The organism is Oligella sp. HMSC05A10, from assembly GCF_001808335.1.
GTDB classification, from domain to species: Bacteria; Pseudomonadota; Gammaproteobacteria; order Burkholderiales; family Burkholderiaceae_B; genus Oligella; species Oligella urethralis.
In genome coordinates, this window is the sequence record NZ_KV792897.1 from 1 (window position 1) to 47220 (window position 47220).

Sequence of the window (47220 nt, forward strand, 5' to 3'; positions counted from 1 at the left end):
CGGTCGGGCTTGGCCGTCTGGAAGCAGGAATCCCCTCCCTTTAGGGAGGGGAGGAAGTCATAATGAAGCTAAACTAAGAGGAGCATAGCATTTATGTCAGCAAAAAAACTTACGCATTTTAATGAAGACGGTCAAGCACATATGGTCGATGTCGGCACCAAAGACAGCAGCAAACGTCAAGCGGTGGCCGCTGGCGCCATTGTGATGAATCAGGTGGCTTATGATTTACTTGCCTCTGGTCAAAGTAAAAAGGGCGATATCTTAGGCATTGCCCGTATTGCGGCAATTCAGGCTGCTAAGCAAACAGCTCAGCTCATTCCTTTATGCCATCCCTTAGCCCTAACCCATATTAATGTAGATTTCCAGCTATTTCCCGAGGCCCGCAAAGCGAGCATTGAAGTGACGGTAGAAACCATTGGTAAAACAGGCGTGGAGATGGAAGCGCTGACCGCTGCGAGTGTCGGTTTACTCACGGTTTACGATATGTTAAAGGCGGTTGATAAAGGCATGGTCATTGAACAACTGCAGTTACTTAAAAAAAGTGGTGGTAAATCGGGTGATTACGTCCGACGAGCTGATTAGCTTTTTTTTAGGGTATCACTTAGCTTACATTTTTATCCACAAGGAGTATAATGTAGGCGTTATACGTGTTATACGCGAGCTTTATGTAATTGCTGCTCGCTAAGCAGCAATTATCTAAGTGTTTAATTTTTTTTAGGAGATATGTGATGGCGCTTCAATCACTGGATATTAAGCGTCGCTCAGCGACGTCGACAGTCACGCCACCACCTCAAGTTCGCAAGCCTGTGGTAGAAGTTGCTAAGCTGATTGACACGACTACCTGTATTGGCTGTAAAGCCTGTCAAGTTGCCTGTTCCGAGTGGAATGATTTACGCGATGAAGTCGGCACTAACGTCGGTGTCTATGACAACCCGGCTGACCTCACCCCAAAAAGTTGGACGGTGATGCGCTATAGCGAAACTGAGGAATTCGGTAAGCTTGAGTGGCTAATTCGTAAGGATGGCTGTATGCACTGTGCGGACCCAGGCTGTTTAAAGGCCTGTCCTTCGCCGGGTGCAATTATTCAATACGCTAACGGTATCGTGGATTTCCATCAGGAGAACTGCATTGGTTGTGGTTACTGTGTAGCCGGTTGCCCTTTCAATATTCCACGCGTTTCCAAAGAGGACAATAAGGCCTATAAGTGCTCTTTATGTTCTGATCGTGTTGCTGTCGGTCAGGAGCCCTCCTGTGTTAAGACCTGTCCTACGGGTGCCATTCGCTTCGGTTCCAAAGAGGCGATGAAGACATTTGCCGAGGACCGTATCCAGGATCTTAATCGTCGTGGCTTTAAAAACGCCGGTCTTTATGACCCTGATGGAGTAGGTGGTACGCATGTGATGTATGTTCTACATCACGCTGATAGGCCTGATTTATATAGTGGCTTACCTACTGATCCTAAGATCAGCTCAAGCGTTCAAATCTGGAAGGGCATCTTAAAGCCATTAGCCACCGTTGGTATTGCGGCAGCCGGTTTTCTAGGTTGGTTGCACTACATTACGATTGGTCCTAGCCGCACCGATGAGGATCGGGCTGAGGTAATCAATAAGGACGGTGATGTTCTACCTAGCGAAGAGGAGGCATAAGCATGACTCAGCATATTAAAATCAATGAACCCGTGATTCAGCGATACCGCAAGGTAGAGCGTGTTAATCACTGGGTTACTGCCGGCTGCTTTGTGTTACTGGCCATTTCAGGTTTAGCCTTTTTCTATCCTGCTTTCTTCTGGCTTACCGGTATTTTTGGTACACCGCAATTAGCTCGCATGTTACACCCATGGATTGGCGTGGTCATGTTTATTAGTTTCATGATCATGTTCTTCCGCTACTTCAGCCATAACTTTTTAAATAAAGAGGATGTGAAGTGGCTGACCTCGGTGGGTGATGTATTGCGCGGTCGAGCTGTCGGTGATGTTGGCAAGTACAACGCTGGTCAAAAGGCCATGTTCTGGTTAATGAGCAGCTGTATGCTAGTTTTGCTCATTACTGGTTTGTTAGCGTGGCATGCCTATTTTGGTCATGTGGTACCAATCCCAGTTAAGCGTATCGCTCTGTTGCTACATGCTGCTGCTGCCTTAGTATTAATTGCCGGTATTATTGTGCACGTGTATGCCGCTATTTGGGTTAGAGGCACGATTCGCGCCATGGTTGAAGGCGTAGTGTCTCAGGCTTGGGCGCGTACGCATCACCCCCGTTGGTATCGTGAGGTGATGGCCAAGCGTGATGAAAAGGCCAAAACCACTAATACCACGGTGTAGTTCATTTTTGCTTGATGAATCCTTTATCAAAAGCATCTGTCTGGCGTCTTGAGCAGGGTGTTATCACACCCACTCAAGACGTTCTTATTCAGGAGACCCCAGTATCACTCGTATACAATGGGGTCTCACATATTGTCTTGATGGCGACACCCGCCGACCTGGAGGCGCTAGCCTTAGGCTTTAGCTTAAGTGAGGGGATTATTAAACGTCCTTCACAGCTTTATGATGTGCAGCTCTACGAAACTGAGCAAGGCATCATTGTGGATATGGAAATAGCCACCGCCGCTTTTGTCGAGTTAAAGCATCGGCGCCGTAATCTTCAAGGACGTACGGGCTGTGGCCTATGCGGGATTGAAAATTTAGCAGCGGTAAAGCCTGAAATTGCCCAAATTAGCCATCATGTCGACCTGACTGCCGAGGCGATTAAAAAGGCCTTAATCCAATTTGATGAGATGCAACCTTTGCGTGAATCTACGGGTTCCGTACATGCTGCAGCGTGGGCTACGCAAAGCGGTGAGATTCAACTGAGTTTTGAGGATGTGGGACGTCATAATGCCCTTGATAAATTGATCGGTTATGCGATGAAGCATCAGCTTCCGTGGGAAGAGGGGTTTGTGGTAGTTTCTAGTCGAGCCAGCTATGAGATGGTTTTAAAATCCGCCTTAAGTGGTATTTCCTGCTTGGTCGCCGTATCCGCACCTACCCAGTTTGCTGTTAACTTAGCCAAAGAGGCCGGTTTAACCTTAATCGGTTTTGCCCGACCCCAACGTCAGGTGATTTATCATGGGGCAGAGCATGTGTTCACTGAGTGACGCTCTGCCTCAGCTAAGCTAGTCCAAGGCCCCTGCGAGTGGATAGACATTGAGTAGCTGTGCAGTCTTAACATCCGCTTGTGGGGGAATTTCAACCAAGACATCGCCATAGGAAATGCCGGAGAGCATATGTGAGTCTTGCGTACTTAATAACTCCACCCAAAGGCCTTCCTCATTATTAACTAGGCGGCCTCGTCTAAAATCCCTTCTGATACTTTTATTTTGACTGATATCAAATGCAGCTTTGGCCTTAAAGCTAAATGGCTTTGCTTTGTCAATGCTGACGCCAGCAATACGCTTCATAGCAGGCAACGCCAGTAGTAGGGTAGTGGCATAACTCGCTACCGGATTACCGGGTAGTAAAAACACTTTGGTATTAGTCCCTACCTTACCCCAGCCAAATGGCTTACCCGGTTTAATTGCTAATTTCCAATGCTCAATTTCACCTAATTCCTCAAGCGCTTGCTTTAAATAGTCTTTTTCACCAACGGATGCGCCACCGGTAAAAATCAATACATCTTGGGTGCTCGCTGCCTCACTGATACGGGTTTTAAGCGTCTCCAGTTTATCCTCAATGGCACCACCGCTGCTAATCTCTAAAAAACGGTAGCGCTTTAAAAAGCTTAATAACATCGGTCGATTAGAATCATAGATTTGATTGATGGCTAAGGCTTGTCCCAAGGGTGTTAATTCATCGCCCGTAGAAAATACCGTTAGTTTCAGTTTAGCAAAGCAGGGCACTGTAGCATAACCCTGGCTTGCTAATAAGCCAATGGCCGCCGGCGTGATAGCCCGATTTGCATCAAGTAATACCTCACCTTGTTGTAGCTCCTCGCCCATATAGCGAATGTTTTTTCCTGCGGCAAAGGCTTCTTTAATACTGATACGATCGCCGTTGCGCTCCACCAGTTCCTGCTGAATCACGGAGTCACAATGCTTAGGCATGCCTGCACCAGTCAAAATACGTACGGCTTGCCCAGGCTTTAAGTCGAACTGTGCACTTTCATCGCCGGCAGCAATGGTCCCAATCACTTCCCATGTTAAGCGTTGCATATCATTTACTGCATAGCCGTCCATGGCGCTATTATCAAATTGCGGTGCGGGATACTGAACTAATAGATCCTTGGCTAATATGCGACCCACGGCCTGTTCTAAGGGCACTTCCTCAATGTCTTGCGTGCTTAGGGCATTGCTTAGTAGATCATTTAAGGCGTCATAATAGTCTCTCATGCTTATCCTTTATACTTGGTAGCCAGCTAATAGGCTGGGCTCATTAATATTTGTAAATTGCTGATGATTGCTAAATTGGATAGTGCCATAATCACAGCTGCGAATAAAGCCCATCACTCGGTTTTGCTTCGCGGGATCATCTAAGTAGGTCTTAAGTGGCTGTAAAATACGTCGTCTGCATTGCATAATCACAGGATGCACTTTATCATCGGTCGCCGCAACGACTAAATCTTTATCAGGATGACTTTCTAAGTATTGATAAAAAAGCCACGCTAAATTATTTGGTAAGTATGGGCTATCACAGGGCAAAATCTGTATCAACTCAATATCTTCTGCCAACTGCGTGATGCCACTATAGATGCCTGCTAAGGGACCGCGCTGCTGATAAGGCGCAAGGTCGGCGACCACCGGGTAACCGAAGGCTTGATATTGCTCATGAGCCGCATTGGCGCTGATCATAATATGCTCTGTATAAGGGCTTATTTTATCTAGCATATGCTCAATCAAAGGGCGTTGATTTAAGCTCAACAAGCCCTTTTGTTGATAGCCCATCCGCCGTCCTAAGCCGCCAGCTAAGATAACTGCGGCCAAGGAGGGGAGCGGGGTGCTTAAGCCTGCCAGCATGCGGTATGCTCTAAATCCGACTGCTTCATCTCAACCCAGTGCGAGCTGCCGTCAACAAAATGCTCCTTTTTCCAAAAGGGGGCATGGGTTTTAAGATAGTCCATAATAAATTCATTAGCCTGATAGGCGGCCTTTCGATGCTCACTCGCCGTCAACACTAACACAATATTTTCATTAACTGCAATGCGTCCGACCCGATGGATCACGCGCACATAGTGAATTGGCCATTGTGCCTTAGCTTGTAGAATGATTTTTTCTATCTCTTTTCCAGTCACTCCGGGAAAGTATTCTAAAAATAAATGGCTCAGCGCTTTGTCATGGTCATGCCCACGTACTTTGCCCGTAAAGCTAACCATGGCGCCCGTATTGGATACACTGGACTCAAGCGCTTGAAGTTCCTGCTGCAGACAAAAATCCTGCTCCTGAATGCTGATGCGATGCATACTAGCCTCCAGTTACTGGCGGTAAAATAGCTACCTCGGCATCAGGCGCCACCTGCGCTTGGAAATCATGCACAATCTCTTGATTTACTGCCACTTTATAAACATTGGCTGGGGAGAGGGTGGATTGCCATGGCTCACCGCGGCCACGTAAAACGTTTAAAAGCTCATCAACCGTACCACCAGCCCAATCGATGCGCTCATTGCTCACATCGAGCTCCTCTCGTAGCTTAGCCATATAATGAATCTGTAGCATAATAAACTCAATACTTCCTTTTTAAACTATTATTTTTTACCGTATAGATGCTTTTTCGCTTCATCCGTCATGGGCTTGCCTTGATCTGGATTGTATTGAGGAATTAAGGCATAGGCAGCAATCGTCGCTGGACGCTCGGCAATGCGTTTAATCCATGCTTGAATATGTGGGTAGTCATTTAAATCCACATCTTGACGCTCAGCATACAGTGCCCAAGGATAGCAAGCCATATCAGCAATGGTGTAATCATCACCGATGATAAAGTCTTTACCTGCTAATTGCTTATTTAGTACATCATATAAACGACGTGATTCATTGACATAGCGATTAATGGCATAGGGGATTTTCTCATCAGCGTATTGATTAAAATGATGATTTTGACCGAGCATTGGACCAAAACCACCCATTTGCCAATATAGCCATTGTAAAGCTTGGTAGCGTTTCGGTCCTGATTTAGCTAAAAATAAACCCGTCTTATCGGCTAAATACTCTAAAATAGCACCCGACTCAAAAATAGCCAGCGGCTCACCGCCACCAATAGGATCCTGATCCACAATGGCTGGAATACGATTATTCGGTGCAATTTTTAAGAAATCTGGATCAAATTGATCACCTTTGCCGATATTAATCGGATGTACCGTATATGGTAGACCAGCTTCTTCTAAGAATAAGGTGATTTTATGACCATTTGGTGTCGTCCAATAATAGAAATCAATCATTTAAATCTCCAATAGCAATAATTGCTTTAAATGCATTCTGACTATTGTAGCAAATAAGCCCTAGGCTAAGAATAAGCTCCATATAAAATTCGCATAATGTATATTATGTAAAGTACGATATTTATAACGTGATAAAGATAAATGCACTGAACTAGCTATCATGTTTGAAACTCATACGACTACCCCGAAACTTATTTAAGAATGGTACGAACACGACCATTTGCCTGTCGATTAACACGACCACCCTGTATTTTAGGGCTACTGTCATTATTTAATACCAATAAATGATCACTGCCACTTTCACCCGTTAATGGATTAAGTGATAAACCGTTTTTGCGAATTTCAAAATGCAAATGTGGTCCGGTAGATAAACCGGTATTACCTGTATAGGCGACGATATCACCCTGATTCACCCAATCTCCGATATTGACCTTGAATTTATCTAAATGGGCATAGACCGTACGATAAGTGGAATTATGCTTAATCACTAGTAAATTGCCATAGCCTCCCTGATAACCGGCAAAAACAACCTTGCCATGCTCAGCTGCTTTTACCTCAGTGCCGATGGGTACGGCATAATCAATACCAGTATGCATGCGTGGCGTCTGGGCAATAGGATGCATACGCCAACCATAATGAGATGATATGCGCCCGCCTGCTACCGGCTTTTTGATAATACTTTCAAAACGAATATCTTCGCGATAGGCGGCGCCACAGGCTGCACTACGACAAGCGCCTTTAAACGCCACATCACTATCAAGCTGTGGTAGCGGACCTAAATCCGTGTCCACATCCGTCGCCACCCCAGACTGCGCTGCGGCTACACTACAGACGAGTGTAAAAACGATGCTGATGAAGGCTTTAAAAGGAATAAAATGATGTAAGTGGTGGCGCATATAAAGAAATAAAGCACATAAAGTGTGCTGTGGTTAGCTGCATCTCAAGCTTAAGTATATTAAACTATGGCTACGATAGACAAGGCGATTTACACTCTTATGCAATTTAACCCCTTAAAAATCATAGCGTTACTCATCAGTCCCCTGATTTTATCCGCTTGTACTCAGCAACCCTACCCACAATCGGTGAAAAATGATTTACTCGCCATGTGTATGGAGGGTATTATGTCCGGTCAGACACCGGTGTTGGATGAAAATCACCAAAAAGAGAATATTGCTAAAAATTTGGAACTGTGCGAGTTCCGGCTCAGCCACTTTGTTAAAAAGGTCAATTATGAGGATTATGCACGTTATCAGCTACATTTATATCAAAGCTTTGAACGTGCGTTTAGGCAAAAGTATGTTTTAAGTGATGTTTATAATAATCTTTCGGACAATGATCAACGCGTATTTGAACAAATCTCCAAAATCATGCTTGGGTTAGGCGATAAAGATGAATAAGACCTTTAAAATCAAGGCCCTAAAGGCGCTAATCCTCTCTTGTTTAAGTCTTTCTTGGAACTCATCTGTATTAGCAGAAGTCAGTGAGGACAGCTATAGCGATCAGGATCGACACAAAGCGATTATTATGTGTATGACCGTACAGTATGTGCAGCTTTATCAAGAGCACCCTGCCGAAGAAGATGCGATGACGACATGTAATGCTCGCTATCAGCGCTTGATGCAAGACATTCCCTATGCCCATTATAAGCAATGGTTGCTTGATACGCCCTACAGCCCCTACCCAAGTCCTGAAACCTCAGCGCTCTTAGATCAGTATCATCGTATTATGCTGGGTTTAGATGAGGCTACCCTACTGATTAATTAATTGATAATCTGGAAATTGTATGAAAAACAAACTTTTTACCTCCTTTTTTACTAAATTTTTTGGCGCTACGCTAGTTGCTACGGCTGTTGGTGTTGCTAGCACGGGGACTGCCATGGCCCAAACTCAAGCCGAGGCGCAATGGCCCAATAAGGAGCTAAAACTCATTGTGCCATTTGGTGCTGGCTCAACCCCAGATCAAATTGCGCGTGTGGTTGCAAATGAGGCCTCTAAAAGCCTTAATCAGCCCATTATTATTGAAAATCGACCGGGTGCTGGCGGTAATATCGGTACCGCTGCAATTGCTAAGGCTAAGCCAGATGGCTATACCTTTGGTATTAGCATTAACGGCCCCTTGGTGTATAACCAATTTCTCTACAAAAACCTAAGTTTCGATCCAAATAAGGATCTATACCCGTTGACCTTGGCCGTGACTCAGCCTAATGTGATTGCAGTGACGGCTGAGAGTGGTATTGAGACCCTAGCGCAATTGGTGGAGGAACTTAAGCAGAAGCCAGATAGCATGAATTTTGCCATTCCTGGCACCGGCTCAGGTTCACATTTAAGCCAAGAGCTGCTTTTACAAACCGTAGGCGCTAAGGCGCAAGCGATTCCTTACAACTCCTCACCACAAGCCTTAAACTCCTTGGTCGCCGGTGATACCCAATTTACTGCCTTAGCCCCCATTGCGCTCGTGCCATTAGCAAAAGACGGTCGTTTAACCTTATTGGCACAAACTGGTGCTGAGCGCATTGAGGCTTTGGCCGATGTGCCAACGATTAAGGAAAGTGGTGTGGCTGATATTGTTGGTGCGGCATGGTCAGGCTTTGTTATTTCCAATAAAGTGCCTCAAGCGATTAAGCAAAAACTACAACAGGCCTTAGTTGATGCTTTAAATCAAGAAGAAGTGGTTAAAACATTGAGAGCACAATATATGGAACCTACTCCATCGACGCCCGAAGAGTTTAAAGCCTACATGGAGGAGGAAAAGAATCGTTGGGAGCCCTTAATTAAAAGCCTCAACTTATCGCTATAAGCCTCATCTGAGTTAGTACTAAAAACTTGCGCTGAAGCCGCCGTCAATGGTTAGAATTTGACCATTGATGTAGGAAGCGGCTTCAGATGCAAAAAACACCGCCGCCCCTGCCAGTTCCTCCGGTTTACCCCAACGCTTCAATGGTACCCGCTGCACATGAGAGGCCTTTTCCTCCGGCGTGCGCATCATGGACAGATTTCTCTCGGTTTCAAAAAATCCGGGCGCAATACCATTACTGGTAATACTATGGCTAGCATACTGTACGGCTAAACTTCTCACCAAACCCTCCAAGCCCATTTTCGTGACGGGATACACAGAATCCCCGGCCCGAGCTAGACGCCCCGCAATCGATGAAATGCTAATGATACGCCCCCACTGCTGCTCCATCATAAGCTCGGCCACTTGCTGTGATAAATAAATCGCGGCCGTGAGATTTTGCTGCACAAGGGACACAATTTCATCCCGTTTAAAGTCTTGAAGCGATTTTCTTATACGCGCACCGATATTATTGATTAAAATATCACAGGTAGCATAATTGCTTTTAATTTCTAGGATTGCCTTATCAATTGCGTCGAAATCGCTAAGATCTGCGCATAAGTAGTGGAGTTGTATGCCCTGCTCTGCCGCCTGCTGTTGCAGCGTGATTAATTTTGCTTTATCACGGCCGTTGATAATTACCTCGGCGCCACTACGCGCCAGGGCCATCGCCATTGCGAGACCAAGGCCACTGGAGGAACCGGAAACTAAAGCGATTTTATTATTCAGTTTAAAGTTGTTTAAAAATGAGTTTCGTATCTCAGCCATATGAGTTGACTCTCTACTATAATATTTTTAGTTCAAACAGCTTATTAAGTTTAGCTCTTAAGATTCAGTACTAAGCGTAACATATGAAAGCAGACAAAAATAGCGCCCAATATCTTGAAAAATTACTCACAGCAATTGCAAAAAAGCAGAAAAATGCGCTGCAACAGCTGTTTGATTCAGAAGCTGAATCGATGATGGCGCTAGCCCGTCAATCATTACTACAAGAGCAATCTGCCCAACAGGTATTACTAAAAACTTTTTTGACGATTTGGGAAAATGCGGATAGTTATGCACCTGAGATTGGCTCTGCCCGAGGTTGGATTTATAGTATTTTACGCTTTCAAATTCGTGAGTATTACCAGACGCACTATCAAAGTCATGCCTTAGCCCTTGCCAAAGAGCCCGCCTTTAAGCCCTTGGGCATGGCTGAGATCCAACAGCAGTTACACCCGCATATAAAGCCTGAGGAGTCGCTGCATTTCTATTTTGAGCAACTCACTGAGGAGCAGCAGAGCTCCTTATTGACGGTATATTTAAGTCCCGACACACAGCCTGTCGCCGCCACCCGTATGGGCATATCCCTAGCTCGTATCAAAGAGGATATCAGCATCGGCTTACACCATCTGGCACGCTCCTTTCCCCATTTGCCACAGCATGAGGAGGGACTCATCTTAGGAGAGTATGTGCTAGGTGGCATGAGTGATAGTGATCTCAACCGGGTTTATGACATTCTTAATAAAAACGTCGATAGTACGCGTATTATCTTGCTGTGGGAGGAGCTATTTACCGAGTTTATTGCCCAATTGCAGCCCTGCTCGCTGAACCCTAGTTTATGGCGCTCCTTAAATGATAAGCTTAAGCAACTGCATCATCAACAAAAAGAGCAGGAACGTAAGCAATACGATAGTAGCTATGAAGGTGAGCGTGAGCCGCTAGATCAGGAACTTGCGGACAAAGCTAAGGCGCTGGCTAAAGAGGGTAAAAGAATGCCACTTTCCCTACGTTTGCATTTCCTCTGGCGCTCCATTAAGTTTTGGCAGGCGCTTGGTCTAGCCTCATTGTTAGTTGCTTTAGCGGTTTTGTTATGGCCCAGTTCTGGTAATACGCTACGTTGGGTAGCCGTACTGACGGATCGTTCAGCCACCCCTTCGGTTGCTTGGGTGCTTAAAGTGACGGCAAATGGCAAGGCATCGATTACCCCTAGCTATCAGCAAATCGGGCAGTCCGGTTTTGATTTGCAGTTATGGAGTAGCACTGATAATGGTCAAACCATGCGTGCTATTGCGCTCTTAGATGCTACTGGCGTTAATCGAATTGACGCGTCTCGCCTCAATGAATTACAGCCAAATCAACGTTTTTATATCAGTCTTGAGCCTAAAGGTGGTTCAAGTGCCAATAAACCCAGCGGCAGCATTCTTTTCCAAGGTTCAGCTGTTGATTTAGATTCCAAATCCTAGGACAGTTGACCTATGTACTTAGCCGGCATTGTTTTACTCCCCTTTTTAGCTAGTTTAATTGCGGCAATCTTGCCGGATGATACACGCAACCGAGAGGCGTGGTTATCCGGTATCACTGCCCTCCTCTGTTTAAGCTTAGTCCTTTTAAAAAGCCCCGACATCATGAACGGCACGGTGATTGTGGAGCGTTATCACTGGATCCCAGCCCTGGATTTAGTCTTTACTTTCCGCATGGACGGCTTTTCTTTTGTTTTTGCCTTGCTAGTTTCGGCGATGGGTGCATTAATTTCGCTCTATGCCCGCTACTATATGGACCCGGCCGATCCTCGTCCACGCTTTTATGCCTTTTTTATGATTTTTATGGGCGCTATGCTGGGCTTAGTACTATCTGGCAATGTGATTCAAATGGTGATTTTCTGGGAACTGACCAGTATGGCTTCCTTTATGCTAATCGCCTATTGGTTCCATCGGGTCGATGCTCGTCGAGGCGCAAGAATTTCCTTTACTGTGACAGCAAGTGGTGGCTTTGCCCTATTAGCCGCTGTACTGATGATAGGTTACGTGGTCGGAAGCTATGATTTAGAAACAATTTTAAGCTCCGGTGATGTATTACGTAACAGTGCCTATTATCCAGCGATTGTGATTTGCTTTGCACTTGGTTGCTTAACGAAAAGTGCGCAATTTCCCTTTCACTTCTGGTTACCTAATGCGATGGCGGCACCGACACCGGTGTCGGCTTATTTGCATTCCGCTACGCTGGTTAAGGTGGGGGTGTTTGCCTTAGCTCGTTTTTGGGAGGTGCTTTCAGGTACTGATTTATGGTTTTATCTGATTAGTGGTGCTGGACTTATATCCTTTGTTATCGGTGCCTACAATGCCTTTTTCCAAAAGGATATGAAGGGTATTTTGGCCTATTCGACCATTAGTCATTTAGGTTTGATTTGTACCTTATTAGGGATGAATAGCCGTCTTGCTTTGGTGGTGGCTATTTTCCATATGCTTAATCATGCGACCTTTAAAGCCTCACTCTTTATGGCAGCAGGGATTGTGGATCATGAAACGGGTACGCGTGATATCACGATTTTAAATGGTCTCCGCAAAGCCATGCCGGTGACGGCTTTATTAGCAGCCGTAGCAGCGGCCGCCATGGCCGGGGTGCCCTTACTAAATGGCTTTATTTCAAAAGAGATGTTTTTCTCGGAAACCTTGTTTGCCGAAGCCTCTTTATCTAATCCCTACTTCTTACCCATTATGGCAGTGATAGGCAGTATTTTAAGTGTGGCCTATTCCTATCGCTTTATTGTTAGCGTGTTTTTTGGTGAGCCCCATTTTGAATCACTCCCTAAAAAACCGCACGATCCTTATAAGTGGATGTTAGTGCCTAGTGCGATTTTGGTTTTTCTCTGTGTGTTAGTGGGTGTATTACCGCAGCATACCATTGGTCCGCTTTTAAGCACGGCAGTATCGGGGGTGTTGGGACCTAATCACGGTGTTGAGTACGATTTGGCCGTATGGCACGGTTTTAATATTCCCTTATTAATGAGTGTATTGGCCATGGTTGGGGGGATTTGTCTGGCCCTGATTATGCACCGATCCTTATTGGCCTATCCGGATGTGACGCCATTTACCGAACGATTCGAGGGGCGTCGTATCTTTGATAAGATCATGGATTATGTGGATATTTTCGCCTTTTACACCGTGCGCTGGGCTTCTTCGGAACGTATGCAGATTCAACTAGTACTGGTTGTGTTAATTAGTATTGTGGTAGCCACCTTACCATTGATGGGGCGTTACGATATACCCAGCCCCGATCTAGCCGATATTAATTGGTTATTTTTTGCCTTGTGGATCGTTGGCTGTATGGGTGCTATTCTGACTGCTTATCATGCCCAATATAATCGCTTTAGAGCCATTATTTTTTCAAGTGCCACTGGGATTGTGGTGGTCGTGACCTTTGCCTGGCTATCGGCCCCGGATTTGGCCTTAACCCAATTAGTGGTTGAAGTGGTTACCTGCGTGTTACTGCTTTTAGGTTTGCGCTGGTTGCCTGAACCTAAGAAAACGCCGAATGAGCTGGATGAGGATCCGGTGCTGGCCTTAAGACGCCGGCGCGATTTAATCATTGCCTTAACGGCCGGTATCGGCATGAGTTTATTAGCCTACTTCCTGATGATGCGCCCTAATAATCGCAATGATATTGGCGATATCATTTTAATCAAATCCGTGCCTGAGGGGCATGGTACCAATGCGGTCAATGTGACTTTAGTCGACTTCCGTGGCTTTGACACCTTTGGCGAAATTACGGTATTAGGGATTGTGGCGTTAACCGTATATGCGCTGTTACGACGCTTTAGACCACCTCAGGAAATGTTGCATGCACTGGACAGCGTGCGTGAGGAGCTGACAACGGATTTACGCCGGATTAAGGAGGATGGTAAGCTGCCCAAAGGTACCATGCTGGTACCGAATGTGATTGGTCGTTTACTGATGCCCATCACCAGTTTGATTGCTTTTTACTTTTTCTTCCGTGGTCATAACTTACCGGGTGGTGGCTTTGTCGGTGGCTTAATTTTTGCGACCGGTGTGATTACCCAATTTATTATTAGCGGTATGTTGTGGGTAGAGTCTAAATCCCGCATTCGTCCCCAAAACTGGTTAGCGGTGGGTTTGCTGTTAGCCGGGGGTGCTGGGGTCTTGCCAATGCTCTATGGTTTGCCTTTCCTATCGGCCATGGTGTGGGAGCCGGTACTGCCCTTTTATGGAAAATTACATTTTTCTACGGTGTTACTCTTTGATTTAGGTGTATTTGCCCTGGTCGTAGGTACCACGACCTATATGTTGGTTGCCTTAGCACACCAATCATTACGCTATTATCGTAAAAATATTCAAGCCGATCTACAACTGGATCAAAGCTTAAGCCCTACGGCTAAAAAGCTCGCAAAATCCATTAATAAAAATTAATTTAAGGAATTCACACTATGGAAATTGTCTTTGCCTTAGCCATCGGTATCCTGACCGGTTCCGGTGTTTGGTTGATTCTGCGTTCCAGAACCTTTCAAGTGATTATGGGCTTGTTAATACTGAGTTATGCGGTGAATCTTTTTATCTTTGGCGGTGGTTTATTAAATGTGGGGATGCCTCCGATTATTCACGGTGCAGCGGTAGTGAATCCTGAAGACTATGCCAACCCCATTCCGCAGGCTCTCGTGCTTACTGCCATTGTGATTGGTTTTGCTACCACCGCTTTATTTCTAGTTTTATTATTAGCGCAGCGCGGTCTTACTAATACTGACCATGTCGATGGTGCGGAGAGCGATGAATGAGTGGTTTTTTAATGCATTTACCCATTCTGCCCATTATTATTCCCCTCTTTGCTGGGGGGCTAATGATTTTGCTCAAAGAAAAAAGGCGTAGCCTAAATACCTTTATTTCCTTTGCCTCAGTGCTGGCGCAATTAGCGGTGGCGATTGAATTATTACTCTATACCAGTAGTTTTTTAGAGGTTGAATGGACTAATAATATCGCTGTCTATTTATTAGGTAATTGGCAAGCGCCCATCGGTATTGTCTTGGTGGCCGACCAATTGGCAGCCTTAATGCTTTGTTTAACAGCCTTCTTAGGTTTAACTTCGCTTAGCTTTTCGACCGCATTATGGAATCGTGTCGGGATCCATTTCTATCCGCTGTTACAGTTTATTTTGATGGGTTTAAATGGCGCCTTTCTGACCGGTGATTTATTTAATCTATTTGTGTTTTTTGAGGTCTTTTTAGCCGCATCCTACGGTCTTTTATTGCATGGCTCTGGCTCCCAACGCGTCAGTTCCGGCATGTTGTATATCACCATCAATATGGTGGGAGCTTCCTTATTATTAATCGGTATTTCAATGATTTACTCGATTACCGGCACCCTTAATTTTGCAGAAATTGCGGCTAAAGCGGGTGCTTTGGATGCCGAAGATCGCTTGTTGTTTGAAACCGCCTGTTCGATTTTAGGAGTGGCTTTTTTAATTAAAGCTGCTGCTTGGCCGCTTAACTTTTGGCTAGCTAATGCCTATGCCGTCGCTAGTGCACCCGTGGCTGCGATGTTTGCGGTGATGACTAAGGTCGGTATTTATGCCCTCTTACGCGTCGGTTCACTCTTACTGCCTTCCGGTGCACCCGCCGCCTTTGGTGGTGAGTGGATGTTTTTTATCGGGATTGCGACCTTAGCGTTTGGTGCGCTTGGGGTGCTTGCCGAAAAGCAAATTGGTCGTTTAGTCGGCTACAGTGTGATTTTATCCTCTGGTGTATTACTTTCTGCCCTAGGCATGCCGGGCGTCTCAATGACCGGTCCCTCACTCTACTACCTCCTTAGTTCGGTGCTTGCTTCGAGTGCCCTATTCCTACTGGTGGAATTAATTAATCGCATTGACCACTACGAAAGCGCCTTACTTTCCGTCAGTATGGAGGCCTTTGGTTTAAATGAGGAGGAGGACAGTGACTATAGTGCACAGGTCATTGGTTTTACCGTGCCGAGCGCCTTTGCCTTTTTGGGGATTGCCTATATTATTGCGGCCTTGGTCATCATTGGACTTCCCCCTTTGTCTGGATTTATCGGTAAAATCGCCCTACTTTCCAATGTATTAAAGCTTAATAACTATGAAATCTCTGCGATTCATACGTGGTTATTATTGAGCTTTTTGATTTTATCCGGGCTGGCTGCCTTAATTTCCTATATGCGTACCGGCATTTTGACGTTTTGGGTGCCAGAACGGGTCAATCGACCCAAGCTGAGTTTTAGAGAAGCCGCACCCATTGTTTTACTCTTAAGTGGCTGTGTTTTAATCAGTATTTTTGCCAATCCAGTCATGGAGTTAATGAATAATATCGCTTTATCATTGGATGAGCCCTTTTTGTATATTCATGCCGTGATGCAACAACAAGCACTCCAAGGAGCCCATTAATATGCGCAGTTTATTTTTCTGGATTCCGATGACCATGGCGCTTTTTGTGGCATGGATCATGCTAACCGGTAGTCTATCCTTGGGCCAATTGACGCTGGGGTTTGTGCTCTCCTTCAGTTTGATTCTGTTATCAACGCGACTGCGGCCCGATCAGGCCTATCCTCGCCGCATTGGTGCCATGATTAAGCTCTTTTTTATTGTGCTGAAGGATATTTACCTCTCTAATTTCTACGTGATGCGCTTAACCCTCAAAGCCAGACCAGATAAGCAGCCGGTCGCCGGTTTTGTTAATATTCCTTTAAGCCTGAGAGATCCACATGCCATCGCCTTATTGGCTTGTATTATTAATTATGTACCCGGCACGGTTTGGAGCGGTTTAACTGAAAATGGTTATATCCTACGCTTACACGTGTTTGGTTTGGTGTCAGAAGAAGAGTGGCACCACACGGTTCAACAACGTTATGAGCCTTTGTTGATGGAGATTTTTGAATAATGGGTCTACTAAATTTTGCCTGCTATTTTGCCATTGCCTGCTATAGCCTTTCTAATGTGCTGACCCTCTATCGTGCTATTAAGGGTCCTACGCCGCAGGATCGTGTGCTGAGTGCTGATGTCACCTACACCAATTGCATGCTCTTGGTGTTTACCTTGGGTATTTTATTTAGAACGCCTTGGTACTATGATATCGGTCTGTTGATTGCCCTATTAGGTTTTGTGACCACGGCTGCCATGGCTAAGTTTTTACTGCGTGGTGAGGTGATTGAGCCATGACACACGACATCCCTTTATGGATAGAAATTACGGCCTCTATTCTGATCATTTTAAGTGGCATCATTACCCTGATTGGTAATATCGGCTTGGTGAATCTATTGTATTTCAGAAAGCGTATTCATGCACCTACCCTCGGTAATAGCTTGGGTCTTTGGTTTTTGATGGTGGCCTCAATGCTCATTTCCTATGTGCTTGGCGACCGGCGCTTTTTCCATGAAATGTTGGTGGTGATTTTTATTTTTATGACCTCCCCTATTTCATGGACACTTTTAATGCGCTCTTATGTGCTAACACAAGCACGACAAGATACTGAGGATCTGTAACTTGTCGTACTATGATGCTGCGTGCATATCAAACGGTAAGTTTGCTTTTTCAACCGCTTCAGTCAAGGCTCTAATCGCTGCTTGGCGGGTATAGCTCTTACGCCAAACCAGCACAATTTCTCTGGAGGGCGCAGGCTCTTCAATCGAGATATACTTAATCCTATTCTGACGTTTTGCATACTCATCACAGCATATGGCGCTTTCTGGCAAGAGGGTAATACCAAGGCCAGATGCGACCATATGGCGAATTGTCTCCAGGGAGGAACCTTCAAAGGAGCGTTGCATACCATCAATGGATGAGGAAAAAGGCGACGTCTCCGGACAAGCCTCTAGTACTTGATCTCTAAAGCAATGACCATTACCCAGTAATAACATGGTCTCGTCCTTAAGCTCATCGATATTAATACGCTTGAAATTGGCCCACGGGTGATTAGCAGGTACGGCCAGAATAAATTTTTCCTCATACAAACTAAGAAAATCCAAACCGCTGTCAGGTACGGGTGCGGCCATAATGGCACAATCAATTTCTCCTTGACGCAGCATTTCCACTAAGCGCACAGTAAAACTTTCTTGTAATACCAAGGGCATATTAGGATTTAACTGCATATGAACGGGCATCAGATACGGCAATAAATAAGGCCCTACGGTATGAATTACACCCACCTTGAGCGGACCGGTTAAGGGATCATGACCTTGACGAGCAATTTCTTTAATTTCGGAACTGGCCTCTAACACCTTGCGCGCTTGATTAATAATTTGCATACCAATCGCCGTGATGCCGACTTCAGTGCCACCGCGTTCAAAAATCAGCACGCCTAATTCATCTTCCAATTTTTTAATGGCCACCGATAAGGTGGGCTGACTCACATAGCACGTTTCTGCCGCACGTCCGAAATGACGCTCGCGCGCAACGGCCACAATATATCGTAATTCAGTTAACGTCATACATTTTCAACCTATAGACTCAAGCGCCTGAAGCGCTGTTAAGAGCGTAAATAATCCGCACTCATACCCACCCAGCGTTGCTGATGTGCTAGCGCTGTGGGCAAATCCTGTTGTACCAGCTCCACGGCGAAGGCTTTAGTCGCTTCTACAATCGCTACATCCTCGTCGATATTAATAAAACGAGTTAGGCTAGTGCCCGATTGCTTCAAACCTAAAAACTCTCCTGGGCCACGTTGCTCTAAATCGCGTCGAGCAATTTCAAAGCCATCATTTGTTTCATACATGGCTTTAAGGCGAAGCTTGGCTGTTTCCGATAAGGGTTGCTGATAAAGTAATAAACAAATGGCCTTGTCCTGACCTCGTCCGACCCGACCTCGTAGCTGGTGCAATTGAGCCAAACCAAAACGTTCCGCATGCTCAATCACCATAATATTGGCATTAGGCACATCCACCCCAACTTCAATCACGGTGGTCGCTACCAATACATCGATGTTATGCTGTTGAAAATCCTGCATGATACGATTTTTCTCTTCGCTTTTTAGGCGACCGTGCACTAAGCCCACCCGAATACCTACTAATTCAGCAGCTAAACGCGCATAGGTTTCTTCCGCTGTCTGCAATTGTAAAGCTTCACTTTCTTCCACCAACGGGCAAACCCAATATACCTGCTTAGCTTCATGACAGGCATTTGCTATCAAGGTGATTAACTCATCCCGTCGTTTATTATCCAGTAGCTTAGTTTCTACCGGCTGTCGCCCAGGTGGTAATTCATCAATCACAGAGACATCAAGGTCAGATAAAAAGGTCATCGCCAAGCTACGAGGAATCGGCGTAGCACTCATATTTAATTGGTGCGGATAGATGATGGACTCGGCATCTACAGTCCCCGGTCTCGGTACTGTAGCGCTGTCTGCTTGAGGGTGAGCTTCATTGATTAAGCCCTTTTCGCTAAGGCTTAAACGCTGACCTACACCAAAGCGATGCTGTTCGTCCACTATCACTAAAGCCAATTGATGAAAGTTAACATCCTTTTGAATTAAGGCTTGGGTGCCAACAATGAACTGCGCTGTGCCATTGGCAATGGCTTCATAGGCTTCACGCTTATCCTTTGCTTTCATACTGCCACTAAGCCATACAACGGCTACCCCCGTAGCCTCAAACCATGCTTGGATTTTGCGAAAGTGTTGCTCTGCTAATAGCTCGGTCGGTGCCATTAAGGCAACTTGCAGCCCCTGCTCCAAGGCAAAAGTCGCCGCTAAGGCCGCCACAATGGTTTTACCACTGCCCACATCCCCCTGAATAAGGCGATGCATAGGAAAGGCTCGACTCAGATCGTTTTCAATCTCAGCCAAGACGCGCTCTTGGGCAGCGGTTAATGAATAAGAAAAACGCGCTAGCACCTGCTGATATAAAGGACCTTTGAGGCTTGAAAGTGCATGTGCCTTCAAGGCACTACGCCGCTGACGCGCTAAATACATGGCGATTTGTTGGGCCAGCATTTCATCAAATTTTAAACGCTCCCAGGCTGGGTGATAGCGTAGCTGCAACGATTCAATCGCTGTCCCTAAAGGGGGTTCATGTAACAATTGCAAGGCCTGATTAATTTCCATTAAATCAAAACGCTCACGGATGTCAGCTGACAAAGTGTCTTCCAAGACGCAGCTTTTTAAGTGCTTATGGATAGCGGCACTAAGTACCTCTTGGCTAAGACCCTCGGTCGTAGGATAAATAGGAACTAAATTGTTTTTTAAGCTCTCCCCTGCTTTTAATAATTTAGGATGCACCATTTCTAAGCCCCATTGATAGCTACCGCGCACCTCACCACGAATGCGAAGGAGTCCTTTTTTTTCAAGGGCAGCTTTTTGGCTGGGGTAAAAATGCAACCAACGCAGTTGGATGCTACCGCTTTGATCCTTAAACAGCGCCGTTAATTGGCGGCGTCCATGGTGCACTACCCGTACTGAGCTGATGGTGCCTTCAAGCTGCGCATGCATCCCTGGGGCTAATTCTGCTATCTTATGAATACGACTATGATCCTCATAGCGTAAAGGCATGTGCAAAACAAAGTCCATCGGCTCCACCAAGCCGAGCTTGTGCAGTTTTTGCTCGGTGGCGCTTAGGCTAGACTTGTTACTGGGGGCCATGCTGAGGTGCTTTCCTATGCTGAATAAAGGCACTTAGTAAAACGCATGTTAGCGTAGCAAGCACCTCTATGTGCTCGGTAGCAACTACTTGTTGAGCGCTAGCACAGCGTCAATTTCGAATTGCGCCCCCTTGGGTAAAGCGGACACTTCAATGGTAGAGCGCGCAGGATATGGCTCGGGAAATAACTCCTGCATCACACTATTGACAATACCGAAATTATTTAGGTCAGTTAGATAAAGACCAACACGTAGAATATCCTCCATGCTAGCACCCGCCGCTTCAATCACAGCGCTTAAATTGCTCATGGCCTGTCTTACCTGCTCTTCAAACTGGGCTGACACTAATTCACCCGTTTCCGGATTTAGACCTAACTGGCCAGAAATAAAGACGATAGAATTTGCACTGCTGCTAACTGCTTGCGAGTATGGACCGAGTGCGGCTGGGGCTTTATCCGTAAATACGACTTCTTTACTCATAGGAGTTCCTATACCTTGTGTTAAAAATAAGGGAAGTAATTATAAATAGAGATACACTATAGATAATTAGTTTTTATTAGCAAAATGATATCAAAATTTGCTATTCAAGGCCTTTATATTCTTGATAAGCTGCTTGACGCAAACTATGATCCATTAAAATAATAGCGAGTAATGCCTCTGCAATCGGTGCCGCTCTAATACCGACACAGGGATCATGTCGACCTAAGGTCTGAACTTGAATAGGCTCATTGGCAGTTGTTACCGAGCGACGCTCAATACGAATGCTAGAGGTAGGCTTAATTGCAAGCGATACCGTAATATCCTGACCACTTGAAATACCGCCTAAAATACCGCCGGCATGATTGGATAAAAAACCCGTTGGTGTGATCTCATCACCATGTTCAGAGCCACGTTGACTCACACAATCAAAACCAGCGCCAATTGCGACTGCCTTAACAGCATTGAGTCCCATCATGGCATGGGCTATATCGGCATCTAAACGATCATAAATGGGCTCACCCAAACCCGCAGGCACCCCGGAAGCTACCACCTCAATGCGGGCACCGATAGAATCACCATCGCGCCGTAACTGATCCATAAAACTTTCCAATTCAGGAATAATCTCGGCATTCGGCGCAAAAAATGAGTTTTTAGCCACTTCATCCCAACTTTGGAAAGGAATTTGGATCGGACCTAATTGACTCATATAAGCACGCACCTGTGTGCCGTAGCGTAGCGCCAAGCACTTTTTTGCAATGGCACCGGCTGCCACGGTAGGCGCTGTTAGACGAGCTGAAGAACGACCGCCACCACGGGGATCACGAATGCCGTATTTATGCCAATAACTATAATCAGCATGGCCAGGTCGGAAGCGATCCGTGATATTGGCATAGTCCTTGCTGCGTTGATCCTGATTACGGATCAGTAAAGCAATGGGGGTACCTGTGGTTTTACCCTCATAAACACCAGAGAGTATCTCTACCCTATCGGGCTCTTGGCGTTGTGTCACATGCCGTGAAGTACCGGGGCGTCGACGGTCTAAGTCATGCTGAATATCTGCTTCGCTTAGTGCGACACCCGGCGGGCAACCATCAATCACACAACCAATGGCCGGACCATGTGATTCTCCAAAATTAGTAACTGCAAAAAAACGACCAAGTGTGTTACCAGCCATGCAACTTCCTATGCAAAAATTAACTTGAATATTTGATTATACTGAAGATCGCTACCTATTAAGATGAACAACTCAGGAAGCTATTTTGTTTTTCAATAGGCGTCGGCTCCGCATAACGCTCTGCACCCGGATGCGCAATGTAGGGATTTTGTAAAATTCGAATCATAAAATCAATCAGTTCGAAGGAGCCATTTTGCACATCATCAATCACTTCTTGAGCCATATAGGTTCTTAGGGTATAGAGTGGATTAATGCGATTCATCATGGCTTGACGCGCTTCAATGCTAAGATTATCTAGCTTTAGTCGTGCCCTATAGCGCTGTAGCCAAGCCTTTGCCTCTGCCGCTTGGGGAAATAGCGCAAGCCAAGCAGCTTCATCACGATCAATGGCAGCCAAGCGTCTAAAACTGAGGGTAAAATCACTGGCCTGGCTTGCTATTAAACGCCAAAAATCATTAAAGAGATCCTCATCAGCCTTAGTAATTTGCTTTAGACCGAGTTTTTGAGCATGTATTTCAAAGTATTTATCATAGAAATACGATTCATAGCGTGCTAACACCTCTCTTAAATCAGCTTCTGACAGGCCCAAAATAGAAAATGAAATAGCCAGTTGATGCAGATTCCATAATGCGATATTGACCTGTTGGGCAAAGGCGTAGCGCCCTCCCTGATCACTATGATTAATGACCCAATTTGGATAAAAATTCTCCATAAAGCCATAGGGACCATAATCAATGGTCAGCCCTAAGATGGACATATTATCCGTGTTCATTACCCCATGCACAAAACCGACGCTTTGCCAATGCGCCATCAAATGGGCGGTTTTTTGGGTGACTAGATCCAGAAAATCTAAGATCTTATCCTTTGGATTGGCATAGCTCGCTTGTAATTCATCAACAAAAAAGTGAGCGCACACATAGTCTAGCAGCTCCTGCAACAAGTCCGGACGTTGATTAGCGTACCAATGCTGGAATGAGCCAAAACGTATAAAGCTAGGAGCGACCCGTGAGACGATAGCTGCTGTCTCAATACCCTCACGGCGCACCCGATCCTGCGAATGAGTAATGGATAAGGCCAAGGTGGTGGGTATGTTTAAACCATCCATCGCAGCGCTTGCTAAATACTCACGAATACTGGAACGTAAGACGGCTCGCCCATCGCCCATGCGTGAATACGGTGTTAAACCAGCGCCTTTTAACTGAATCTCTAAGGGCGTACCACCCGATGCGCAGGCTAAGGCTCCCAGTAAATGTGCTCGACCGTCGCCTAACTGACCTGCCCAGACGCCAAATTGGTGGCCGCTATAAACCGCCGCTAGCGTAACACCGCCAGGTAAATCACGCTGACCCGACATGACTTCAAGAAACTCCTGGCTCTGCCAAATTGTCTCATCAATGCCTAAACGGCTTGCCACCCAGGGGTTAACATGCACTAGCTGCACCTCATGTTGCAGACCCTGCATCTTAAGCCGGGTATAGAACTCGGGTGACAATTCGGCAAAGGAATTAGAAACTTTTAGTGACTTCATAAATGTATCCTAAGCACTGCTATTGACCCGCTCTTTTGCGCTGTTTGGCCACACGCTTGGCCGGTCGTACATACATGATCGTGGCAAAAAATACGATCATCGCCAATAAGGTTTCAACTAAGGCTAGCTGCTGCGACAGTGTCGTGGTATCACTCATCCAGCGTACTACTCCCTCCATCAGATAAAGTAAAATCATCATGGAAGTCCACTGCATCGTGTATAAGCTACCGCGCCATAAACCATACAATGGAAATAATAACGGTAAGGCCTTTAGCACTAGTAATGTGCCGCCCGGCTCAACTGGACTTAGGATCCACTCCCAAAGCACACAAAGTATAAATAATAAGGCCGTGCCGATAAAGGCGATATATCGATAATGTGGGTTTAAAGGTATCGTGCTCATAAGGCTAAGACGGTTATACTGATAGCCTATTGTATGCTATATTTTTAGGCTGCGTGAGCGGCGGCTTAAATAAATTATCCGCCATCAACTAAATCACACCTACTAGAGAAGAAACCATGAGTTTACCTGCGATGGAAAAGAACACGCCCCAACCACCAGCGGCTGAAGAAAGCTTTTCCGATGACAGTATTTTTATTATGAATCAGCGCGACTCTCGCGGGGATTGGCGCTTTTATAAAGACGTATTGCTGCTTGCGCTTTCTCGCTTACTCAATGAGGGCTTAACGAGCAAGGCTGCCAGCCTCTCTTACACCTCCATAACCTCAGCCGTGCCTTTATTAGCGGTGGTACTGGCTTTATTTACGGCCTTTCCAATTTTTAATGACTTTAAGTTTTATTTGGATGAGTTTTTAAGTCGTAGTCTGTTCCCTGAGAGCATTTCTAATCAAGTCCTATCCTACCTAAATAGTTTTGCTGATGCGGCAACCCGGTTGACAGCCATTGGTACCATATTTTTATTTGTCACCTCCATTTTGTTGATGATGACCATTGAGGATGCCTTAAATCAGATTTTCCAAATCAAAAAGCCACGTCCACTATTTCAGCGCATTTTAGTATTTTGGGCGATTTTATCGGTAGGGCCTTTTGCCTTAGCGCTTAGTTTGTGGGCTAGTGCCATGTTTTTACAACAAACGATGGTGGCAGGCTTCTCCTTTTTGAAAAGCTTAATTAGCTTTATTGTGCCCGTTATCTTCTCTGGTTTTTTAATGAGTTTATTTTATTTGGTGGTGCCTAATCGTCGTATTAAATTCCGCGATGCGATGGTGGGTGGTTTTTTTGCCGCCATAATCTTTGAAATAATGCGCAACGGCTTTACCCTTTACCTTAGCTATTTCCCGACCTATACCCTGATTTATGGTGCCTTTGCTATTTTGCCAATCTTTTTGATCTGGGTTTATATGTCTTGGCTGGTATTATTGTTGGGCGCCTATATTGTTTCTTTGATGCCGCAAATCCGTCGTGGTGTGATTGCTAAGGATAGCCATTCTGGCGCCCGGCTACTGCTTGCTATCAAAGTCATCCGTGCCCTGAATGAAACCAGACAGCAGCAACCCGGACTTAGCGAATCCCAACTGATGGCGATGATTCCAAGTAACTATTTGAATATTCACAATGTACTGGAGGCCTTAGCCGATTTAGGCTATGTGATGCGCGGTACTGATAGTAAAGAAGGGGTATGGGCCTTGGTCTGTAGCGATCAGCAGTCGCTAAAACCCTTAATTGACTGCTTTTTATTCGATAAAAATATGGCGCAGGTGCTGAGTGATGAACGTATCTACGCAGCGGTACAAAAGACGATTGATAATGAAGACGTACCCGTCAGTGCGATCTATTAAAAACATCAGCCCGGAACACAATTGTTCCGGGCTGTTAGCTTAGAAGAGCTTAACTAGCGACTCATCCCACGCCTCTGAGTTTGCCTCATCGCTATGATTGCGGTTATTTGTTAAGACCTCAACATCCACCCTCGCCTCCGGTGCTGGGCGGCAGCAACAAGGCAGTACCTCATCCGGATTGATGTAAGCCAAGGGCTCAATGAGGTACTCCACCTGACCATCAACTAAGGGGGTACGACATGAGCCGCAGTAACCTGCTCGACATTGATACTCAACCACATAGCCTTGACGTTCTAGACCCTCAAGCATGGTCTCACCGCTTAAAAGCTCAAAGCTACCGTCCCATGTATAGACTCGACTCATAACTCAAAGCCTGATAAGTCGTCTGGGTTAATTTCAGCATCAATTTGACCGATAAGGTAGGAACTGATTTCTACCTCTTGTGGGGCTACCTGTACATTATCCGAGGATAACCAAGCATTAATCCAAGGAATGGGGTTTTGGGTAGCGCCTTCAAAGGCAGGTTGAAGACCCACCGCCATCATACGTGTATTGGTAATGTACTCCACGTACTTACATAAAATATCGCGGTTTAGACCAATCATTGAGCCGTCCTTAAATAAATAAGCAGCCCATTCCTTTTCCTGTTCGGCCGAGTCTTTGAACATTTGAAAGCATTCCTGCTCAAGTTCTTTAGCAATATCGACCATTTCCGGATCGTCTTGACCACTCCGCATTAAGTTCAGCATATGCTGGGTGCTCACCAGATGCAGGGCCTCATCACGTGCGATTAGTTTAATAATCTTTGCATTTCCCTCCATCAGTTTTCTTTCGGCAAAGGCAAAGGAGCAAGCAAAGCTCACATAGAAACGAATGGCTTCTAAAATATTGACCGACATGAGGCAGAGATAAAGCTTTTTCTTAAGCTCTCTAAGACTGATGGTCTCCTGCTTGCCATTTAGCGTATGCGTACCCTCACCAAAGAGTTGATATAAGGACACAGTGCGGATTAAATCATCATAGTACTTCGAGATATCACGCGCACGCTCTAAAATATGCTCATTGCTGACAATACCATCAAATACCACGGATGGATCATTGATGATATTACGAATAATATGGGTATAGGAACGAGAGTGAATGGTTTCAGAGAATGACCACGTCTCAATCCACGTCTCTAACTCCGGTAGCGACACAATCGGCAAGAAGGCCACATTTGGACTACGGCCTTGAATGGAGTCAAGCAAAGTTTGATACTTTAAATTAGAAATAAATATATGCTTTTCATGCTCAGGCAAATTTGCATAATCAATTCTATCCTGTGAGACATCGACTTCTTCCGGACGCCAGAAGAAAGATAATTGCTTTTCAATGAGCTTTTCAAACACCTCAAATTTTTGCTGATCGTAGCGCGCCACATTCACACTCTGACCGAAAAACATCGGTTCTAAAAGCGCATTATTGGGGGTTTCATTAAAGGTACTATATAGCATAAAAACTCGAATAAAAAACTAGTGGAGGCACTTAAAGAAGCCTTAGCTAAAAGCTGTCAGTTTAAGTGCCGTTTATGAATGAAGCAGATTAAATTTTGCACGCACCGCTTGCGCAATCGTCGTCTTCAGCACCGCTCATCGTGACTAAATCACCTTGATCATCTTGTGCACCGTCGCGCGTGTTATGGTAGTACAAGGTTTTGAGACCGTATTTATACGCATTGAGTAAATCCTTTAATAATTCACTCATGGGCACACGACCACCAGCAAAACGTGACGGGTCATAGTTAGTGTTAGCAGAAATGGCTTGATCGACAAACTTCTGCATAATACCGACTAAACGTAGGTAGCCATCATTGGATGGCATTTGCCATAAGGTCTCGTATTGATGCTTTAAGCGACGATATTCCGGTACCACTTGACGTAACACACCGTCTTTGGAAGCCTTAATCGTAATCAGTCCGCGCGGTGGTTCAATCCCGTTAGTGGCATTAGAAATCTGACTTGAGGTTTCTGAAGGCATCAAGGCAGTTAAGGTTGAGTTACGCAAACCGTGAGTTTTAATTTCTTCGCGCAAAGATTCCCAATCCAAATGTAAAGGCTCTTGGCAGAATGCGTCAATATCCTTTTTATAAGTATCAATAGGCAAAATGCCTTCGGCATAGCTTGTTTCATTAAAGGCTAAGCAAGGACCAAATTCCTTAGATAAATTCATTGATGCCTTTAACAAATAGTACTGAATGGCTTCAAAGGTACGATGAGTTAAGGCATTACCACTGCCGTCGGAGTAGCGAGCGCCGTTCTTAGCTAAATAATATGCAAAGTTAATCACGCCGACACCCAGAGTACGACGATTCATGGTGGCAATTTTCGCCGCTTTAATTGGATAGTCTTGATAGTCTAGTAAAGCATCTAAGGCACGTACAATCAAATCCGCTAAATGCTCTAATTCATCTAGAGACTCAAGCGCACCCAAGTTAAAGGCAGATAGCGTACATAACGCAATCTCGCCCTTTTCATCATTAATATCATCTAAAGGCTTGGTCGGTAACGCAATCTCTAAGCATAAATTCGATTGACGCACCGGTGCCACCTGCGGATTAAACGGGCTATGCGTATTACAATGGTCAACGTTTTGAATATAAATACGACCCGTACCAGCCCGCTCTTGCATCATTAGGGAGAATAAGTCGGCAGCTTTAACCGAACGCTTACGAATTGACTCATCCTGTTCGTACTGTACATATAAGCGTTCAAACTCATCCTGATCGGCAAAGAAGGTATCATATAAGCCTGGTACATCCGAGGGTGAGAATAAGGTGATATTGCCACCTTTAATCAGACGTTGATAGAGTAAACGGTTAATCTGTACACCGTAATCCATATGGCGCACGCGGTTTTCCTCAACCCCACGGTTATTTTTAAGTACTAATAAGGACTCAACCTCTAAATGCCACATTGGGTAGAATAAGGTCGCCGCACCACCACGCACCCCTCCCTGAGAACAACATTTAACCGCTGTTTGGAAGTGCTTATAAAACGGGATACAACCGGTATGCTGGGCTTCACCACCACGAATCGCACTACCCACCGCACGTATACGTCCGGCATTAATACCAATACCGGCACGCTGAGACACATAGCGTACGATGGCGGCACTGGTGGCATTAATTGAGTCCAGACTATCGTCACATTCAATTAAGACGCATGAACTGAATTGACGTGTGGGTGTACGCACCCCGGCCATAATGGGCGTCGGCAAAGAAATTTTAAAGGTGGAAATGGCATCATAGAAGTCTTTAACATACTGTAGCCGCGTGCTTTTAGGGTATTTTGAAAATAAGCAAGCAGCCACTAGCACATACAAAAACTGTGGACTTTCGAAGATCTCGCCAGTCACGCGATTCTGTACTAAATACTTACCCTGTAACTGATTCACTGCCGCATAAGCAAAGTTTAAGTCGCGCCCATGCACCAAAAAGGAATCCATTTCATCAAATTCCGCCTCGCTATAGTCCTCTAGCAAGTGTGCATCGTAACGATTATCCGCAACCATCCTTTGTACATGCTCATACAATCGCGGTGGTTCAAACTGACCATAGGCCTTTTTGCGCAAGTGGAAAATGGCTAAACGAGCAGCTAAAAACTGATAATCTGGTGTTTCCTCGGAGATTAAATCAGCGGCAGCTTTAATAATGGTTTCGTGAATATGCTCAGTTTTAATACCATCATAAAACTGAATTTGCGAACGTAACTCTACCTGAGAAACTGAGACATTATCCAAGCCCTCGGCAGCCCAATCTAAGACACGGTGGATTTTATCGAGATCAAGCGCTTCCTGACGACCGTCTCGCTTGGTCACCAAAAGAGATTTATTCATGAGCCAACCCTTAAAAATGGGCCTTTTGGACTTACTTCGCATCTGTGCCAAGCAAAGCCAAAAAACCTATATATAGTGAAAATATGTTTTTCAAAAACAATATGTAGTATTAGATGATAAAAGCACAGCAAAATCAAGTGAAATTAAGTGCTAAAGAATTTAAATTTTAACAGCCTAAATGCTTGACTTTTTGCGAATACAATTTAAGGAGTGCTAAGCACAGGTGGCTACGCCTTTTGCGCTGCACTATCAACTAATTAGTTTAAGTTTGAGCAAAAAAACTGCTGTGTTTTTTGAACTCAGCGTAAGTCTTTAACAACAAATTTGGATCCGCTTTTTTAAGCAGACTCGCATCTGATAAGGTTCGACGCCATAATTTAGCCCCTTTTTGACCATTAAATAGACCAAGTAAGGGCTTGAACACAAATCGTAGTGGCACCCCTGCCGCATGCTGCCTCACGGCATAGTCATACATGCTTTGAATCAGGCTATCGGTATCAGGATGGTCGATATCCGGCCATAGCAAGCGACTGATTTCGCCAATGCGATAAGGTTCATGCCACGCTGCACGCCCGACCATAATGCCCTCAAAGCGTTGTGCTTGCTCAAACATCTGTGCCACTTCACTCAGACCACCATTTAAAATAAAGCGGGCCTCGGGAAAATCCTGCTTTAGCTGAGCCACCCATTGATAGCGTAAAGGTGGGATATCACGATTATCCTTGGGTGATAATCCCTTTAACACGGCATTACGTGCATGCACAATAAATACGCGAGTTGCGCTTTTTTGGATTAAGGTGCCGACGAAATCACGTACAAAGCCATAATCCTCACTGTAATCCAGGCCCAAGCGGTGCTTTACTGTCACCGGTATGCTGACTGCATCCTGCATGGCCTTGAGACAGTCCGCCACTAACTCACTCTCTGCCATCAAACAAGCACCAAAGGCACCCTTTTGTACCCGCTCCGAGGGACAGCCACAATTCAAATTAATTTCATCATAGCCCCATGCCGCACCGAGCTTTGCAGAATGCACTAAATCTGTGCGCTCACTGCCACCTAATTGTAAGGCCACCGGATGCTCTTCTTGATTAAACTGTAAATGCCTGGCCACATCGCCATAAACTAAGGCACCGGTAGTTACCATCTCAGTATAAAGTAAGGCCTTAGGCGCTAATAAACGATAGAAAAAACGCGCATGCCTATCGCTCACATCCAACATCGGTGCGATGGATAAGCGCCAAGGCTTAGCGGCCGACTCATACAATGACTGCTGAGCGACAGTGTTTAAAATACAATTACTCATCAAAAACTAGGCACGTATAAAGGGATTCATTTTGACTTCACTACTTTTATCGATGGATTTTTTTATCTCACTATAGCGACGTAGCACTTCGGATTTATAAACCACACCCATCAAATGCGGCGGATCGGCAAAATCCAATACCGGTAAACGCTCACCATTATAAGTGACGAAAGCGTCCTGCACTTCATCTAAGGTCATTCGCAAATGTAAAGGCTCCAAATAGGTGCGTGAGATTAAATGCGCAGGGATAGGCTCCTCTAGATTTAAGGCACCTAAGAGGCTACGGGTAATGTCTTTATGCGCCAGAACACCTAAAAATTCATTTTTATCATTAATCACATAAAGATAACGCACACTGAGTTCAGTAAATAAATCAATGGCTTCACCCACCAGCGTATCGGCATGAATCACATTTTCAGGCTTTTTGTTAATCAGTTGCTCAATGCGGACATTACTCAAGCGATGACGTAAGCGGATATCCTCTTCGCGGTTCGTGGTGACGTTAAACATCACTAATCCTTTGATGCGACGTGCTAGAAAAGCAGCGCTAACGCATGCAAAAACCACCGGCACCACTAAGGATTGGTTATAAGACATCTCCACCATCATAATAATGGCCATTAAAGGCGCACTGGAAGCAGCGGATAAAAATGCCCCCATACCGAGAATCACAAAAACCGGACTGTAATAATGCAATTCGGGAAAGACAAGCATCGCCGTGTTAAGGCTTAACAAGGCGACAGCTGCACCGATAAACATAATTGGTGTAATCACCCCGCCGACCGCACCAGAGCCGACGGAAACTAAGGTCGCCGCCACTTTTAAGAATAAAAACATGGCTAATAACTGCCAGTTCCAATCGGCTCCATGAATTAAGGTAGAAACAATCGAATCACCATTACCCGCCAGACGAGGATCGTAAAGTAAAAAGACGCCGACCACTAAACCGGCTAAACTCATGCGAAGTGGCAATGGTAAGGGGATAATTTTGAAACCCTTTTTAGCCCAGTCCAAGGTTTTTAAAAAAAGTGGCGATAAGATCCCACCTAATAAACCGACCAGCACAGCAGCAATTAATAGTTCAGCGCTTAAGGAAATTTCTAAATTCACCTCATAGGCTAAATAATGACTACCGAAATAACGTGTTGTCAGATGGGCCGTCATGGCAGCTAATAATAAAGGCGCAACGATCACCATGGACATGCTACCGACCACAATCTCTGCCACAAATAAGGCCCCAGCAATGGGCGTATGGTAGGCGGCAGACACAGCACCGGCTGCGCCGCATGCAACAATTAAGCGTAATTGCTTGGCATCCATAAAGAAAAAACGACCAATGGCCGAGGAAATCATGGAGCCCATATGAATCATCGGTCCCTCACGACCGATGGAAAAGCCAGAGGTGATCACGGTCAGGGAGGACAGAATACGCAAAACGCCTTGCTTAATTGAAAGACGACCATCGCCAAGCGCAACCGCCTCCATGTAGTCGGAGTTGGTGTCAGTCTTAATCCGAGCCGACCAAGTTAACAACAAGCCACCAACTAAACCCGCAAGACTTGGATAAAGCAAGGTCTGCCAGGTACTGTATTGACTGACGATATCACTAATGCTGCCACTCCTACCCACCATCAACCACTGTAAGAGTTTAACCCCTTGAAAAAACAATAAGGTGGCCAAGGCGCCGATCACCCCCATCAATAAGGCCCAAAACAATAAGATGGCTTGGCTGTGAAAGACAGGACGACTACTTAGGCGTCGACGAAGATAATTTAAACGTCGCTTTATCATTGCGCTTGCTAATTGTGAGTAAAATAAACAATAAATCTAGGGTACGAGGCTGGCCTTGATTAGGATTTCGCAGCATAGACTGGTAAAATCACCCTAAAGTCATTATTTTACTAAGCATTTTCCATTTTATAAGATTAAATTAACTCTATGGCTGTTTTTACTCCCGTATCTCCTGAAGCTGCTCAGAAGATTTTACAAGATTATGATTTAGGTGAGTTTGTGTCAATGCAAGGCATCACGGCCGGCATTGAAAATACCAATTACTTTTTGAGCACCACCCAGGGCGAGTATGTACTGACCATTTTTGAAGTACTGACACAGGAGCAAATCCCCTTCTACTTGGATTTGATGTATGGTCTTGGGCTCAAAAAGCAGGCGGTACCGATGCCACAAAAGCGTCGTGACGGTACCATTTGGGGCTTGTTTGAGGGTAAGCCGATGTGTATTGTGGTGCGTCTCAACGGTGGTTGGGAAGCGCATCCCAGCGCTAGGCATTGTGAAATTGTGGCACGTGCTCAGGCTAGACAGCATATTGCCGCCTATGACCTACCCTTAAACCAGCCTAATTTACGTGGCTTAAGCTGGTGGCAAGAGACTTATCCAAAAATCAAAGAATTTCTTAGCCCTGCACAACAGGATTTATATGAAAAATCATTAGCCGAACAGATTGAGATACAAAGCGACTATGCATGGCGTCAAATGCCCGGAGGTCCCTGTCACTGTGACCTGTTCCGCGATAATGTCTTATTTGACGGCACTTACGAGCACCCCAGTTTAGGCGGTGTGATTGATTTTTATTTTGCTGGGGTCGATCGCTGGTTGTTTGATGTCGCCGTTGCGGTTAATGACTGGTGTATTGAGCGCGAAAGTGGTGAATTAATACCTGAGTTAGTGGAGGCTTGGCTTAATAGCTATCACCAGGGTCGGTCCTTTACCGATGCAGAGCGAGCCTTGTGGCCAGTTGCACTACGAGCAGCAGCACTGAGATTTTGGACTTCTAGACTCTATGATTTCTATCTGCCACGCCCAGCGCAAAGCTTAAAACCACACGATCCTACACACTTTGAGCGCATCCTTAAAGCTCGTACCGATGGCGAAATTCCGCCTTTACCCACCCGCTAAGGACTGTTAATGCAAGCATTAAGACTTCCAGCAAGCGCCGGTTTCGACTGGCTTCTCAAGGGCTTTGCTATTTTCAAAAAGCGCCCTGCGTTTTTTCTATTACTTGCCTTTATCTGGCATTTAAATACGATCTTTAGCATCCAGCTACTAGGGCTTTTTGGTTTATTTAGTGTGGCCTTGGTGCAGCCGCTATATGTCGCTTTTATTTTGTTATGTTGCCATCATATCAACGCAGGAAAGCGCTTTAGTCTAAATGAGCTAGTTGATGTTTTTAAGCAGGGTAACATCCTGAAGCCGTTGCTAGTGGCAGGTTTTGTCTATGGGGTGATCTTTATCATCCTAAATATGTTTTTCACCCCCGCTTTGATTAAAGAAAGTGAGATGTCGCATCTCATCGATGCGCTCACCGCAGCCGAGATTACCGAGGAGTCGTATGCTGCTATCGCCAGCTCGATAAATGTCTTTGCTATCGTGGTGATGATCGTTTATTCGCTACTGATCACCCTAGTCTACTGGTTTGTCCCTTCATTAATTTTATGGAATGGCACTGAAGTTGTAAAATCTATTGTCTTTTCTGTGATCGGCGTGATGCGTAATTTAGGCGCCTTTGTCATGTTAGGCCTACCCGCTTTGCTTGGTGGCTATGTGATATGGAATTTAATTTTTGTTGCAATGTCGTTTGGCGCAGTCGGTGCTTTTCTTGCATTTATACTGCAACTAATTTTAATATCACTACTAATGAGCCTTTACTGTGCCATGTATATTAGTTACAAACAAATATATCAAAGCGCTTAGTTTAGTGAAAGCGCTATTAATCTGAATTCAATTGACTGAGGAAATACAATCATGACTAAAAAGCTACTAGCAGCAGCCGCCATTAGTCTTAGCTTAACAGCCTGCCAAGGGATGGATATTGCCGGTATGATTGGTGCCGCTGGTACCTTGGCTAGCGCAGCTTCGATTGACGATGGTGAAATCCGAGCTTTAGGAGTGCGTACCCAACAAAAACTGGACGGTGAAAACAAGGTGGCTTCTGCCTCCAGCCCCTATACTAAGCGCTTAAATCGCATCACACGTAATCTTAAAAGCGATAGCGGTCATCAGTTAAATTATAAGGTCTATGTGACTCCTGAAATTAATGCCTTTGCCCTGCCAAATGGCGGTATCCGCGTCTATAGTGGTCTGATGGATAAAATGACGGATGATGAATTGCTTTATGTCATTGGGCATGAGGTCGGGCATGTGGTGCATGGTCACTCTAAGCAGCAAGCTCGCACCCAATTACTGAGCTCAGCAGCACTACAAGCGGTTGCTTCCAGTGGTTCGCCAGTCGCTGCCCTATCAAGTGGCGCCATCGGTCGATTAGGTCATCAGCTAATCAATGCGCAATACTCTCAAGCCCATGAGTATGAAGCTGACGCCTACGGGCTTAAAGTCTTAAAAGCGCATGGCAAAGGCAAGGAGCCGGCTGTGTCTGCGCTACGTAAGCTGGCCGCCCTAGGTGGCAATAACTCCAGCATTTTCGCCTCACACCCTAACCCATCGGCGCGTGCGGATCGTATGGATAAGAGCAACTAAGCAAACTACGCATTCAGTAAGTAGTTCAGACTTTCAGCGAGTGTTAATTCGGGCATTAAGTGATTAATGCCCGAATGGTTTGGATAGGCAATATGGGCTAAATACAAACCATCCGCCATAAAGGTGGGGGCAGCGTATTTACGTGCGCGATGCGCCAGAATTTCAGCCATATACTCGGGTTGATATTTTCCCTTACCGACATAGACGAGAGAACCAACAATATTTCGCACCATATGATGTAAAAACCCGTCACCCCGAACTGTAAAGATAAATAAATGACCCTGTTGACGAATACTTAAATCATAAATGGTACGGATCGGCGAATGCGCCTGACACTCTGAAGAACGAAAACTACTGAAATCATGCGTACCCACTAGATATGTGGCCGCTGCCTGCATTTGCTTTAAGTCTAAGGGCAAATGAAACCACCCCACTAAGCCATTGAGGAGCGCCGAAGCAACCGGGTGATTGCGCAAAATATAGATATAGGTACGGGCTTTGGCATCAAAGCGAGCATGAAAATCCGCCGCCACCTCGGTCGCCCATTTAATCCGTATATCCGGGGGTAAAAAGGCATTAACCCCGCGTACCCAGGAATTATCGCTACGGCTAGCATCCGTATCCAAATGCACTACTTGATTAATTGCATGCACGCCGGTATCGGTACGACCGGCGCAAATAACCTGCGTGGGTGTGGTAATAAATTGACTGAGGGCTGCTTCCACCGCCCCCTGCACGGTAGCTCGTTCACTTTGAATTTGCCAACCCGAGTAGGCCTGCCCTTGATAGGAAATACCTAAAGCTATACGATGCTTAGCCATCAATCGCTATCCAAATCGAGATTGATTTCTTTAAGTTTGGCTCTAAACGCTTTAGCAGCTGGACTTTGATCGAGCTCGGAGGCAGCACGTGGCTTTGGCACTGTGCCGGACTTGTCACGCTGAGCTTCTGCGCAATTGCTCCGACCACTCGTTGATATTTTCTGAGCTAGAAAGACGAATAATGCAATCAAGACAACAAGTATCACTAAACTTATGGCGACATGGTCATTGATAAAAAGCAATAATTTCATCTTTCTAAAGGCTCAGACAATCAAATACTGAATCAGCTAGGATTTACAGCTCACCCAAGGCAATTCGTAACATACGGCGTAAAGGCTCTGCTGCCCCCCAAAGTAACTGATCGCCAATGGTAAAGGCACTGATATACTCCGGACCCATATTAAGCTTGCGTACACGACCCACCGGGATATCTAAAGTACCCGTTACCGCAATCGGTGTTAATTCACGCATCGTCACTTCGCGTTCATTCGGAATTAATTTGGCCCAATCACTACTGCTACTGATGATATCGTTGATCTCATCTAAAGGCACATCCTTTTTCAGCTTGAAGGTTAAGGCCTGACTATGACAACGCATGGCACCGATACGCACGCATAAACCGTCGATCGGAATCAGCTCATCACCGCTACGACCTAACACCTTATTGGTCTCAGCCTGCGCCTTCCACTCCTCACGTGATTGACCATTGTCCAACTGAGTATCGATCCAAGGAATTAAACTACCGCCTAAAGGTACGCCAAAGTTACTGTGTGGTAGGCTCTCATCACGTTGCGTAGCTAATACCTGACGATCAATGTCTAAAATAGCCGAGGCAGGATCATCTAATAATGATTGAACTGAGTTGCCGATAATGCCAAACTGCGTCAACAGCTCACGCATATGCTGTGCACCACCACCAGACGCTGCCTGATAAGTCATACTACTCATCCACTCAACCAGACCGGCTTTAAATAAACCGCCAACACCCATTAACATACAGCTAACAGTGCAGTTACCACCGATAAAATCACGCACCCCCTTGCTCAGCGAGGCATCAATTAAATCACGGTTAATTGGATCAAGTACAATCACGGCGTCATCGTGCATGCGTAAGGCGCTGGCCGCATCAATCCAAATGCCATCCCAGCCCGCTGCGCGTAGCTTAGGGTACACCTCATTGGTGTAATCGCCACCTTGAGCAGTTACAATGATGGGTAATTTCTTAAGCATGTCGATATCATAGGCGTCCTGTAAAGGCGCTGCGCCTTCAGCCCATTCGGGTGCGGCACCACCAACATTGCTCGTAGAGAAAAATACCGGTTCGATCAATTTAAAATCACCCTCATCGCGCATGCGCTGCATGAGAACCGAACCCACCATGCCTCGCCAACCGACAAGACCAACTGCTTTTGACATAGATTTGCTCACTTATAAAAATACTTAATCTGAAATAATATCATTATCACCCTAGCTGAGTAGATAATCGGCTTTAATTGTCACGATTAAATTGTACTGACAATGCTTAGCCCTGCAGCGCAGCTAATACCGCATCACCCATGGCTTTGGTGCCGACCTTGTTAGTACCTGCTTCATAAATATCGGCCGTGCGATAACCCTCAGCCAACACCTGACGCACTGCAGTCTCAATGCGCTGTGCTGGTGCTTCCAAATCAAAGCTGTAGCGTAACATCATAGCAGCAGAGAGTATTTGCGCCAAGGGGTTAGCAATATCCTGGCCGGCAATATCTGGTGCAGAGCCATGACTTGGCTCATAAAGCCCCTGATTTTTTTCATTTAATGAGGCTGAAGGCAGCATACCGATAGAGCCAGTCAACATCGCCGCTTCATCCGATAAAATATCGCCAAATAAATTACCGGTCACAACCACATCCAATTCCTTAGGTGCACGCACGAGTTGCATCGCCGCATTATCCACGTACATATGATTTAACTCCACCTCGGGATAATGACGACTCTCATCAATCATAATATTGCGCCAAAATTGTGAGGTTTCGAGTACATTGGCCTTATCGACACTGAGTAACTTAACGCGACGCTTTTTAGCCGCTTCAAAAGCAATTTTGGCAATACGACGGACCTCGCTATCAGCATAACGCATGGTATCAAAACCCTCGTCCTCACCTTGGAATGGACCATCTTCTACCTTACGCACACCGCGTGGCGTACCGAAATAAATATCACCAGTTAATTCGCGTACAATGAGTAAATCTAAGCCTGCGACCACTTCCGGCTTTAGAGAAGAAGCGTTTGCTAATTCAGGGTATAAAATGGCCGGGCGTAAATTAGCAAAAAGTCCTAAGGCCTTACGTAATCCAAGAATTGCCTGTTCAGGACGTAAATGACGCGGCAAGGCGTCATACTTCCAATCACCCACAGCGCCAAACAAAATCGCATCTGCATTTTTTGCTAATTCCAAAGTGCGCTCGGGTAAAGGATGACCGTCACTCTCATAAGCGGCACCGCCCACGGGCGCCTCTTCAAAGCTCAGATCCAAATCTAAGGCTTTTAATACACGCAATGCCTGCGCCATAATTTCAGGACCAATACCGTCACCGGGTAAAACTGCTACTTTAAAAGTCATAATCGATATCTTTTTATAAAATCAGACCTTAAATGCCTTAAGGTCTGTGGATTGATAATTGTCGTCTTAAATTAAGCCACAACGTTGGCAAGCCATGGTTTCTCAGCTAAGCGCTTAGCCTCATAGGCTTTAATTTTATCCGCTTCACGTAATGTTAGACCAATATCGTCAAGGCCGTTTAGTAAGCAATACTTTCTGAAACTATCGATATCAAAACGATAACTATCACCAGAAGGAGCTGTAACTTCCTGCTGTTCCAAGTCAATCCGCAGCTCATAGCCAGGATTAGCCTCAACCTCTGCAAACAGTTTGTCCACCTCAGCTTCACTTAAAATAATCGGTAATAAGCCATTCTTAAAACTGTTATTAAAGAAAATATCCGCATAAGATGGGGCAATAATGGCTTTAAAACCATATTGCATCAAAGCCCAAGGTGCATGCTCACGACTAGAACCGCAACCAAAGTTCTCCCGAGCTAATAAAATCGATGCACCTTGATAACGATCTTGATTTAACACAAAATCCGGATTTAAAGGACGCTTCGTATTGTCCATACCCGGCTCACCATGATCTAAATAGCGCAATTCGTCAAATAAATTAGGACCAAAACCCGTGCGTTTAATGGATTTTAAAAATTGTTTTGGGATAATCAAATCCGTATCAACATTAGCGCGATCTAAGGGAGCAACTAAGCCCTGATGAATAGTAAATGCGTCCATGCTTACTCTCCTAATTGACGAACATCAACAAAATGGCCACTAACCGCAGCCGCGGCAGCCATCGCCGGACTGACTAAATGGGTACGACCGCCCATGCCCTGACGCCCTTCAAAGTTACGATTAGAGGTCGAGGCGCAACGCTCACCCGGCTCTAAGCGGTCGGCATTCATCGCTAAACACATAGAACAACCCGGCTCTCGCCATTCAAAACCTGCCTCTATGAAAATTTTATCCAGCCCCTCTGCCTCAGCCTGTTGTTTGACTAGGCCTGAACCGGGGACCACTAGCGCTTGAGTCACATTAGCGGCGACCTTTCTGCCCTTGGCAATCGCAGCAGCCTCACGCAAATCCTCAATACGAGAGTTAGTACAGGAGCCGATAAAGACTTTATCAATCCTAATCTCATTTATCGGCATATCGGCCTGCAAGCCCATATAGGATAAAGCACGTTCAATACCTGAGCGCTTAACCGCATCACGTTCAGAGGCTGGATTAGGCACCTTGTCCTCAATACTTAAGACCATCTCCGGTGAAGTACCCCAGGTCACCTGAGGCCGAATATCTGCGGCATCAATTTCAATAACTTTATCAAAATGTGCACCCTCGTCAGATACTAAGGTCTTCCAATAAGCGACCGCCTGCTCCCATTGCTCTGCATTAGGCGCGTAAGGACGTCCCTTAAAGTACTCAATGGTTTTATCATCCACTGCGACCATACCGGAACGAGCACCCGCCTCAATCGCCATATTACAGACGGTCATACGGCCCTCAACCGATAAATCACGAATAGCACTGCCACCGAATTCGATCGCATAACCAGTGCCACCGGCAGTACCAATCACACCAATCACATGTAGCACGAGATCTTTGGCACTACAGCCAAAAGGTAGTTTACCCTCGACCTTAATCAGCATGTTTTTATCTTTTTTCTTTAATAAGGTCTGCGTCGCTAATACATGCTCAACCTCGGAGGTACCGATACCAAAAGCCAAGGCGCCAAAGGCGCCATGGGTACTGGTATGCGAGTCGCCACAAACTACCGTCATACCGGGTAAGGTTGCGCCCTGCTCTGGACCCGTCACATGCACAATCCCTTGGCGAATATCATCCATACCGTAACGAACGATTTTGTACTCGGTGCAGTTTTTTTGCAAGGTATCGACTTGTAGCTTGGAAATCGGATCCTCAATCCCCTGCTCACGATTCACAGTGGGCACATTATGATCCTCTACCGCCAAATTGGCACTAATGCGCCATGGCTGACGACCAGCCATTTTCAAGCCCTCAAACGCCTGCGGACTGGTAACCTCATGCAATAAATGACGGTCAATATACAAAATACAGGTACCGTCTTCCTGTTGGTGCACTACGTGCTCTTCCCATAACTTGTCGTACAATGTTTTAGCCATGCTTATCTCCAAATGCTAAAAAACGTTCTTAAACAATTGTCCCAACTATTTAAAGGCGTAACAAGTCAAATCGATATACTAGTACCAGTACTACTATACTGTACAAATACTTAAAAAGACGAGCCTTGATTCAAAACTCGTCCTTTACGATGATGCTTAATTGAAATTAATAATACATTTCAAACTCAATGGGATGCGGCGTGACACGTAATCTATCCACCTCTTTCATCTTCAACTCGATATAGGCATCAATCAGATCGTCGGTAAAGACGCCACCAGCCAACAAGAAATCACGATCGCCATCCAAAGCCTCTAAGGCCTGCTCCAAAGAAGAAGCCACGGTTGGCACCTTGACATCCTCTTCTGGGGGTAAATCATAGAGGTTTTTATCGGCTGGATCACCGGGATGAATTCTATTTTGAATGCCGTCTAAACCCGCCATTAATAAAGCGGCAAAACATAAATATGGATTTGCCAGCGGATCTGGGAAACGCACCTCAATACGTCGTCCATTAGGGCTACTCACATACGGGATACGAATGGAAGCCGAGCGGTTACGCGCAGAATAGGCTAACTTCACGGGCGCTTCAAAATGCGGCACCAAACGCTTATACGAATTAGTGCCCGGATTAGTGATCGCATTTAAAGCACGTGCATGCTTAATCACGCCACCAATATAAAACAATGCTGTATCCGACAAACCGGCATAGCCATTACCCGAGAAGATATTCTGACCATCCTTCCAAATAGACTGATGCACGTGCATGCCAGAACCATTGGTTCCAAAAAGCGGCTTAGGCATAAAGGTAGCTGTCTTGCCGTAGATTTGAGCCAAACTATGGACAGTATATTTTAAAATCTGATTCCAATCCGCACGCTCAACCAAGGTAGAAAAACGAGTACCAATTTCTAATTGGGCGGTCGCCACCTCTGGGTGATGAATTTCTACTGGCACGCCCTGTTGCTCTAATAGTAAACAAGCCTCAGCCCTAAAATCTGCAAAGGCATCGGTCGGTGGTACTGGCGCATAACCACCTAAATGTCGTGGTCTAAAGCCGTTATTACGGCCATTCATCTCATCATCGCTAACCCAGGGACCCTGATCGGTAGTCACCTTAAAACTGCAATGCTGTGGCTCAGCATTCCAGGTGATACCGTCAAAAACAAAAAACTCAGGCTCTGGCCCAAAAAAGGCCGCATCACCAATACCGGTGGATTTTAAATAGGCTTCAGCACGTCTAGCAACGGATCTAGGCGCACGCTCATAACCTTTAAGATCGACCGGGTCCAACACATCACAGCTCATGATTAAGGTGGTTTCTTCGCGGAAAGGATCTAAACGCGCCGTGCTAGCATCCGGCACTAACAGCATATCGGAGGCCTCCACCCCCTTCCACCCGGGTATAGAGGAGCCATCAAAGGCGTAGCCCGACTCGAAATAGTCCTCGTCTAAATGTCTGGCCGGAATGCTCATATGATGCTCTTTACCTACGGTGTCGGTATAGCGTAAGTCCACAAATTTAACTTCGTGTTGACCAATAAGCTCAAGCACCTGGGTGGGGGTTGTCATGAAATTCTCCTGAAACAACAAATTTAATAGCTAACACTATATTATGAACGGTTTTGTGTGGGATTTTTTACAATTTGCTGAATTTTAATGTAAACAAATTTTAATGCGACTTAGTCCAAAAATATCGCCTGCAAATCATTTAAAAAACGCCAGCCTAAGTCAGTCGCTTTATATACCAAAGCGGAGTCTTCAAGTAATTGCTTATCGATGGCACGCTGCAAGGGCTTTTTCATCAGCAAAGACGAGAGACCGGTATGCTCCTCAAATAAGCCTACTGGCACCCCCTCTCTTAGGCGTAAGGCATTGAGCATAAACTCAAAAGGAATGTCTTCTGCATGTAATTCACGCCATTCCACCTGATGCGAGCCATCTGCTTTAATTGCATTGTCCATCCAGTTTTGTGGTGAGCGTTGATTCATCGTCCGCACAATACGATCAGGGAAACTGATTTTGCCGTGGGCGCCGGGGCCGATACCAACATAATCACCAAACTGCCAATAATTCACATTGTGCCGTGCATAGGCACCTGCCTTGGCGTAGGCAGATACTTCATAGTGCTCAAAGCCCTGTGCTGAAGTTAAGGCAATATTTTGCTCTAGCATCTCGTCCACCAAATCCTCCTCTGGCAGATTAGGAGGAGGATATTTAGCAAATACCGTATTTGCTTCGAGGGTTAGATTATAGAGTGATAAATGTTCAGTACCAAAAGCTAAGGCTTGCTGTAAATCGCGTTCATGATCTGACAAGCTCTGAGCAGGTAAGGCAAACATCAGATCCAGATTAATCCGTGGAAAATAGCGCTGTGCAATCTCAATCGCAGTCATAGCCTCTTCAGCACTATGAATACGTCCCAGCGTGCGCAAATGCTCGTTATTAAAACTTTGAATTCCTAGTGATAAGCGATTAATGCCGGCTGCGGCAAACTCCTTAAATTTAGTTGCTTCGACCGTACCGGGATTAGCTTCCATCGTAATTTCAATCGCGGGACCAATGCTCAAGAGATTTCTTAACATACTTAGCAAATGGTCCATGGCCTTTGCAGAAAGGAGGCTTGGCGTACCACCACCAATAAAGACGGTGTGTATGGTGCGCCCCCAAATATGCGGCAAATGATGTATTAAGTCCGCTTCCAAGGCCTTTAAATACTGCTCTTCTGGAATACCACCCTGTAAGGCATGTGAATTAAAATCACAATAAGGACACTTTTGCACACACCATGGCACATGCACATAGAGCGACAAAGGTGGCAATGCCTCTACAAACTGTGGTCGTACGCCACCTAATGAATCCCCTGGCTGAGAGGCTACCTTGGCTACGGTGGTGGAGCGGTGAATTGGAATGGTCTTCACTGCTGCGCTTCATCCATTTCTGCAATTAATTTTTTTAAAGCAGCGGCTCGATGGCTTAAACTGTTTTTAAGAGCAGGCTCCATCTCGGCAGCCGTCAGACCATAGTCAGGCAAATAAAAATGCGGGTCATAACCAAAGCCATTGGCTCCACGCGGTTCCTTCACAATCACGCCATGCCACCAGGACTGCGCCACTAAAGGGGCAGGATCGTCAGCGTGTCGAACAAAGACAAGCACCGCTATATAGGCCGCTGATTTGTCACTATGCGCTTTTAATTGACGGATTAAACAGGCGTTATTATTGGCATCTGATTTGGGCTCGCCGAATAAGGTCGCATAGCGTGCTGACATCACACCGGGAAAGCCTTTAAGCGCTGGCACAACGATGCCGGAATCATCGGCAATCGCTGCTAAACCCGTCTCTTTACTGGCGTGACGTGCTTTGGCTAGGGCATTTTCCAAAAATGTATGAAAAGGCTCATCACACTCAGCGACATGAAACTCGCCCTGCGCTTTGATGCTAATCCCATACTGATTAAATAAAGCAACAAACTCCTTGAGTTTGCCCTGATTATTTGAAGCTAAAATAATCTCATCAAGGGTAGTAAGTAAAGACATAAGCTGCTGATTAATCGGTTATAGTTGGGGCCAAGCGTTTTGCTGCACGCGCAATAGTTGGGCAATGCCCTTACCTGCTAGGCTCAATAAGGCATCTAATTCAGTTTTAGAAAAAACCTGTCCCTCAGCCGTGCCCTGAATCTCCACGTAGTGACCACTGCCTGTCATCACCACATTCATATCAGCATCACATGAAGCGTCCTCTTCATAATTGAGATCCAGAATGGGGTGCCCTTGCCACATACCTACTGAAACCGCAGCAACACGGTCATTTAAGGGGTTTTCATCAATTTGCTTTTCCCTCAGCAGCTTCGATACAGCATCTGCCAAAGCAATCCAAGCACCAGTAATTGAAGCGCAACGGGTGCCACCATCGGCTTGAATCACATCACAGTCCAAATGAATCGTACGTTCACCGAGCTTAGAGAGATTTGTCACCGCACGTAGACTGCGACCGATTAAACGCTGAATTTCTTGAGTACGACCACTCTGCTTACCACGTGCCGCCTCTCGCTCAGAACGGCTATGGGTTGAACGCGGCAACATACCATACTCGGCAGTCACCCAACCTTGATTTTTGCCTTTTAAAAAAGGTGGTACCTTATCCAGCACACTGGCATTACATAGTACGATTGTCTGCCCTACTTCAATCAGTACCGAACCCTCAGCATAAGGCGTAAAATTGCGAGTAATTTTAACCTGACGCATGGCAGAAATTTCACGTCCGGAAGGCCGTTGAATATCAATACTAAAGGGTGTATTAGGCATAATTTCCTCGATAAATTTTTACAAATATTCAGATATGCCATATTATAAGGCTTTATCGTGAGTTTTATACCATTGGCACCGCACTTTTAAGGGACTTAAAATGATTTCCAGCATGACTGCTTTTAGTAATGTCAAAACAGAGTTTGAATACGGCACACTTTCAGTGGAGTTGCGTTGCGTGAATAACCGTTATTTGGACTTGAGCTTACGCATGCCTGAAGATTTTAAAGTACTTGAAGAGCAGCTCCGAGAAGTACTTGCACAACATTTACAGCGTGGCAAAGCCGAATTAAAGATCAGCTTCAAACCTGCGCTTTTTGAGGAGCAAGCTGAATTTAGTGCGGAGGCCATGACGCAGGTCTTAACAGAAATTGAAAAAGTACGGCAGTACTTTCCAGATATGCCGACGCCAGGCTTTACGGAGATTGTGCAATTAGCCAAAACAGCACAAGCCCTAGCACAAAGCTCGGAAGCTGAGCAAAATGAAGAAGCGCAACGCTGGCAGTTAATTTATGAGCGTTGTTTAGACACGGTGCATTTAGCGATTAAGGAGTTCAAGGCTATGCGTTTAAGAGAAGGCGCTAGATTAGCTGATACCATGTCAGGCTACGCCGAAGCGATCCTAACCCTAGTTACTCAACTTGAACTGCGCCAAGATGATTTAATCCAGGCACAAAAAGAAAAAATCCAACAACGTCTAACGGAAGCCCTGCAAGCCGTTGCCCCTAATGGTTTTGAGCAAATATCGGGCGAAGAGCTATCTATGCGCATCGCCCAAGAAAGCGCCCTCTTTGGTATGCGTGTGGATATTGCCGAGGAAATCACACGCTTAAAATCACATACCAGTGAATTAAGCTCTTTATTAAGTAATAAACACGATGGCCCAAGCGCAGCTGAACTTCACCAAGAAGAAGTGACTAAACCGCTTCCAAAAAACAACACTATAAATAAGCAAAGCCTGGGTAAACGTTTAGATTTCCTGTTTCAGGAAATGAATAGGGAAATCAACACCATAGGATCCAAATCAGCATCCTTGGACAATACTAACGCCGTCATTGAGATGAAACTCTATGTAGAACAATTACGTGAACAGGCCTTAAATATTGAATAAAACGGCGGGTGAGTTTGACAAAATTAAAAGTACGCCCTATAATCATTTTCTTATCAAATATAGGCGGTTAGCTCAGTTGGTTAGAGCGCTACGTTGACATCGTAGAGGTCGCTGGTTCGACTCCGGTACCGCCTACCATTGCCTATATTGCATAGGATTGTATAGAACTGCATAAGCCCCATAAGACATTGATTTTATGGGGTTTTTTCTTTTGTTATGAAACCATCCGAACTTTTAAAACAAAACTACAGCAAATTGCTGGAGCTCTTTGCTAAATATCCAGAAATAGAAAAGGCAAGAGTATTTGGATCTGTATCACGAGGTGAAGATACGGAAGACAGTGATTTAGATATTATGATTACCTATCCTGTCGGAACATGCTTATTTACTTTAGGTGGCCTTCAAAATGACATTGAAGAGTTATTTCCTTCAATTAAAATTGATTTAATAAATGAGCGACATTATCCAGATACAGCGACATCCCTAATGAACTTAATCTATGAACGAAAACACTAAACATTTAAGATATTGAAAGGTTATGAAAATTATGCTGGATCATTACATCTTTTCTTTGTCAATATGATGTTTAAAAAGCAGTAAGGGACTAGTTATAATATTATTTTCAATTACGGAGTCTAAAGTGGGCAATCAAGCAGTATACACAGATTCTATTGAAGAAAGAAAAAAAATATTAGATCAAGCTATAGGCTCATTAGCCTTAGAAGGTATAGTACCAACTGAAAGAACGCTTGAGGTTTTAAATAAGCTAGTGGAGAAGAAAATCACATCAGAAGAAGCTGTTAAGCTAGTTAATAACTTTGATTAAAATGAGTAAATATTGGCCTTGTCAACGGCAATTTAAAATTGACCCCTTTTCGGGATAATCGGCAATCTAAATTTGACCCCCTAGACGATATTAATTCTGTGAATTAATCGGCAGCATGCCGACCTATCGTTTATCTTTCAAACGATAGCTTTCACCACTCATTTGTAAGCGTCCGGTGAACTCCGATTGACTTCCGTT

49 protein-coding genes and 1 tRNA gene are annotated in these 47220 nt (G+C 45.3%); 22 read left to right on the forward strand and 28 right to left on the reverse strand.

What is annotated here, in order from left to right:
- The first annotated feature begins 93 nt into the window (after positions 1 to 93).
- The 4 genes from moaC to fdhD all read left to right on the forward strand — a co-directional run bounded on the left by moaC (position 94) and on the right by fdhD (position 3129).
- Positions 94 to 582, forward strand: coding sequence for a cyclic pyranopterin monophosphate synthase MoaC (gene moaC / locus HMPREF3144_RS04450; RefSeq protein ID WP_070476635.1), 489 nt, complete (start codon positions 94 to 96; stop codon positions 580 to 582).
- 146 nt (positions 583 to 728) lie between these two features.
- A complete protein-coding gene (fdxH, locus tag HMPREF3144_RS04455; protein ID WP_070476637.1) occupies positions 729 to 1646 on the forward strand; it encodes a formate dehydrogenase subunit beta in 918 nt (305 codons plus the stop codon).
- 2 nt (positions 1647 to 1648) lie between these two features.
- Positions 1649 to 2317 carry a formate dehydrogenase subunit gamma gene (locus tag HMPREF3144_RS04460; protein WP_036557529.1) on the forward strand — a complete coding sequence of 223 codons (669 nt, stop codon included), beginning with the start codon at positions 1649 to 1651 and terminating at the stop codon, positions 2315 to 2317.
- A gap of 14 nt (positions 2318 to 2331) precedes the next feature.
- Complete coding sequence (gene fdhD, locus HMPREF3144_RS04465) at positions 2332 to 3129, forward strand: formate dehydrogenase accessory sulfurtransferase FdhD (protein WP_070476639.1); 798 nt, start codon at positions 2332 to 2334, stop codon at positions 3127 to 3129.
- A gap of 18 nt (positions 3130 to 3147) precedes the next feature.
- On the opposite strand, the gene glp is transcribed toward fdhD, so the two are convergent.
- From glp to HMPREF3144_RS04495, 6 genes are all read right to left on the reverse strand, one after another.
- Complete coding sequence (gene glp, locus HMPREF3144_RS04470) at positions 3148 to 4359, reverse strand: molybdopterin molybdotransferase MoeA (protein ID WP_018026109.1); 1212 nt, start codon at positions 4357 to 4359, stop codon at positions 3148 to 3150.
- A 9-nt stretch (positions 4360 to 4368) separates the two neighbouring features.
- Positions 4369 to 4983 (reverse strand): molybdenum cofactor guanylyltransferase MobA, encoded by a 615-nt coding sequence (mobA, locus tag HMPREF3144_RS04475; protein WP_018026108.1) that lies wholly within the window; start codon positions 4981 to 4983, stop codon positions 4369 to 4371.
- Positions 4968 to 5426 carry a molybdenum cofactor biosynthesis protein MoaE gene (locus HMPREF3144_RS04480; protein ID WP_070476642.1) on the reverse strand — a complete coding sequence of 153 codons (459 nt, stop codon included), beginning with the start codon at positions 5424 to 5426 and terminating at the stop codon, positions 4968 to 4970. Before HMPREF3144_RS04480 ends, mobA begins: the two co-directional genes overlap by 16 nt.
- Position 5427: 1 nt before the next feature.
- Complete coding sequence (locus HMPREF3144_RS04485; RefSeq protein ID WP_018026106.1) at positions 5428 to 5679, reverse strand: MoaD/ThiS family protein; 252 nt, start codon at positions 5677 to 5679, stop codon at positions 5428 to 5430.
- A 29-nt stretch (positions 5680 to 5708) separates the two neighbouring features.
- The gene (locus HMPREF3144_RS04490) at positions 5709 to 6398 is read right to left on the reverse strand and encodes a glutathione binding-like protein (protein WP_070476645.1); all 690 of its coding nucleotides are present in this window, start codon (positions 6396 to 6398) and stop codon (positions 5709 to 5711) included.
- Positions 6399 to 6589: 191 nt separating this feature from the next.
- Positions 6590 to 7294 (reverse strand): M23 family metallopeptidase, encoded by a 705-nt coding sequence (locus HMPREF3144_RS04495; protein WP_018026104.1) that lies wholly within the window; start codon positions 7292 to 7294, stop codon positions 6590 to 6592.
- A 99-nt stretch (positions 7295 to 7393) separates the two neighbouring features.
- On the opposite strand from HMPREF3144_RS04495, the gene HMPREF3144_RS04500 reads away from it, so the two are divergent.
- The 3 genes from HMPREF3144_RS04500 to HMPREF3144_RS04510 are packed head-to-tail and all read left to right on the forward strand — an operon-like array spanning position 7394 to position 9195.
- A complete protein-coding gene (locus tag HMPREF3144_RS04500) occupies positions 7394 to 7795 on the forward strand; it encodes a hypothetical protein (protein WP_018026103.1) in 402 nt (133 codons plus the stop codon).
- The gene (locus HMPREF3144_RS04505) at positions 7788 to 8162 is read left to right on the forward strand and encodes a hypothetical protein (protein WP_070476647.1); all 375 of its coding nucleotides are present in this window, start codon (positions 7788 to 7790) and stop codon (positions 8160 to 8162) included. The genes HMPREF3144_RS04500 and HMPREF3144_RS04505 overlap by 8 nt, the downstream gene beginning before the upstream one ends.
- Positions 8163 to 8181: 19 nt before the next feature.
- The gene (locus HMPREF3144_RS04510) at positions 8182 to 9195 is read left to right on the forward strand and encodes a Bug family tripartite tricarboxylate transporter substrate binding protein (RefSeq protein WP_018026101.1); all 1014 of its coding nucleotides are present in this window, start codon (positions 8182 to 8184) and stop codon (positions 9193 to 9195) included.
- Positions 9196 to 9213: 18 nt separating this feature from the next.
- Here the strand turns inward: HMPREF3144_RS04510 and HMPREF3144_RS04515 are convergent, their stop codons facing one another.
- Positions 9214 to 9999 (reverse strand): SDR family oxidoreductase, encoded by a 786-nt coding sequence (locus tag HMPREF3144_RS04515; protein ID WP_036557550.1) that lies wholly within the window; start codon positions 9997 to 9999, stop codon positions 9214 to 9216.
- 83 nt (positions 10000 to 10082) lie between these two features.
- Here HMPREF3144_RS04515 and HMPREF3144_RS04520 point away from each other — a divergent pair, with 83 nt between their 5' ends.
- The 7 genes from HMPREF3144_RS04520 to HMPREF3144_RS04550 are packed head-to-tail and all read left to right on the forward strand — an operon-like array spanning position 10083 to position 17492.
- Positions 10083 to 11456, forward strand: a complete 1374-nt coding sequence (locus tag HMPREF3144_RS04520; protein ID WP_070476650.1) for an anti-sigma factor domain-containing protein — start codon at positions 10083 to 10085, stop codon at positions 11454 to 11456.
- A 12-nt stretch (positions 11457 to 11468) separates the two neighbouring features.
- Positions 11469 to 14417 (forward strand): monovalent cation/H+ antiporter subunit A, encoded by a 2949-nt coding sequence (locus tag HMPREF3144_RS04525; protein WP_070476652.1) that lies wholly within the window; start codon positions 11469 to 11471, stop codon positions 14415 to 14417.
- 17 nt (positions 14418 to 14434) lie between these two features.
- Positions 14435 to 14779 carry a Na+/H+ antiporter subunit C gene (locus tag HMPREF3144_RS04530; RefSeq protein ID WP_018026097.1) on the forward strand — a complete coding sequence of 115 codons (345 nt, stop codon included), beginning with the start codon at positions 14435 to 14437 and terminating at the stop codon, positions 14777 to 14779.
- Positions 14776 to 16398, forward strand: a complete 1623-nt coding sequence (locus HMPREF3144_RS04535) for a monovalent cation/H+ antiporter subunit D (RefSeq protein ID WP_070476654.1) — start codon at positions 14776 to 14778, stop codon at positions 16396 to 16398. Before HMPREF3144_RS04530 ends, HMPREF3144_RS04535 begins: the two co-directional genes overlap by 4 nt.
- Before the next feature lies 1 nt (position 16399).
- Positions 16400 to 16891, forward strand: coding sequence for a Na+/H+ antiporter subunit E (locus HMPREF3144_RS04540; RefSeq protein ID WP_048768796.1), 492 nt, complete (start codon positions 16400 to 16402; stop codon positions 16889 to 16891).
- Positions 16891 to 17169: a K+/H+ antiporter subunit F gene (locus tag HMPREF3144_RS04545; RefSeq protein WP_018026094.1), complete on the forward strand. Its 279-nt coding sequence runs from the start codon at positions 16891 to 16893 to the stop codon at positions 17167 to 17169. Before HMPREF3144_RS04540 ends, HMPREF3144_RS04545 begins: the two co-directional genes overlap by 1 nt.
- The gene (locus HMPREF3144_RS04550; protein ID WP_018026093.1) at positions 17166 to 17492 is read left to right on the forward strand and encodes a monovalent cation/H(+) antiporter subunit G; all 327 of its coding nucleotides are present in this window, start codon (positions 17166 to 17168) and stop codon (positions 17490 to 17492) included. The genes HMPREF3144_RS04545 and HMPREF3144_RS04550 overlap by 4 nt, the downstream gene beginning before the upstream one ends.
- A 9-nt stretch (positions 17493 to 17501) precedes the next feature.
- Here HMPREF3144_RS04550 and HMPREF3144_RS04555 read toward each other — a convergent pair whose 3' ends face one another.
- The 6 genes from HMPREF3144_RS04555 to HMPREF3144_RS04580 all read right to left on the reverse strand — a co-directional run bounded on the left by HMPREF3144_RS04555 (position 17502) and on the right by HMPREF3144_RS04580 (position 24163).
- Positions 17502 to 18437 carry a LysR substrate-binding domain-containing protein gene (locus HMPREF3144_RS04555; RefSeq protein ID WP_070476655.1) on the reverse strand — a complete coding sequence of 312 codons (936 nt, stop codon included), beginning with the start codon at positions 18435 to 18437 and terminating at the stop codon, positions 17502 to 17504.
- Positions 18438 to 18475: 38 nt separating this feature from the next.
- Entirely contained in the window at positions 18476 to 20581 is a 2106-nt protein-coding gene (gene recG, locus HMPREF3144_RS04560) for an ATP-dependent DNA helicase RecG (protein ID WP_070476657.1), read from the reverse strand.
- 84 nt (positions 20582 to 20665) lie between these two features.
- Complete coding sequence (locus HMPREF3144_RS04565) at positions 20666 to 21058, reverse strand: Rid family detoxifying hydrolase (protein WP_070476659.1); 393 nt, start codon at positions 21056 to 21058, stop codon at positions 20666 to 20668.
- 100 nt (positions 21059 to 21158) lie between these two features.
- Positions 21159 to 22232, reverse strand: a complete 1074-nt coding sequence (gene aroC / locus HMPREF3144_RS04570) for a chorismate synthase (protein WP_070476661.1) — start codon at positions 22230 to 22232, stop codon at positions 21159 to 21161.
- 58 nt (positions 22233 to 22290) lie between these two features.
- Positions 22291 to 23760, reverse strand: a complete 1470-nt coding sequence (locus tag HMPREF3144_RS04575) for a protein adenylyltransferase SelO (RefSeq protein ID WP_070476664.1) — start codon at positions 23758 to 23760, stop codon at positions 22291 to 22293.
- Between the two features lie 19 nt (positions 23761 to 23779).
- The gene (locus HMPREF3144_RS04580) at positions 23780 to 24163 is read right to left on the reverse strand and encodes a DUF2069 domain-containing protein (protein ID WP_036557578.1); all 384 of its coding nucleotides are present in this window, start codon (positions 24161 to 24163) and stop codon (positions 23780 to 23782) included.
- Between the two features lie 116 nt (positions 24164 to 24279).
- On the opposite strand from HMPREF3144_RS04580, the gene HMPREF3144_RS04585 reads away from it, so the two are divergent.
- A complete protein-coding gene (locus HMPREF3144_RS04585; RefSeq protein ID WP_070476665.1) occupies positions 24280 to 25560 on the forward strand; it encodes a YihY family inner membrane protein in 1281 nt (426 codons plus the stop codon).
- A gap of 39 nt (positions 25561 to 25599) precedes the next feature.
- Here HMPREF3144_RS04585 and yfaE read toward each other — a convergent pair whose 3' ends face one another.
- The 5 genes from yfaE to HMPREF3144_RS04610 all read right to left on the reverse strand — a co-directional run bounded on the left by yfaE (position 25600) and on the right by HMPREF3144_RS04610 (position 32530).
- Complete coding sequence (gene yfaE, locus HMPREF3144_RS04590; protein WP_036557582.1) at positions 25600 to 25923, reverse strand: class I ribonucleotide reductase maintenance protein YfaE; 324 nt, start codon at positions 25921 to 25923, stop codon at positions 25600 to 25602.
- A complete protein-coding gene (gene nrdB, locus HMPREF3144_RS04595; protein ID WP_018026084.1) occupies positions 25920 to 27053 on the reverse strand; it encodes a class Ia ribonucleoside-diphosphate reductase subunit beta in 1134 nt (377 codons plus the stop codon). The genes yfaE and nrdB overlap by 4 nt, the downstream gene beginning before the upstream one ends.
- Positions 27054 to 27141: 88 nt before the next feature.
- Positions 27142 to 29433 carry a class 1a ribonucleoside-diphosphate reductase subunit alpha gene (gene nrdA / locus HMPREF3144_RS04600; protein WP_070476667.1) on the reverse strand — a complete coding sequence of 764 codons (2292 nt, stop codon included), beginning with the start codon at positions 29431 to 29433 and terminating at the stop codon, positions 27142 to 27144.
- Between the two features lie 262 nt (positions 29434 to 29695).
- A complete protein-coding gene (dusA, locus tag HMPREF3144_RS04605) occupies positions 29696 to 30739 on the reverse strand; it encodes a tRNA dihydrouridine(20/20a) synthase DusA (protein WP_083290386.1) in 1044 nt (347 codons plus the stop codon).
- 6 nt (positions 30740 to 30745) lie between these two features.
- Positions 30746 to 32530: a ClcB-like voltage-gated chloride channel protein gene (locus tag HMPREF3144_RS04610; protein WP_070476669.1), complete on the reverse strand. Its 1785-nt coding sequence runs from the start codon at positions 32528 to 32530 to the stop codon at positions 30746 to 30748.
- 147 nt (positions 32531 to 32677) lie between these two features.
- On the opposite strand from HMPREF3144_RS04610, the gene HMPREF3144_RS04615 reads away from it, so the two are divergent.
- Genes HMPREF3144_RS04615 through HMPREF3144_RS04625 form a run of 3 tightly spaced genes read left to right on the forward strand, consistent with a single transcriptional unit; the run spans position 32678 to position 35230 of the window.
- Positions 32678 to 33652 (forward strand): homoserine kinase, encoded by a 975-nt coding sequence (locus HMPREF3144_RS04615; RefSeq protein WP_036557589.1) that lies wholly within the window; start codon positions 32678 to 32680, stop codon positions 33650 to 33652.
- Positions 33653 to 33661: 9 nt separating this feature from the next.
- A complete protein-coding gene (locus HMPREF3144_RS04620; RefSeq protein ID WP_070476671.1) occupies positions 33662 to 34447 on the forward strand; it encodes a BPSS1780 family membrane protein in 786 nt (261 codons plus the stop codon).
- 51 nt (positions 34448 to 34498) lie between these two features.
- The gene (locus HMPREF3144_RS04625; protein ID WP_070476673.1) at positions 34499 to 35230 is read left to right on the forward strand and encodes a M48 family metallopeptidase; all 732 of its coding nucleotides are present in this window, start codon (positions 34499 to 34501) and stop codon (positions 35228 to 35230) included.
- A 5-nt stretch (positions 35231 to 35235) separates the two neighbouring features.
- On the opposite strand, the gene truA is transcribed toward HMPREF3144_RS04625, so the two are convergent.
- The 10 genes from truA to rph form a co-directional block, all read right to left on the reverse strand.
- Positions 35236 to 36051 (reverse strand): tRNA pseudouridine(38-40) synthase TruA, encoded by an 816-nt coding sequence (gene truA / locus HMPREF3144_RS04630; RefSeq protein ID WP_070476676.1) that lies wholly within the window; start codon positions 36049 to 36051, stop codon positions 35236 to 35238.
- Entirely contained in the window at positions 36051 to 36302 is a 252-nt protein-coding gene (locus HMPREF3144_RS04635; protein WP_070469230.1) for a hypothetical protein, read from the reverse strand. The genes truA and HMPREF3144_RS04635 overlap by 1 nt, the downstream gene beginning before the upstream one ends.
- A 43-nt stretch (positions 36303 to 36345) precedes the next feature.
- The gene (gene asd, locus HMPREF3144_RS04640) at positions 36346 to 37467 is read right to left on the reverse strand and encodes an aspartate-semialdehyde dehydrogenase (protein ID WP_070476677.1); all 1122 of its coding nucleotides are present in this window, start codon (positions 37465 to 37467) and stop codon (positions 36346 to 36348) included.
- A gap of 106 nt (positions 37468 to 37573) precedes the next feature.
- Positions 37574 to 38653, reverse strand: a complete 1080-nt coding sequence (gene leuB, locus HMPREF3144_RS04645; RefSeq protein WP_070476679.1) for a 3-isopropylmalate dehydrogenase — start codon at positions 38651 to 38653, stop codon at positions 37574 to 37576.
- A gap of 71 nt (positions 38654 to 38724) precedes the next feature.
- The gene (leuD, locus tag HMPREF3144_RS04650) at positions 38725 to 39372 is read right to left on the reverse strand and encodes a 3-isopropylmalate dehydratase small subunit (protein ID WP_070476681.1); all 648 of its coding nucleotides are present in this window, start codon (positions 39370 to 39372) and stop codon (positions 38725 to 38727) included.
- 2 nt (positions 39373 to 39374) lie between these two features.
- The gene (leuC, locus tag HMPREF3144_RS04655) at positions 39375 to 40781 is read right to left on the reverse strand and encodes a 3-isopropylmalate dehydratase large subunit (protein ID WP_070476683.1); all 1407 of its coding nucleotides are present in this window, start codon (positions 40779 to 40781) and stop codon (positions 39375 to 39377) included.
- A gap of 166 nt (positions 40782 to 40947) precedes the next feature.
- On the reverse strand, positions 40948 to 42351 hold the full coding sequence (gene glnA / locus HMPREF3144_RS04660; RefSeq protein WP_070476685.1) for a type I glutamate--ammonia ligase: 1404 nt from the start codon (positions 42349 to 42351) through the stop codon (positions 40948 to 40950).
- A gap of 110 nt (positions 42352 to 42461) precedes the next feature.
- The gene (gene hemW / locus HMPREF3144_RS04665) at positions 42462 to 43700 is read right to left on the reverse strand and encodes a radical SAM family heme chaperone HemW (RefSeq protein ID WP_141742723.1); all 1239 of its coding nucleotides are present in this window, start codon (positions 43698 to 43700) and stop codon (positions 42462 to 42464) included.
- Positions 43697 to 44317: an RdgB/HAM1 family non-canonical purine NTP pyrophosphatase gene (gene rdgB, locus HMPREF3144_RS04670; RefSeq protein ID WP_070476687.1), complete on the reverse strand. Its 621-nt coding sequence runs from the start codon at positions 44315 to 44317 to the stop codon at positions 43697 to 43699. Before rdgB ends, hemW begins: the two co-directional genes overlap by 4 nt.
- Before the next feature lie 18 nt (positions 44318 to 44335).
- The gene (gene rph / locus HMPREF3144_RS04675; RefSeq protein WP_018026068.1) at positions 44336 to 45085 is read right to left on the reverse strand and encodes a ribonuclease PH; all 750 of its coding nucleotides are present in this window, start codon (positions 45083 to 45085) and stop codon (positions 44336 to 44338) included.
- A gap of 112 nt (positions 45086 to 45197) precedes the next feature.
- On the opposite strand from rph, the gene HMPREF3144_RS04680 reads away from it, so the two are divergent.
- From HMPREF3144_RS04680 to HMPREF3144_RS04695, 4 genes are all read left to right on the forward strand, one after another.
- Complete coding sequence (locus HMPREF3144_RS04680) at positions 45198 to 46196, forward strand: YicC family protein (RefSeq protein ID WP_246823893.1); 999 nt, start codon at positions 45198 to 45200, stop codon at positions 46194 to 46196.
- Positions 46197 to 46257: 61 nt separating this feature from the next.
- Positions 46258 to 46334 (forward strand) — tRNA-Val (locus HMPREF3144_RS04685).
- A 78-nt stretch (positions 46335 to 46412) separates the two neighbouring features.
- Positions 46413 to 46712, forward strand: coding sequence for a nucleotidyltransferase family protein (locus HMPREF3144_RS04690; protein WP_018026066.1), 300 nt, complete (start codon positions 46413 to 46415; stop codon positions 46710 to 46712).
- A 124-nt stretch (positions 46713 to 46836) separates the two neighbouring features.
- Positions 46837 to 47022, forward strand: coding sequence for an antitoxin VbhA family protein (locus HMPREF3144_RS04695; protein WP_018026065.1), 186 nt, complete (start codon positions 46837 to 46839; stop codon positions 47020 to 47022).
- Positions 47023 to 47220: the final 198 nt, after the last annotated feature.

Coding starts and splice junctions, on each gene's coding strand:
- moaC (WP_070476635.1), top strand. CDS start 94: ATGTCAGCAAAAAAACTTACGCATTTTAATGAAGACGGTCAAGCACAT.
- fdxH (WP_070476637.1), top strand. CDS start 729: ATGGCGCTTCAATCACTGGATATTAAGCGTCGCTCAGCGACGTCGACA.
- HMPREF3144_RS04460 (WP_036557529.1), top strand. CDS start 1,649: ATGACTCAGCATATTAAAATCAATGAACCCGTGATTCAGCGATACCGC.
- fdhD (WP_070476639.1), top strand. CDS start 2,332: ATGAATCCTTTATCAAAAGCATCTGTCTGGCGTCTTGAGCAGGGTGTT.
- glp (WP_018026109.1), bottom strand. CDS start 4,359: ATGAGAGACTATTATGACGCCTTAAATGATCTACTAAGCAATGCCCTA.
- mobA (WP_018026108.1), bottom strand. CDS start 4,983: ATGCTGGCAGGCTTAAGCACCCCGCTCCCCTCCTTGGCCGCAGTTATC.
- HMPREF3144_RS04480 (WP_070476642.1), bottom strand. CDS start 5,426: ATGCATCGCATCAGCATTCAGGAGCAGGATTTTTGTCTGCAGCAGGAA.
- HMPREF3144_RS04485 (WP_018026106.1), bottom strand. CDS start 5,679: ATGCTACAGATTCATTATATGGCTAAGCTACGAGAGGAGCTCGATGTG.
- HMPREF3144_RS04490 (WP_070476645.1), bottom strand. CDS start 6,398: ATGATTGATTTCTATTATTGGACGACACCAAATGGTCATAAAATCACC.
- HMPREF3144_RS04495 (WP_018026104.1), bottom strand. CDS start 7,294: ATGCGCCACCACTTACATCATTTTATTCCTTTTAAAGCCTTCATCAGC.
- HMPREF3144_RS04500 (WP_018026103.1), top strand. CDS start 7,394: ATGCAATTTAACCCCTTAAAAATCATAGCGTTACTCATCAGTCCCCTG.
- HMPREF3144_RS04505 (WP_070476647.1), top strand. CDS start 7,788: ATGAATAAGACCTTTAAAATCAAGGCCCTAAAGGCGCTAATCCTCTCT.
- HMPREF3144_RS04510 (WP_018026101.1), top strand. CDS start 8,182: ATGAAAAACAAACTTTTTACCTCCTTTTTTACTAAATTTTTTGGCGCT.
- HMPREF3144_RS04515 (WP_036557550.1), bottom strand. CDS start 9,999: ATGGCTGAGATACGAAACTCATTTTTAAACAACTTTAAACTGAATAAT.
- HMPREF3144_RS04520 (WP_070476650.1), top strand. CDS start 10,083: ATGAAAGCAGACAAAAATAGCGCCCAATATCTTGAAAAATTACTCACA.
- HMPREF3144_RS04525 (WP_070476652.1), top strand. CDS start 11,469: ATGTACTTAGCCGGCATTGTTTTACTCCCCTTTTTAGCTAGTTTAATT.
- HMPREF3144_RS04530 (WP_018026097.1), top strand. CDS start 14,435: ATGGAAATTGTCTTTGCCTTAGCCATCGGTATCCTGACCGGTTCCGGT.
- HMPREF3144_RS04535 (WP_070476654.1), top strand. CDS start 14,776: ATGAGTGGTTTTTTAATGCATTTACCCATTCTGCCCATTATTATTCCC.
- HMPREF3144_RS04540 (WP_048768796.1), top strand. CDS start 16,400: ATGCGCAGTTTATTTTTCTGGATTCCGATGACCATGGCGCTTTTTGTG.
- HMPREF3144_RS04545 (WP_018026094.1), top strand. CDS start 16,891: ATGGGTCTACTAAATTTTGCCTGCTATTTTGCCATTGCCTGCTATAGC.
- HMPREF3144_RS04550 (WP_018026093.1), top strand. CDS start 17,166: ATGACACACGACATCCCTTTATGGATAGAAATTACGGCCTCTATTCTG.
- HMPREF3144_RS04555 (WP_070476655.1), bottom strand. CDS start 18,437: ATGACGTTAACTGAATTACGATATATTGTGGCCGTTGCGCGCGAGCGT.
- recG (WP_070476657.1), bottom strand. CDS start 20,581: ATGGCCCCCAGTAACAAGTCTAGCCTAAGCGCCACCGAGCAAAAACTG.
- HMPREF3144_RS04565 (WP_070476659.1), bottom strand. CDS start 21,058: ATGAGTAAAGAAGTCGTATTTACGGATAAAGCCCCAGCCGCACTCGGT.
- aroC (WP_070476661.1), bottom strand. CDS start 22,232: ATGGCTGGTAACACACTTGGTCGTTTTTTTGCAGTTACTAATTTTGGA.
- HMPREF3144_RS04575 (WP_070476664.1), bottom strand. CDS start 23,760: ATGAAGTCACTAAAAGTTTCTAATTCCTTTGCCGAATTGTCACCCGAG.
- HMPREF3144_RS04580 (WP_036557578.1), bottom strand. CDS start 24,163: ATGAGCACGATACCTTTAAACCCACATTATCGATATATCGCCTTTATC.
- HMPREF3144_RS04585 (WP_070476665.1), top strand. CDS start 24,280: ATGAGTTTACCTGCGATGGAAAAGAACACGCCCCAACCACCAGCGGCT.
- yfaE (WP_036557582.1), bottom strand. CDS start 25,923: ATGAGTCGAGTCTATACATGGGACGGTAGCTTTGAGCTTTTAAGCGGT.
- nrdB (WP_018026084.1), bottom strand. CDS start 27,053: ATGCTATATAGTACCTTTAATGAAACCCCCAATAATGCGCTTTTAGAA.
- nrdA (WP_070476667.1), bottom strand. CDS start 29,433: ATGAATAAATCTCTTTTGGTGACCAAGCGAGACGGTCGTCAGGAAGCG.
- dusA (WP_083290386.1), bottom strand. CDS start 30,739: ATGAGTAATTGTATTTTAAACACTGTCGCTCAGCAGTCATTGTATGAG.
- HMPREF3144_RS04610 (WP_070476669.1), bottom strand. CDS start 32,530: ATGATAAAGCGACGTTTAAATTATCTTCGTCGACGCCTAAGTAGTCGT.
- HMPREF3144_RS04615 (WP_036557589.1), top strand. CDS start 32,678: ATGGCTGTTTTTACTCCCGTATCTCCTGAAGCTGCTCAGAAGATTTTA.
- HMPREF3144_RS04620 (WP_070476671.1), top strand. CDS start 33,662: ATGCAAGCATTAAGACTTCCAGCAAGCGCCGGTTTCGACTGGCTTCTC.
- HMPREF3144_RS04625 (WP_070476673.1), top strand. CDS start 34,499: ATGACTAAAAAGCTACTAGCAGCAGCCGCCATTAGTCTTAGCTTAACA.
- truA (WP_070476676.1), bottom strand. CDS start 36,051: ATGGCTAAGCATCGTATAGCTTTAGGTATTTCCTATCAAGGGCAGGCC.
- HMPREF3144_RS04635 (WP_070469230.1), bottom strand. CDS start 36,302: ATGAAATTATTGCTTTTTATCAATGACCATGTCGCCATAAGTTTAGTG.
- asd (WP_070476677.1), bottom strand. CDS start 37,467: ATGTCAAAAGCAGTTGGTCTTGTCGGTTGGCGAGGCATGGTGGGTTCG.
- leuB (WP_070476679.1), bottom strand. CDS start 38,653: ATGACTTTTAAAGTAGCAGTTTTACCCGGTGACGGTATTGGTCCTGAA.
- leuD (WP_070476681.1), bottom strand. CDS start 39,372: ATGGACGCATTTACTATTCATCAGGGCTTAGTTGCTCCCTTAGATCGC.
- leuC (WP_070476683.1), bottom strand. CDS start 40,781: ATGGCTAAAACATTGTACGACAAGTTATGGGAAGAGCACGTAGTGCAC.
- glnA (WP_070476685.1), bottom strand. CDS start 42,351: ATGACAACCCCCACCCAGGTGCTTGAGCTTATTGGTCAACACGAAGTT.
- rdgB (WP_070476687.1), bottom strand. CDS start 44,317: ATGTCTTTACTTACTACCCTTGATGAGATTATTTTAGCTTCAAATAAT.
- rph (WP_018026068.1), bottom strand. CDS start 45,085: ATGCCTAATACACCCTTTAGTATTGATATTCAACGGCCTTCCGGACGT.
- HMPREF3144_RS04680 (WP_246823893.1), top strand. CDS start 45,198: ATGACTGCTTTTAGTAATGTCAAAACAGAGTTTGAATACGGCACACTT.
- HMPREF3144_RS04690 (WP_018026066.1), top strand. CDS start 46,413: ATGAAACCATCCGAACTTTTAAAACAAAACTACAGCAAATTGCTGGAG.